General features: G+C 42.5%; 44 protein-coding genes and 1 tRNA gene (1 of these 45 only partly in view). 29 read left to right on the top strand and 16 right to left on the bottom strand.

Going from position 1 to position 45,970, the window contains the following annotated elements; genetic code table 11:
- Nucleotides 1–102: 102 nt before the first annotated feature.
- The 6 genes from CRO16_RS15460 to CRO16_RS15435 form a co-directional block, all read right to left on the bottom strand.
- Complete coding sequence (locus tag CRO16_RS15460; RefSeq protein WP_097057304.1) at nt 103–447, bottom strand: cupin domain-containing protein; 345 nt, start codon at nt 445–447, stop codon at nt 103–105.
- A 196-nt stretch (nt 448–643) separates the two neighbouring features.
- A complete protein-coding gene (locus tag CRO16_RS15455) occupies nt 644–2,788 on the bottom strand; it encodes a glycoside hydrolase family 97 protein (protein WP_097057315.1) in 2,145 nt (714 codons plus the stop codon).
- A 116-nt stretch (nt 2,789–2,904) separates the two neighbouring features.
- Nucleotides 2,905–4,170: an alginate export family protein gene (locus tag CRO16_RS15450; protein WP_097057303.1), complete on the bottom strand. Its 1,266-nt coding sequence runs from the start codon at nt 4,168–4,170 to the stop codon at nt 2,905–2,907.
- A gap of 161 nt (nt 4,171–4,331) precedes the next feature.
- The gene (locus tag CRO16_RS15445; protein WP_097057302.1) at nt 4,332–4,709 is read right to left on the bottom strand and encodes a hypothetical protein; all 378 of its coding nucleotides are present in this window, start codon (nt 4,707–4,709) and stop codon (nt 4,332–4,334) included.
- A 69-nt stretch (nt 4,710–4,778) separates the two neighbouring features.
- The gene (gene nifJ, locus CRO16_RS15440; protein ID WP_097057301.1) at nt 4,779–8,306 is read right to left on the bottom strand and encodes a pyruvate:ferredoxin (flavodoxin) oxidoreductase; all 3,528 of its coding nucleotides are present in this window, start codon (nt 8,304–8,306) and stop codon (nt 4,779–4,781) included.
- Nucleotides 8,307–8,331: 25 nt separating this feature from the next.
- Nucleotides 8,332–8,682 (bottom strand): 4Fe-4S binding protein, encoded by a 351-nt coding sequence (locus CRO16_RS15435; RefSeq protein WP_097057300.1) that lies wholly within the window; start codon nt 8,680–8,682, stop codon nt 8,332–8,334.
- Between the two features lie 223 nt (nt 8,683–8,905).
- Between CRO16_RS15435 and CRO16_RS15430 the strand changes: the two genes are divergently transcribed.
- From CRO16_RS15430 to CRO16_RS15365, 14 genes are all read left to right on the top strand, one after another.
- Nucleotides 8,906–10,762: a 2-oxoacid:acceptor oxidoreductase subunit alpha gene (locus tag CRO16_RS15430; protein WP_097057299.1), complete on the top strand. Its 1,857-nt coding sequence runs from the start codon at nt 8,906–8,908 to the stop codon at nt 10,760–10,762.
- Nucleotide 10,763: 1 nt separating this feature from the next.
- Nucleotides 10,764–11,777 (top strand): 2-oxoacid:ferredoxin oxidoreductase subunit beta, encoded by a 1,014-nt coding sequence (locus CRO16_RS15425; RefSeq protein WP_097057298.1) that lies wholly within the window; start codon nt 10,764–10,766, stop codon nt 11,775–11,777.
- 74 nt (nt 11,778–11,851) lie between these two features.
- Nucleotides 11,852–12,202, top strand: a complete 351-nt coding sequence (locus tag CRO16_RS15420) for an NADH-quinone oxidoreductase subunit A (RefSeq protein WP_097057297.1) — start codon at nt 11,852–11,854, stop codon at nt 12,200–12,202.
- Entirely contained in the window at nt 12,193–12,777 is a 585-nt protein-coding gene (locus CRO16_RS15415; protein WP_179670560.1) for an NADH-quinone oxidoreductase subunit B, read from the top strand. Before CRO16_RS15420 ends, CRO16_RS15415 begins: the two co-directional genes overlap by 10 nt.
- Before the next feature lie 6 nt (nt 12,778–12,783).
- Nucleotides 12,784–13,260: an NADH-quinone oxidoreductase subunit C gene (locus CRO16_RS15410; protein WP_097057295.1), complete on the top strand. Its 477-nt coding sequence runs from the start codon at nt 12,784–12,786 to the stop codon at nt 13,258–13,260.
- Between the two features lie 5 nt (nt 13,261–13,265).
- Nucleotides 13,266–14,405 (top strand): NADH-quinone oxidoreductase subunit D, encoded by a 1,140-nt coding sequence (locus tag CRO16_RS15405; RefSeq protein WP_097057294.1) that lies wholly within the window; start codon nt 13,266–13,268, stop codon nt 14,403–14,405.
- 10 nt (nt 14,406–14,415) lie between these two features.
- A complete protein-coding gene (gene nuoH, locus CRO16_RS15400) occupies nt 14,416–15,450 on the top strand; it encodes an NADH-quinone oxidoreductase subunit NuoH (RefSeq protein ID WP_097057293.1) in 1,035 nt (344 codons plus the stop codon).
- 5 nt (nt 15,451–15,455) lie between these two features.
- Nucleotides 15,456–15,932: a 4Fe-4S dicluster domain-containing protein gene (locus CRO16_RS15395; RefSeq protein WP_097057292.1), complete on the top strand. Its 477-nt coding sequence runs from the start codon at nt 15,456–15,458 to the stop codon at nt 15,930–15,932.
- Between the two features lie 3 nt (nt 15,933–15,935).
- Nucleotides 15,936–16,538 (top strand): NADH-quinone oxidoreductase subunit J family protein, encoded by a 603-nt coding sequence (locus CRO16_RS15390; RefSeq protein ID WP_097057291.1) that lies wholly within the window; start codon nt 15,936–15,938, stop codon nt 16,536–16,538.
- 62 nt (nt 16,539–16,600) lie between these two features.
- Nucleotides 16,601–16,918, top strand: coding sequence for an NADH-quinone oxidoreductase subunit NuoK (gene nuoK, locus CRO16_RS15385; protein ID WP_097057290.1), 318 nt, complete (start codon nt 16,601–16,603; stop codon nt 16,916–16,918).
- A gap of 12 nt (nt 16,919–16,930) precedes the next feature.
- Nucleotides 16,931–18,850, top strand: a complete 1,920-nt coding sequence (gene nuoL / locus CRO16_RS15380; RefSeq protein ID WP_097057289.1) for an NADH-quinone oxidoreductase subunit L — start codon at nt 16,931–16,933, stop codon at nt 18,848–18,850.
- Nucleotides 18,851–18,856: 6 nt separating this feature from the next.
- Nucleotides 18,857–20,344, top strand: coding sequence for a complex I subunit 4 family protein (locus CRO16_RS15375; protein WP_097057288.1), 1,488 nt, complete (start codon nt 18,857–18,859; stop codon nt 20,342–20,344).
- Nucleotides 20,345–20,360: 16 nt separating this feature from the next.
- Entirely contained in the window at nt 20,361–21,788 is a 1,428-nt protein-coding gene (locus CRO16_RS15370) for an NADH-quinone oxidoreductase subunit N (RefSeq protein ID WP_097057287.1), read from the top strand.
- Between the two features lie 5 nt (nt 21,789–21,793).
- Nucleotides 21,794–22,111 (top strand): hypothetical protein, encoded by a 318-nt coding sequence (locus CRO16_RS15365; protein WP_097057286.1) that lies wholly within the window; start codon nt 21,794–21,796, stop codon nt 22,109–22,111.
- An 83-nt stretch (nt 22,112–22,194) separates the two neighbouring features.
- Here CRO16_RS15365 and CRO16_RS15360 read toward each other — a convergent pair whose 3' ends face one another.
- A complete protein-coding gene (locus tag CRO16_RS15360) occupies nt 22,195–22,854 on the bottom strand; it encodes a c-type cytochrome (RefSeq protein ID WP_218839745.1) in 660 nt (219 codons plus the stop codon).
- Nucleotides 22,855–22,955: 101 nt separating this feature from the next.
- Nucleotides 22,956–23,858 carry a diacylglycerol/lipid kinase family protein gene (locus CRO16_RS15355; protein ID WP_097057285.1) on the bottom strand — a complete coding sequence of 301 codons (903 nt, stop codon included), beginning with the start codon at nt 23,856–23,858 and terminating at the stop codon, nt 22,956–22,958.
- 136 nt (nt 23,859–23,994) lie between these two features.
- On the opposite strand from CRO16_RS15355, the gene surE reads away from it, so the two are divergent.
- Together surE and CRO16_RS15345 are read left to right on the top strand one after the other, a co-directional pair.
- Nucleotides 23,995–24,720 carry a 5'/3'-nucleotidase SurE gene (surE, locus tag CRO16_RS15350; protein ID WP_097057284.1) on the top strand — a complete coding sequence of 242 codons (726 nt, stop codon included), beginning with the start codon at nt 23,995–23,997 and terminating at the stop codon, nt 24,718–24,720.
- A gap of 193 nt (nt 24,721–24,913) precedes the next feature.
- Entirely contained in the window at nt 24,914–25,255 is a 342-nt protein-coding gene (locus CRO16_RS15345; protein ID WP_097057283.1) for a hypothetical protein, read from the top strand.
- Nucleotides 25,256–25,585: 330 nt separating this feature from the next.
- Here CRO16_RS15345 and CRO16_RS15340 read toward each other — a convergent pair whose 3' ends face one another.
- Both CRO16_RS15340 and CRO16_RS15330 read right to left on the bottom strand, forming a co-directional pair.
- Entirely contained in the window at nt 25,586–26,680 is a 1,095-nt protein-coding gene (locus CRO16_RS15340) for a sensor histidine kinase (RefSeq protein WP_097057282.1), read from the bottom strand.
- Nucleotides 26,681–27,508: 828 nt separating this feature from the next.
- Nucleotides 27,509–27,583: transfer RNA gene (locus CRO16_RS15330), tRNA-Pro, on the bottom strand.
- Nucleotides 27,584–27,811: 228 nt separating this feature from the next.
- On the opposite strand from CRO16_RS15330, the gene CRO16_RS15325 reads away from it, so the two are divergent.
- The 13 genes from CRO16_RS15325 (at nt 27,812) to CRO16_RS15265 (ending at nt 40,801) form a co-directional block, all read left to right on the top strand.
- A complete protein-coding gene (locus tag CRO16_RS15325) occupies nt 27,812–28,990 on the top strand; it encodes a PQQ-dependent sugar dehydrogenase (RefSeq protein WP_097057313.1) in 1,179 nt (392 codons plus the stop codon).
- A 2-nt stretch (nt 28,991–28,992) separates the two neighbouring features.
- Nucleotides 28,993–29,427: a c-type cytochrome gene (locus tag CRO16_RS15320; RefSeq protein ID WP_097057280.1), complete on the top strand. Its 435-nt coding sequence runs from the start codon at nt 28,993–28,995 to the stop codon at nt 29,425–29,427.
- 50 nt (nt 29,428–29,477) lie between these two features.
- Complete coding sequence (gene udk / locus CRO16_RS15315; protein WP_097057279.1) at nt 29,478–30,086, top strand: uridine kinase; 609 nt, start codon at nt 29,478–29,480, stop codon at nt 30,084–30,086.
- Nucleotides 30,087–30,104: 18 nt separating this feature from the next.
- Nucleotides 30,105–30,422: an FtsB family cell division protein gene (locus CRO16_RS15310; protein ID WP_097057278.1), complete on the top strand. Its 318-nt coding sequence runs from the start codon at nt 30,105–30,107 to the stop codon at nt 30,420–30,422.
- Between the two features lie 43 nt (nt 30,423–30,465).
- Entirely contained in the window at nt 30,466–31,857 is a 1,392-nt protein-coding gene (locus CRO16_RS15305) for a methylmalonyl-CoA mutase subunit beta (protein WP_097057312.1), read from the top strand.
- A gap of 3 nt (nt 31,858–31,860) precedes the next feature.
- Nucleotides 31,861–33,936: a methylmalonyl-CoA mutase gene (scpA, locus tag CRO16_RS15300; RefSeq protein ID WP_097057277.1), complete on the top strand. Its 2,076-nt coding sequence runs from the start codon at nt 31,861–31,863 to the stop codon at nt 33,934–33,936.
- Nucleotides 33,937–34,543: 607 nt separating this feature from the next.
- The gene (locus tag CRO16_RS15295; protein WP_097057276.1) at nt 34,544–35,425 is read left to right on the top strand and encodes an SDR family oxidoreductase; all 882 of its coding nucleotides are present in this window, start codon (nt 34,544–34,546) and stop codon (nt 35,423–35,425) included.
- Nucleotides 35,426–35,598: 173 nt separating this feature from the next.
- Nucleotides 35,599–36,363 (top strand): ParA family protein, encoded by a 765-nt coding sequence (locus CRO16_RS15290; RefSeq protein WP_097057275.1) that lies wholly within the window; start codon nt 35,599–35,601, stop codon nt 36,361–36,363.
- Between the two features lie 6 nt (nt 36,364–36,369).
- A complete protein-coding gene (locus CRO16_RS15285) occupies nt 36,370–37,275 on the top strand; it encodes a ParB/RepB/Spo0J family partition protein (protein WP_097057274.1) in 906 nt (301 codons plus the stop codon).
- Nucleotides 37,271–37,846 (top strand): DUF5683 domain-containing protein, encoded by a 576-nt coding sequence (locus CRO16_RS15280; RefSeq protein ID WP_097057311.1) that lies wholly within the window; start codon nt 37,271–37,273, stop codon nt 37,844–37,846. Before CRO16_RS15285 ends, CRO16_RS15280 begins: the two co-directional genes overlap by 5 nt.
- The gene (gene dapB / locus CRO16_RS15275; RefSeq protein WP_097057273.1) at nt 37,846–38,541 is read left to right on the top strand and encodes a 4-hydroxy-tetrahydrodipicolinate reductase; all 696 of its coding nucleotides are present in this window, start codon (nt 37,846–37,848) and stop codon (nt 38,539–38,541) included. The genes CRO16_RS15280 and dapB overlap by 1 nt, the downstream gene beginning before the upstream one ends.
- A gap of 44 nt (nt 38,542–38,585) precedes the next feature.
- Complete coding sequence (lepB, locus tag CRO16_RS15270; RefSeq protein WP_097057272.1) at nt 38,586–40,154, top strand: signal peptidase I; 1,569 nt, start codon at nt 38,586–38,588, stop codon at nt 40,152–40,154.
- Nucleotides 40,155–40,162: 8 nt separating this feature from the next.
- On the top strand, nt 40,163–40,801 hold the full coding sequence (locus CRO16_RS15265; RefSeq protein WP_097057271.1) for a WbqC family protein: 639 nt from the start codon (nt 40,163–40,165) through the stop codon (nt 40,799–40,801).
- Here the strand turns inward: CRO16_RS15265 and CRO16_RS15260 are convergent.
- From CRO16_RS15260 to ribH, 6 genes are all read right to left on the bottom strand, one after another.
- Complete coding sequence (locus tag CRO16_RS15260) at nt 40,784–41,818, bottom strand: endonuclease/exonuclease/phosphatase family protein (RefSeq protein WP_097057270.1); 1,035 nt, start codon at nt 41,816–41,818, stop codon at nt 40,784–40,786. The two genes, CRO16_RS15265 and CRO16_RS15260, sit on opposite strands and share 18 nt — an antisense overlap.
- On the bottom strand, nt 41,818–42,729 hold the full coding sequence (locus tag CRO16_RS15255) for a rhomboid family intramembrane serine protease (protein WP_097057269.1): 912 nt from the start codon (nt 42,727–42,729) through the stop codon (nt 41,818–41,820). Before CRO16_RS15255 ends, CRO16_RS15260 begins: the two co-directional genes overlap by 1 nt.
- The gene (locus CRO16_RS15250; RefSeq protein WP_097057268.1) at nt 42,729–43,478 is read right to left on the bottom strand and encodes a rhomboid family intramembrane serine protease; all 750 of its coding nucleotides are present in this window, start codon (nt 43,476–43,478) and stop codon (nt 42,729–42,731) included. The genes CRO16_RS15255 and CRO16_RS15250 overlap by 1 nt, the downstream gene beginning before the upstream one ends.
- Complete coding sequence (gene mutL, locus CRO16_RS15245; protein WP_097057267.1) at nt 43,479–45,329, bottom strand: DNA mismatch repair endonuclease MutL; 1,851 nt, start codon at nt 45,327–45,329, stop codon at nt 43,479–43,481.
- Nucleotides 45,330–45,629, bottom strand: a complete 300-nt coding sequence (locus CRO16_RS15240; protein WP_097057266.1) for a hypothetical protein — start codon at nt 45,627–45,629, stop codon at nt 45,330–45,332. It abuts the gene before it with no gap.
- A 106-nt stretch (nt 45,630–45,735) separates the two neighbouring features.
- Nucleotides 45,736–45,970, bottom strand: the 3' end of a protein-coding gene (gene ribH / locus CRO16_RS15235) for a 6,7-dimethyl-8-ribityllumazine synthase (protein ID WP_097057265.1). The gene runs 263 nt beyond the window's last position; only the last 235 of its 498 coding nucleotides appear in the window; its start codon lies beyond the right edge, outside the window — the gene reads right to left on this strand; the stop codon is at nt 45,736–45,738.

Raw genomic sequence — 45,970 nt, 5'->3', positions numbered from 1 at the left:
GTAAGAAACAAATTAATCCACATCGCTATGGCCCTGATCAAGAACAAAACATATTACCAAAATCGTTTGGTTTTGTCATAGAAATCGAACTGACGAAAGCAACTATGCCTGATCAGCTACGCCTTTCACCCTCTCGGCAGAATCTGATTTTGACAGGGACAAACGAACTATACTGTCTGCTTCTGCTTTAAGATCATGAGGTATATTTCCTTCAAGAGATAACATATCCCCTTTTTCTATTTTGTGTACCTCACCATTGACTCCAAACGTTATTATACCCTCAAATAATTCTACAACAATAGGATAAGGTGTTTTATGTTCTTTCATAACCTGTCCTTTCTTCATAGCTATTCGTATCTCTTTACTGCTATCGGTATCCATTAAAACGTGGACAGCAGGTTTTGTATCATTATATTCCAGGTTCTTTAATAAAGAAGCGGTTTTCATAATTTATATTTTAAGTTTCGATTTAATGTACAAAAACTTCAGTAGAATAAAGGCGATTCAGCCAAATCCTAACAAAGGTTTTTGATATCCCCCAGTATTCTTCGTTGGCCGGATTAATTGAAGCTTCAGAAATGCACATAAAAAAACCGCCAGAAAATGCTATTTTCAGACGGTTAATATAAAAACGTTCTTCAGCTTAAAGCTTTTTCAAACCTTTTGTTTCCTTCTTCTCAGCGGGAACTATGCTAATTGCATATCCTCCTCCCGAAGCGCTCCACTGCTTTAGATCACTCTTGCTGGTCACAACAACTTTCCTGATGTTATAGGCCTGCGGGTTCTTTTTGTAATGCGCATCTTTAGCATCGGAATAAATGGTAGCAATATACTTTTGTCCAGGCTCAAGGAAATCAAAAGATATTTTTGAAGTTCTCGGGGTTTCCCCGTTTACATTTCCAACAAACCATTTTTCAGTACCTTTTTCTTTTCGGGCTATAGTAATATAATCTCCCGGTTCAGCTTCAAGATACACACTCTCTTCCCAGTCCATTCCCACATCCTTGATAAACTGGAATGCATCAGGGAAACGTTCGTAGTTTTCAGGAAAGTCGGCTGCCATCTGTAACGGAGAATACATGGTTACATAAAGGGCCAATTGATTGGCAAGTGTACTGTTTACCCAGGAGTCATTCTCAGGATTAGCTTTACTTATATCCATTTCAAAAATTCCGGGAGTGTAATCCATCGGTCCGCCGATAAGCCTTGTAAACGGCAGTACGGTCACGTGATTTGGCTTGGAACCTCCAAAAGCCTGGTATTCTGTTCCCCTTGCCGACTCATTGGCAATAAGGTTAGGCCATGTTCTGGCAACACCGGTTGGTCTTACTGCCTCATGGGCGTTTACCATGATCTCATAATCTGCCGCTTTTTCAATGGCGTATTGATAATGGTTTACCAGCCACTGACTATAGTGGTTCTCCCCTCTTGGAAGAATATCACCCACATATCCACTCTTTACAGCATTGTAACCATGATCCTTCATGAACTGATAAGCCGAATCCATATGACGCTCATAATTTCTGACTGAAGAAGAGGTTTCATGGTGCATTACCATTTCCACACCTTTGCTCTTTGCATAATCTCTTATCTCTTTCAGGTCAAAATCGGGATATGGAGTCATAAAGTCAAAAACATAGTCCTTGGAATTCCCAAACCAGTCTTCCCATCCAATGTTCCAGCCTTCCACAAGAACTCCGTCAAAACCGTGTTTAGCAGCAAAATCTATATAACGCTTCACGTTCTCTGTAGTAGCTCCATGAGTATCATTAGGAGTGGCATTTTCAAAGTCTGTCTCACCAAGTTTCACTGCGGCAAAATCATTAGTGTAGTGCCAGCTGCTTTTTCCTGTGATCATTTCCCACCAAACCCCAACATATTTCATAGGTTTGATCCAGGAGGTGTCATCTATGGCCACAGGTTCATTGAGATTATAAGTCATTCGGGAAGCAAGAATGTCCCGCGCGTCATCGCTTACTATGATCGTTCTCCAGGGTGTTTTTCCGGGGGCGATCATATAAACTTTATTCCCGGTAACATCCGGAGTAAGCCATGATTCGAAGACCATGTTCTCATCATCCAGCTCCAGGTGCATTGCAGAATAATCAACAAGCGCGGCCTCGTGCAGGTTTATATAAAGACCTTCATCTGTTTTCATTAAAAGTGAGGTTTGCACCCCGGTATCCGAAAAAGAGGTTTGGGAAAGATTATCAGTAATGGAACCTTCCATCTTACCTCTAATTTCACTGAGCCTGGATTCAATATAATCGTATTCCTGAGTATCGTAATCTCCGGGAATCCAAAAGGCAGTATGATCCCCGGTCATTGCAAACTGGGTCCTCTCTTCTTCTATAATGAAATGTCCTAAATTTTGTTGCTGCGGAAATTCATATCTAAACCCGAGTCCGTCATTGAATACTCTGAACCTTATGATCATTTGACGATCTGTTGGCTTTTGGTTAAGCACTACTGCCAGTTCGTTGTATTTATTCAGAATCTCGCTTTCTTCTCCCCAAACCGGTTCCCAGGTTTCCTCAAAATCAGACTCTTCACGTTCTATGACTTCAAAACTATTGATTAGATTATGCTCATCATTTTTTAGGATCAATCCCAGCTTACTTGTCTCGATTACAGGCTGACCTTTGTAAAAAAGGCTATATGCAGGAGTTCCGTCTTCCAGTAATTCAAACTGCATTTGCACCTCCCCATTAGGGGAAGCGACTTTTTGAGCTACCGCCACTGCAGTAAAACTTAACCAAAGGCAGGAGGCTACTAACAGATTCTTCATCTTCATTTCAGAGAAATTTTAATTAAGAGGCAAATATAAGACTCTCCGTAGGAAAGTGCATGGAAAAAGAAACGGCAGGATATTTCCTGCCGTAATTACCATTCATAAGAATGATTTTAAATCTTATCGGGAGAAATTTGAAACAATTTCGGACTAAAACTAAGCATCACCCAGGCCCAGTTTTGAGTTGCGTCTTTATCTCCTCCTTTCAGGATCTCAAGAGAACCACTCCCGAACATCTGCGAATAGCCAAAATTGACCTGAAGATCCTTTCTGAATTTGTACCCTGCCGCAAAGTCAATTTCTGTTCCCAGGTAATTGTCCCGTTCATTTCCGGCCGCATCAACAATATTCGCGGAAGATGAGAACACATGGGGCATTATAGAAAAATCAAATTTTGAGGTGGTGTAAGAGAATTTACCATAGATGTCTAAGAGTCCAACAGAGTTCTGGTGGTTGCCTACATAGAAATAATCCATATGCCCATTAAAGCCATGATTCGTTCCAAAAAGTGGAGTGAAGGATTTAATCTCTCCAGAGGTATCGTTCATGTCTGTCCCGGAGAGATATTCAGCTCCCACTCCTGCTATCCAGCTTAAAGAAAGCTTGTAGTTAAGATTTAGACCAGTGTACCAGGCAGAAACATCCCGGTTATTTCGGCTACCGGCCTGCCCGTAAGCTCCCACATTTCCGGAGAAATCGCCGGAAACAAAGTTGTGAAAGGCACCAAAAGTCTGGATGTAATCAACCTCTCTGTCTTGTGATACAGTATCAAATTCATATCCGGTATTCATTAAAAGGAAACTAAATCCAACATTATTGACATCCATGTGGTACCAGGCCATTTGCAGATTTTGGTAGGAATTTACCAGGTATGGTGCCTCAATTAAAGTCTCTGCTTCGGCGTTATAAGCCGCAGCCACATCGAGCCTGTGGTTTGCAGCAGGCTTCCAGGATATTAGAGCCGCATCATGACTTTGCCCCTGCTGAGCCCAATTCACTTCACCGAGGATTCTCTGGTTGTCGTAAGAAAGTACCTGTCTCCCTACACGAAACAGAAAATTCGGACTGGTTTGATATTGTCCATAGGCTTCAAAAATGCTAAGGGAATTATTGTCTTCCTGGCGCATGGTAGGTGAGTCTCCCCATATTCCGACACTTTGAAAAGAGAATTTTACCTGCAGTGCCTCATCGTTGTAGCCGAGAATGAGTCGGGACCGTTGTGAAACGAGAGAAGCAGGATCTGCAGCTTCCGGCAAGAGAGTTTTAAAACCATTCCGGAATTCATACCTGGGTCTTAGTTGTAACCCGGCTTCAAAATTTTGAGAAAAAACAGAAAAAGTAATTAAAAAAGCTGCGAATTGCAGGATTGATCGTTTCATGAGTATATATTTACAGAGCAAAAGAAGATAAAGTTGTCCGAATAATTTATGATTATACTCAGCTTTTAAGGAATTGTTTCTCTAATTTTTCGCTTAAACTCGAAAACAACAAACCCCGACTTACTGAGGCAGGGTTTTTCTGTTTTTAAAAGTTAGATTATTTAAGCAAGCAGGTTTTCCCGGCGCAGAAATTCATTCATTTTATCTGCAATTTCATAGCATTTGCTCACCTTTTCAGTATCACTACAGGAACGGGAATCGGGTCTATGTCCTTTGCACGAAAAATCATGCAGATCGATCTCTCCGAACTTTTCATTCAATGCTACACATCTTTTATAAAGCGTGTTAATGCTCTCATCTCCCGCAGCTTCGGTGTTGTTCTTAAGAAGATATCCTCTTAAAAAACTTTCAATAGCATACTGGGAATTTTTGCAGACCAGGTAGGATACAACATCCTCTTCGGGCCTGCAAAGCTCTTCATTGGCTTCCCGAAGCTTCTTAACAGCTTCATCAAAGAGACCGGGTGCTTTGCTTTCCATAAGTTTATATTTGGTTAAACAGAAGCTCTTTCGGCAGGAAAACACCTGCCGAAAAAGCCATTTTTGTGGTTACATATCTCTGTAGAGCTCCAGTCTTTCCCACTTGGATCCTACTTCTTCCTGAGCCTGCTTCAAGAGGCTTGCACCTATTTCGGCATTCTCTTTGGCTACCCGTGTAAAGCGGGTTTCATTGTACATAAATTCTTCCAACGGCGCCTGTGGTGGCTTGGAATCCAACTTAAAGCGTTTTCCTTTTTCTTTGGAAGGATCAAATCTAAAGAGCGGCCAGTAGCCTGTCTCTACAGCTTTTTCCTGCTGGCGTGGACCATGCTTTAGATCATAGCCGTGTTCCCCGCAATGGGAGTAGGCAATGATGATCGATGGTCCCGGATAAGCAGTAGCTTCTTCAAAAGCCTTAAGCGTTTGCATATCTTTCGCTCCAATCGCCACCTGGGCTACATACACGTTTTGATAAGATACTGCCTGTAGCGCAAGGCTCTTTTTGGAAGTTTTCTTACCCGATACCGCAAATTTCGCACTGGCTCCCAAAGGGGTGGCTTTAGACATTTGTCCGCCGGTATTAGAATAGACTTCTGTATCCATTACCAGAATATTGATATCTTCTCCCGATGCAAGCACGTGGTCTACTCCGCCGTAACCTATGTCATAGGCCCAGCCGTCTCCACCCAGGATCCACACTGCCTTTTTACGCAGATACTCTGTTAATTGATTTAGTTTAAGAGCTTCAGGAGTACCTACAGTAGAAAGAATGTTTTTCAACTCGGCAATGTCAGCATGTTTTTGCTTCTTTTGAACCTCATCTGTTTCCGGATTGTCCAGTATGGCTTTAACAAGTTCTGACCCTATTACCGGCTCCAATTCCTTCAGCAGATCTACGGCTATCTCCTGTTTCTTGGTAAGGGCAAGTCGCATACCCAATCCGAATTCAGCGTTGTCTTCGAATAGTGAATTTGCCCACGCCGGACCTCTACCGAATTCATTCTTCTTGTATGGGGTAGTTGGCAGGTTTCCGCCGTAAATAGAGGAACAGCCGGTGGCATTGGCAATCATGATGCTGTCGCCGTAAAGCTGGGTCAACATCTTGATATAAGGAGTTTCCCCACATCCTGAACAAGCGCCTGAAAACTCGAACAAGGGCTCAAGGAATTGGGATCCTTTCACATTGGTGATCTGTAACTCGGTGCGGTCGTAGTATGGCAGACTGGTAAAGTAATCCCAGTTTTTGTTCTCTGCTTCGGCAACATCCAGTTTGCTACGCATATTGATGGCCTTGAAATTCTCCACTTCCTTACTCTCTGCAGGACAAACCGCCACGCAAAGATCACAGCCCGTACAATCTTCAGGAGAAACTTGCAAGATATAGGAGTCAGTTCCGGAGAAAGGACGGCCTTTAGCCGCTACTGTTGTAAGGCTTTCGGGTGCCCCGGCAAGATCTTCAGTAGGAACTACTTTGGCCCTGATGGCTGCGTGAGGACAAATAGCCACACATTTGTTACACTGTGTACAAAGATCAGCGCCATCCCACACCGGTACGAAATCGGCAATTCCGCGTTTTTCGTATTGAGTGGTTCCGGTAGGGAAAGTACCATCAACAGGGAAAGCACTTACAGGAAGTTCATCTCCCTGCCCTGCGAGAATTTTCCCCAGCACATCCTTTACAAACGGATCGGCCTCTCCTGTCATCATTGGCTTCAGTCTTCTAACGCTGGTGATCTTCTTAGGATAATCTACCTTTTGAAGAAATTCAAGAGATTTATCTACTGCATTAAAGTTCATTTGTACAATCTTTTCTCCCTTATGAGAATAAGACTTTACAATGGCATCCTTAATTTTCTGTATGGCTTCATCTTCGGGAAGAACACCTGAGATAGCGAAGAAACAGGTTTGAAGTACGGTGTTGGTGCGTTTTCCCAGATTAGCCTCTAAAGCTACTTTGGTGGCATCTACAACGTAGAATTTCAGTTCCTTTTCTACGATATCTTCCTGCATTTTCTGCGGAAGCATATCCCATACCTCTTCATTGGAGAAGGGCGCATTCAAAAGGAAAGTTCCACCTTTTTTGATCTTTTTCAGCAGATCATATTTTTCAACAAAATTGAACTGGTGACAGGCTATGAAATCAGCTGTATTTATCAGATAGCTCGAGAAGATAGGTTGTGGTCCAAATCGTAAATGAGAAACGGTTTGAGAACCTGCCTTTTTGGAGTCGTATACAAAATACCCCTGTACGTAATTATCTGTGGTTTCTCCAATGATCTTGATGGAGTTCTTGTTTGCTCCAACAGTTCCGTCAGACCCTAAACCATAGAACATACAGTTAAAGGTAGTTTTCCTTGTCTTGAACACCGGATTGTAAAGCAGACTGCTAAAGGAAACATCGTCGTTAATACCTATTGTAAAATGATTTTTTGGCTGAGGTTTTTGTAGTTCATCAAAAATTCCCTTTACCATTGCCGGATTAAATTCTTTGGAAGATAAACCATAGCGTCCGCCAATGATTTGCGGGATATTGCCTCCTGTTTCGGCAAAGGCTGTAACTACATCCAGGTAAAGAGGCTCTCCTGTGCTTCCCGGTTCTTTGGTCCTGTCAAGAACAGCTATCTTTTTTACTGTTTTTGGAACCTTAGCAATAAAGTCTTTAATAGAGAAAGGCCTGTAAAGACGAACGATCAAAACCCCTACTTTCTCATCTGAATTAAGGAGCGTATCTACAGTTTCTCTTACTGCACCCTCTCCCGAGCCCATAATTACTACTACCCGTTCGGCTTCAGGATGACCTTCATAATCAAAGAGGTTATACCTGCGGCCGGTATGCATGTAGAATTCATCCATGATCTCCTGCACAATCTCCGGTACCCGTTGATAATAAAGGTTAGCAGCTTCTCTCGCCTGGAAGAAAACATCAGGGTTTTGGGAAGTACCGCGAATCACCGGACTATCCGGATCAAGCGAGCGTTTTTTGTGCTCCATGATCTTTTCTTCGGGCATCATGGCTTTAATAATTTCGTCGGTAATTCCGTCGATCTTGGAAATCTCGTGAGAGGTTCTAAACCCGTCAAAAATGTTCAAAAAGGGAATTCTTGATCTAAGGGTGGCCACCTGTGAAATGAGGGCAAAATCCTGCGCCTCCTGAACTGAACCTCCAAACAACATGGAATAGCCCGTTTGCCTGGCCGCCATAACATCTGAATGGTCTCCAAAAATGGACAAAGCGTGTGTAGCAAGAGTACGGGCTGCCACGTGGATTACGTTTGGCAACAGTTCCCCGGCGATCTTGTACATATTGGGAATCATAAGCAGCAGCCCCTGGGACGCTGTAAACGTTGTGGTTAATGCTCCGGCTTGAAGAGAACCGTGTACCGCACCTGCAGCACCTCCCTCGCTTTGCATTTCCACAATCCTGGGAATGTTATTCCAAATGTTCTTCTTGCCTTTTGAACTGTAAACATCCACATGTTCTCCCATGGGAGAAGCAGGAGTTATGGGATAAATGGCACATACCTCATTTGTTTTGTGTGCCACACGGGCTACCGCCTCGTTGGCATCACAAATGAGCTTGGGAAAATCTTTTACCATAATATAGGTATTATGTAATTAGTTGTTATGCTCCGTGAAGCCAAACTTTCTTTTGAAGCAATTCTTCTTCGCTTTCCTTTACATCTTCTCTTGGATGAATACAGTCAACAGGACATACTGAAACACACTGAGGATTATCATGGAAGCCTTTGCACTCGGTACATTTATCGGCTACTATGAAGTAAAATTCGTCAGATAATGCTTCCTGCTGTTCATTGGCATCCATTTCCTCTCCACGGGGGGTGGTTACTATTCCTTCCAGTGCAGTTTCATCTGCCAGTGACCACTCCTGATCGGGTTCATAAATTGCTGTGTTCGGACATTCCGAGATACAGGCATCACAGTTGATACATTCGTCTGTTATAAAAAGAGCCATAACTTTTAATTTTAAGATTACTACTAAATTTCTCAATAAAAGTATTGTGGCTTTACCTGCTTCGATATGACGATAATCATGTTTTTATTAACTAAGAATTATTCTTAATAAGCTCATTTTAAAAACTATATGACCTGCATCATATTTCCTGCTGTTTAATGAATATACATTTGAGTTAACATCCAAAACTCTTGGTTTTAACCAGTTTCAAAAATATTAATGTATGATAGCAGCAGAAAAATCAAGGTCTCAGGCCGAAGCTCTTGAAGCGGTAGTGATTCGTTTTGTGGGAGATTCCGGCGACGGAATGCAGCTAACGGGAACACAGTTTTCTGATACCTCGGCCATGTTCGGAAATGATGTGGCAACTTTTCCAAATTATCCTTCAGAAATACGAGCTCCGCAAGGAAGTCTGTACGGAGTTTCCGGTTTTCAGGTTCACATTGGAAGTGTGGAAATCAGCACGCCGGGAGACAACGTAGATCTGCTGGTAGCAATGAATCCCGCAGGCCTTAAGACAAACCTTTATGCGGTTAAGCCGGGACAGACCATAATAGTCGATGCGGATTCTTTTTCTAAAAAGAATCTTGAAAAGGCACAGTACCTTACCAATCCACTTGAAGATGGAAGTCTTTCCAATTACAGGGTCATTCAGGTACCCATGTCATCTTTAACAAAAGAGGCACTTAAAAATATTGAGGGGCTGGATCAAAAAATGATCACCCGTAGCAAGAATATGTTTGCACTGGGAATGGTGTACTGGCTTTACAGTCGTTCTCCCGAACATACCATAGAATTCTTCAATAAGAAATTTAAGACCAAGCCTCATCTAATAGAAGCTAACACAAAAGTTCTCAACGCCGGTTATTTCTACGCGGAAACAATTGAGCTGATCCCTAACTCCTATAGTGTATCTCCTGCCAAAATGCAGAGCGGTACCTACAGGATCATTATGGGAAATACGGCTACAGCCTGGGGATTCCTTGCTGCTGCCGAAAAGTCGGGGCTGGAACTGTTTTTAGGATCCTATCCTATTACTCCGGCGACAGATATTTTACATGAGCTGGTAAAACATAAGCACTTTGGAGTGAAGGCTTTCCAGGCAGAAGATGAAATTGCAGGGATCACCTCTGCAATAGGTGCTTCTTTTGCAGGAGATCTCGCTATTACAACAACTTCAGGTCCGGGTCTTGCACTCAAAGGAGAAGCATTAGGCCTCGCAATGATGATCGAACTACCGTTGGTTGTAGTGAACGTACAACGCGGTGGCCCATCAACAGGGCTACCCACAAAAACAGAACAATCTGACCTTTTACAGGCGATGTATGGCCGTAACGGGGAAAGCCCTGTAATAGTTATCGCTGCCAGTACTCCGGCGAATTGCTTCATCTATGCCTACCAGGCAGCCAAGCTGGCCCTGGAACATATGACTCCGGTAGTACTTTTAACAGACGGATATATAGCAAACGGATCTGCCCCCTGGAGAATAAGAAAGGTAGAGGATCTGCCCGAGATCAAGACAAGGCTGGTGAAAGAAGGAAAAGAAAATTGGCACCCTTACAACCGGGATGAGATCACTCTTGCCAGAGATTGGGCTGTACCGGGAGTTCCGGGGCTGGAACACCGTGTTGGAGGTCTTGAAAAAGATGCGAAAAGCGGAAATGTCTCCCATGTACCCGAGAACCATGAAACTATGACGCAAATAAGAGCCGAGAAAGTGAAGAGAGTCCAGAGTTTCATCCCTGAACTCATTCCGGAGTTTGCTTCAGAAGGAGATCTGCTGATCGTTGGATGGGGCGGCACATACGGCTCCCTGCATACTGCTGCCAAACAATTGTATGACGAAGGAGTAAGAAATATAGGATTCGCACATTTCAACTACATCAACCCACTTCCGCGGAACACAGAAGAGGTCTTGAAGAAGTTTAAAAAGTTCATTGTGTGTGAGCTTAACAACGGACAATTCGCTAACATACTCAGGATGAACTTTAACAGGGAATTCCTTCAGTTCAATAAAATTCAGGGCTTGCCATTTGCCAATTCAGAGCTTATAGAAAAATTCAAACAAATTGTAGAATAACATGGAAACAGTAACTGCAAACAATTACACGTATAAAGATTTTGCAAATGACCAGGAGGTTAGATGGTGTCCGGGCTGTGACGACTATGTTATTCTGCGGTCAGTTCAAAAAGCTTTGCCCGAAATTGGCGTTAAAAAGGAAGATGTGGTGTTCATCTCCGGAATTGGCTGTTCTTCCCGCTTCCCTTATTACATGGGGACTTACGGGATGCATGGAATTCACGGTAGAGCTCCGGCAATCGCTTCGGGTGTGAAACTTGCCAATCCAAACCTAAGCGTGTGGGTGATTACCGGTGACGGTGATAGTATGGCAATTGGAGGAAATCACTTTATTCACGTTTTACGCCGAAACATCAACCTCAACATCATCCTTTTCAACAATGAGATTTACGGACTCACAAAAGGACAGTTCTCCCCTACTTCTTTAGTGGGCCAGAAAACAAAATCCTCTCCTTTTGGCAACACCCAACCGCCATTCTCCCCGGGAGAACTGGCAATTGGAGCTCAGGCAAGATTTTTTGCCCGCATAGGCGGAAATGCTCCAAAAGAGATGACCGATATCTTCATTGAAGCAGAAAAATTCAAAGGTACCTCCCTGGTAGAGGTACTTCAAAACTGTGTGATCTTTAATGACGGCTGCTACGTGAAATACACAGACAAAGCCGTTAGGGAAGACAAGCAGCTTTACCTTGAGCACGGCAAACCGATGATCTTTGGGAAAGAACGTAATAAAGGTTTGGTGCTTAACAAACTGAAACTGGAAGTAGTAACTATTGGAGAAAATGGCGTGACTGAAGAAGATATTCTTGTACACGACGCCAAAGAAAAAGATCCTACCATGCACCAAATGCTGGTGAGATTGGAATATCCTTTAGTAACAGGAATTATAAGGAGTTTTGACGACGTCACTCTGGAAGAAAGAGAAGATGCGCTCACAGCACAGATAAAGTCAAAGTCAAAATTTAAACAGACAGATGACCTGTTCTTTTCCGGAGAAACTTATGAAGTAAAGTAGCTGAGAACTGATTTTCATCAGTTCTTAATAGCTGCCGAAAAGTTAATTTTATTAACAAATTAAGCCTGTACAATATGGGTTCAGAAGCCATCATAGTCTTTCTTATCGCAGGGATCGTTTTGGTCGCCGGCGCTAACTTTCTCTCAAACCTTATTTCTCCAAAATCAGATAACCCTGCCAAAAGAGAACCCTATGAGAGTGGAATGACCACCATAGGCCCCACCTGGGTTCAATTTAAAGTTGGATACTATTTGTTTGCTATCCTCTTCCTCATTTTTGATGTGGAAGTGGCTTTTTTGGTGCCATGGGCAGTAGTGTTTGGAGAATTGGGAACGGTAGCCCTGGTTGAGATAGTTATATTTCTCTTTATCCTGGGACTTGGACTTGCATACGCATGGAAAAAAGGAGCATTAAAATGGGAATAATAAACACTAAAGAAGAGGCTGCCAAAAAAGGCGGAATTCCGGAAGATTTTCCCGGAGACGTAATTCCTGCGGGAAACGGCGGAAATATCCTTGTCACCTCTCTTGATAAAGTTATTAACTGGGGCCGCGCCAATTCTCTTTGGTCACTCTATTTCGGCACCAGTTGTTGTGCAATTGAAATGATGCAGACAGGCGCTGCACGCCATGATTATTCCCGCTTTGGTTTTGAAGTTGCACGCCCGTCCCCCAGGCAAGCCGACCTTATAATTATCGCGGGAACTATAACTACTAAAATGGCACCGGTACTACGACGGCTCTATGACCAAATGGCCGAACCTAAGTATGTCATAGCCATGGGTGCATGTGCGATTAGTGGCGGTCCTTTCTTTTATAACTCATACTCGGTGGTAAAAGGGGCCGATCATGTGATTCCCGTGGATGTTTATGTTCCCGGATGTCCTCCGCGACCTGAAGCTCTCCTCGACGGAATGATCATGCTACAGCAAAAGATTCTTAAGGAAAAAAGATTGGAAAAGCCCAATCCAATTGAAGGATTTGACGAGGGAAAAAAATAAGAGGCTATGAACAACGAAGCACTACAACAAACGATCTTAAGCTGGTTTCCCGATCCTGAGTTTCCTCAACCGCAATTCACTGAAGAAGGTAGCCAGTTCCTGAACCTCAGCACAGAGCCTGAACAGCTGCACGAACTCATGCACCTGCTAAAAAATAATCCTGAAACCCATTTTGATTACCTCTTCTGTCTCACCGGGGTGGATTACGGTAAAGAATTAGGAGTAGTATACCACCTTGAGTCTACAGTTCACAGGCATATTATGGTAGTGAAAGTACAAACCGCAGATCGTGAGAACCCTATTTTAGACAGCGTACAGGATCTATGGGCTACGGCCAATTTCCATGAGCGGGAGGTATTCGATTTCTTCGGAATAAAATTTAAGAATCACCCAAATTTAAAGCGCCTGTTCCTTACTGATGAGTGGGAAGGATATCCGCTGCGGAAAGATTATGTCGATGAAACTAACATGGTTGTAAAATAGGAAATATGGAAACAGCTGTTTTAAATTCAACCACTGTAAAAAAGTCAAACTTCAAGTCTGAGGAATACTTCATCAATATGGGGCCACAGCACCCGGCTACCCACGGGGTACTGCGACTGCTCCTTACCATCGACGGAGAGATCATCAAAAAGGTAGAGCCCGATCTTGGCTATATTCACCGTTCCATTGAAAAGATGTCTGAGAGCAACAGCTATCAACAAATAGTACATCTTACAGACCGGCTGGATTACCTGTCTTCTCACATCAACAATGAAGCGGTTTGCCTCTGCGTGGAAAATGCACTGGAACTGGAAGTTCCCGAAAGAGTTAAGGTCATTCGCACCATCCTTGGAGAACTAACCCGAATTGCCTCTCACACCTTGTGGTGGGGAGTTATGGGTATGGATGTTGGTGCCCTCACCACGTATTTCTATGGTTTTAGGGACCGCGAAATGATCAATGACATTTTTGAGGAGACCTGTGGTGCCCGTTTAACCATGAACTACAACATTCCCGGAGGATTAATGCAGGATATACATCCTAATTTTGTCAAAAGGGTAAAGGAGTTCATTCCTCACTTCAGGTCCAAACTCCCTGAATACGACCGACTGCTTACGGGCAATATCATTTTTCAGAAAAGAACGAAAGGAGTTGGAGTTCTCAGTCGTGAGGACGCAATTAATTTCGGTGCTTCGGGCCCTGTGGCAAGAGCATCGGGATATTCCTGTGATGTGCGCAAGTATCACCCGTACAGCGCTCTTGACAAGGTGAACTTCACTGAAGCTCTTGATACTGCAGGAGATTCCTTTGCCAGGTACAAGGTAAGGATAGCCGAGATGTGGGAATCTCTAAACATCATCGAACAACTCATAGATAACATTCCTGAAGGTGACTTTAAGGTTGCAACCAATGCCGTGATAAAGTTGCCAAAAGGAGATTTTTATCAGAAGGTTGAAACTGCCCGGGGAGAATTCGGAGTGTATATCATAAGTACCGGAAACAAGAATCCTTACCGGGTGAAATTCCGTTCTCCAGGTCTTTCCAACCTTTCCCTGCTCAATCATATCGCAGTAGGTGGAAAAATCGGGGATCTCGTCGCCACTATGGCCACTATAGATATTGTTGTACCTGATATTGATCGTTAACCTGACAAAAATGAACAGCATTTCAAACATAATTGATTGGTTTATAAATACAGGAGTGTTGAATATGGCCTTGATTGCCCTTATTTATCTTACTGTCTTTGCATTGTTGGGCTTGTTCCTGGTATTGCTTGAAAGAAAGGTAGCTGCCTGGTTCCAGTTGCGAATAGGTCCTAACCGTGTGGGATATCTTGGATTATTTCAAACCATTGCCGATGCATTAAAACTGGTATCCAAAGAACTTACCGGCACTGTAAAAGCCGATAAATTCCTTTACAATCTCGCACCCTATTTCGTCATCGTCACCTCCTTAATGGCTTTGGCTGTTTTTCCATTCACCAAAGACCTGCAGGCTTTTGATATCAATATCGGAATCTTCTTTCTAATCGCTATTTCCTCAATTGGAGTGATTGGTATCCTTTTGGGAGGCTGGAGCAGTAATAACAAGTTCGCTTTAATTGGTGCCATGCGAAGTGGCGTACAAACAGTAAGTTATGAACTTTCTGTTGGGCTTTCATTGCTTACCATGGTGATCCTTACCGGTAGCCTTCAGCTTTCTGAGATCATTGAGGTACAAAAGAGCGGCTGGTTGATCGTCCAGGGACATATTCCTGCCATCATTGCCTTTATGATCTATATGATCGCAGGTACAGCTGAAACTAACCGCGCCCCTTTCGACATGGTTGAAGCCGAATCTGAACTTGGCGCAGGGTATCACACCGAATATTCCGGGATGAAGTTCGCGTACTTCTTTCTGGCAGAGTTTATAAATATGTTCATCATTGCCGCTATCGCCACCACCATATTCTTCGGTGGCTGGTTATCTCCTTTCGGAATTACCGAATCCCTGCCATGGATGGGTCTCTTCTGGTTCCTCGTAAAAACTTTTGTACTGGTGTTCTTAATGATGTGGTTTCGCTGGACATTTCCGAGGTTAAGGGTAGATCAACTCTTGACATTAGAGTGGAAATACCTGCTCCCAATCAACCTGGTGAACCTGGTGCTAATGGCCGTAATTGTATGGCTTAACCTTACCATTCAAATCTAATTGCTATGGGTTATTTCTCAAACATATATCACGGGATTAGAACTCTTCTCACAGGAATGAGGGTCACCGGAAAATATTTCCTGAATGCCCGAAAAGGTGCAATTACACAACAATACCCCGACAACCGCGATACGCTGAAGATGTTTGAACGTTTTCGCGGGGAAGTGGTCATGCCACATGATGAGAACAACGAACACAGCTGTACCGGCTGTCAGAAATGTGAACTGGCCTGCCCTAACGGAAGTATAGAGATCATTTGGGACCGCGTTATTGATCCGGAGACCGGTAAAAAGAAAAAAGCTATAGATCAACATATTTACCATTTCGGAATGTGCACTCAATGCGGACTCTGTGTGGATGCCTGCCCATCGGATGCTATCAAATGGGCACAGAACTTCGAGAACTCTGTTTATGACAGGACACAGCTTACGAGAATCTTAAACAAACCCGGTTCTAAAGTGAGAGCCGGAGTAGAAGAATAAGCCATGGAAAAAGTAATCTTTTACATCCTTGCAATAATTATGGTGGCTGCGGCCATTGCCGCAGTAAGCAGCCGAAAAATGCTTCGGTCTGTAATATATCTCCTTTTTGTTTTAATTGGAGCCGCCGGACTCTATTTTCAGATGGATTATAACTTCCTTGCGGCCATTCAGTTGACTGTTTATGCGGGAGGGGTAGTAGTACTCATTATCTTTTCTGTACTGCTTATTCACCATATAGAAATGAAACTGGAGGTAGCAAAGAAGTCACGGCAGGCGATGTCTGCTTTGCTTTGCCTGTTAGGTTTAAGTGTATTTCTTGCAACAATTTATGCACATCCTTTTGAAGTGGCAGGAGTAAGTACAACGACCACCACTGCCGAAATCGGGAGAGCTTTATTAAGTTTCGAAAAACAAGGCTTTATTCTGCCTTTTGAAGTGATAAGTGTCCTGCTGCTTTCAGCAATGATAGGAGCTATAGTGATTGCCAAAGGTGGAAGAGCAATCAAGCAACCACCCCTTCAAAAAATAGACCCCGAAAAGCTCCTGAAGGACCTCAAAAAAGAGGTAACTGAAGAAAAAGTTCCTGAAGAAGAGATAGGTGTCTAAAATGAGATTTTTGAACCTGAATATTTTGAACACATCCGGCCGTTGCCGCTAAAACTTAAACTATGATCCCGGGCGTAAGCATAAATGAAATCCTCACCCTCACTTCCATCCTGTTCTTTATTGGAGTGTATGGGTTTATTACCCGAAAGAATCTCATCTCAATCCTGATCTCCCTGGAATTGATCCTGAATTCTTCAATAATAAATTTTGTGGTGATCAATAAGTACCTCTATCCCGAGCTCCTGCAGGGAATGGTGTATTCGATCTTCATCATAGCAGTAGCTGCAGCCGAAACTGCTTTGGCGGTGGCGATCATTATCAACATTTACAGGCGAACAGGCTCTGTAGAAGTAAGCGAAACTGAAACCATGAAGCATTAATCTGTAAAAGAAATGAACCTTATCAACCTTCTTTTAATTCCTGCAATTCCCCTGGCTGTTTTTCTTGTCCTGGGAATATTCAGCCATAAGATCAAACCGGCAGCATCAGGTGTTATTGGTGTGGCAGGTCTTTTTACCTCCACCCTGCTCTCTTATTATACTGCCTGGCAGTACTTCTTTGTTTCAGGTAAGGTTAATGGTGTCTACCAAACCTTTGTTGAAAAGACAGTCTGGATCAATTTTACAGATACGCTGCATATCGATATGGGAGTGCTCGTGGATCCTATTTCGGTAATGATGTTAATTGTAGTTTCCACTGTTTCGCTGATGGTACACATTTACAGTAGAGGATATATGAAGGGGGATGACGGTTTTACCCGTTTCTTCGCCTATCTTTCTCTTTTCACTTTTTCAATGTACGGACTGGTCCTTGCGACCAACCTCTTCCAGATCTATATTTTCTGGGAACTTGTGGGGGTTTCCTCCTTCCTGCTCATTGGATATTACTACACAAAAACTTCGGCAATTGCAGCTGCCAAAAAAGCCTTTATTGTTACCCGTTTTGCCGACTTCGGATTTTTGATCGGGATCTTTATCATTGGCTTTTATACCAACACCTTCGATTTTCAATTGCTGAATGATCCACAGGGACCGGCGATCCTTACCTGGGCGTCCTCTTCCTTTATGGGTCTTTCGGTGATCACCTGGGCCCTCATCCTCATCTTTATGGGTGGTGCGGGTAAATCGGCCATGTTCCCGCTACACATCTGGTTACCGGATGCCATGGAAGGTCCTACTCCTGTTTCGGCTTTAATACATGCCGCAACCATGGTTGTAGCCGGTGTCTATCTCGTTGCCCGTCTCTTCCCGATGTTCTATATGGTCGAAGACGGATTTGCACTACAGATCGTTACCTATGTCGGAGCATTTTCTGCTCTTTTTGCAGCCATAATAGCCATTACTCAGACGGATATAAAAAGAGTCCTCGCCTTCTCCACCATGTCCCAACTGGGATACATGATGATGGCCCTGGGAGTTTCAGGCTTTGACGGTCAAGAAGGAGTAGGATACATGGCCTCAATGTTCCACCTGTTCACTCACGCTATGTTCAAGGCTTTATTATTCCTTGGCGCAGGATCGGTGATCCACGCTGTACACAGCAACCTGCTGCAGGACATGGGAGGTTTGCGAAAATATATGCCAGTTACAAATATCACTTTTCTTATTGCAGCCCTGGCTATTGCGGGCGTTCCACCACTGGCCGGTTTCTGGAGTAAGGATGAGATCCTGGTTGCAGCATATAACAACAGCCAGTTTGTCTATGGGGTTGGAATTTTCGTAGCAGGGTTGACTGCATTTTACATGTTCAGGCTTTACTTCGGGATCTTTTGGGGAAAAGACAGAAAGTATGCTCATACCCCTCATGAATCTCCTGCTTCAATGACCATACCGCTAGTAGTGCTGGCAGTGCTAACGCTTACAGCAGGTTTCGTTCCCTTCAGTGAATTGGTGACTGCAGACAAAGCGGGATTTGAAGCCCATCTCAATTTACCACTTGCAGCGATAGCAGTGGCGGTTGGATCATTGGGAATCTTCCTCGCATGGATCTTCTATAAAAAAGAAAACGATCTGGCTTTCAGGTTCGCCACTGCATTTGGATCGCTTTATACATGGACTTCGAATAAATTTTATTTTGATGAGATCTACCTCTTTGTAGCCAGAAATATTTTCTTCAAAAATGTCGCGGCGCCGATTGCGAAGTTTGACAAAAAAATCGTTGACGGCACCATGGAAGGTATAGGTAACCAAACGGTTGTGATTTCCAGAAAGATCAAAGGCTGGCAATCGGGTAAAGTGCAGGATTACGCCTTCGGATTTATGGGAGGAGTGGTGATACTCGTCCTGGTCTTCATTTATATATTTAACAATTAAGGTGCTATGGATATTCTATCTCTATTTGTCGTTGTTCCGGTACTGGTGATCCTGGCGCTGGTGTTTACGAAAGATCTTAGACAGGCAAGGGTCATTTCCATGATTGGCGGTTTAGTCCAGCTGGGAATGGCAATAAATCTTTTGTTCGCCTACTTCAGGGAAAGGGCAGTCAATGACTCGGTCATGCTATTCACCCGCGACCTGGTTTGGTTCGAACAATTCAACATCCATTATAATATTGGAGTGGACGGGATCTCAGTTTCACTGATCCTGCTTACTTCCATCATCGTTCTCGCCGGAGTTTTCATCTCCTGGAAGATGGAAGAGCTGCCTAAGGAATTTTTCATTTCTTTGATCGTGCTTGCTACGGGAGTCTACGGGTTCTTTATTTCCATAGACCTCTTCACCATGTTCGTGTTCTATGAGATCGCAGTAATACCAATGTATCTTCTAATAGGCATCTGGGGTTCGGGTAACAAAGAATATTCGGCTATGAAGCTCACCCTGATGTTAATGGGAGCTTCCGCAGTCCTCCTGGTGGGAATTCTCGGAATCTACTTTAATTCAAATGCCGATGGAGGAGCGCTAACTTTTAATATCCTCGAGATTGCTAAAGTGAATATTCCTTTTGAAGCCCAGAAGCTGTTCTTCCCATTAACCTTCATAGGATTTGCCATTTTAGGAGCCTTATTTCCATTCCATACCTGGTCACCTGACGGACATGCTTCTGCGCCTACTGCAGTTTCCATGCTACACGCCGGAGTTTTAATGAAGCTTGGAGGCTACGGAATTTTCAGAGTAGCTATGTTCCTGCTTCCTGCCGGAGCTTTGGAATGGAGCTGGTTCTTTATCATACTTTCGGCTACCGGAGTGATCTATGGTGCCTTCGCTGCCCTGCGTCAAACCGATCTAAAATATATTAACGCCTATGCATCTGTGAGCCACCTGGGGATGGTGACTTTTGCACTGCTTATGCTGAACAAAACGGCCTGGAATGGTGCTATTTTACAGTCCCTGTCTCACGGATTCATGACTGCACTCTTCTTCGCTTTAATTGGGATGATCTACGGAAGGACCCACACCCGGGACATTACAAAACTGGGTGGCTTGCTTAAAGTTATCCCTTTTATTTCGGTAGTATACGTAATTGCCGGAATGGCTTTACTGGGTCTTCCCGGCTTCAGCGGATTCGTCGCCGAAATGAACATCTTTATGGGTGCATTTCAGCAGGACAGCATGTTCTACAGGGTCGCTACCATTGTCTCCATCTCCGCCATAGTAGTCACGGCCGTTTATGTGCTTCGGGTGGTTGGGATCATGCTTATGGGAACGGTAAAAAATGAAGCTTATAACAATCTGGAAGGAACCACCTGGTATGAGAAAACCGGAATTATGCTATTGTTGATCCCCATTGTAGGAATTGGTATAGCTCCATTATGGATAAGTAACCTAATCATGGAAAGCCTTCAGCCTTTCATTCAGGGAGTGCTATAAATTAAAAGAATAGAAAATGGAACTGAGTAGTTTTTTACTAATGCGGCACGAGATCTCCCTACTGGCGATCATCCTGCTGCTTATCATTGCCGAGATCGCCATCCCCGATCATAAAAAGAGTAGTATTCTCCACCTGGCTTTGCTTTTCTTCGGAATTCATACTGCTGTAGGCTTCCTGCCCCTGGCTGAGAGTTTTCTGTTTGGAGGCATGTTCAGGAGTAATGACATGATCCACTTTTTCAAGGGTATCCTGAATATTGGTGTTTTCACTCTTTTACTTCAGTCGGCGGAATGGCTCGAAAAAAATATGCTAAGCCAGGAAAGGGGCACAGAATTTTTCATCCTGTTGTTCGCCTCCCTTCTGGGAATGTACTTCATGATCTCTGCCGGAGATTTTCTTATGTTCTTTATAGGAATGGAGCTTTCCACCCTTCCGGTCGCTGCACTTGCCGCCTTTGAGATCATCAAGAGAGAATCGGGCGAGGCGGGAATTAAATTCATACTTTCGGCAGCTCTGGCTTCAGGCGTGTCTCTTTTTGGGATCACCATGCTTTATGCCACCAACGGCTCCATCTATTTTGATGACATTTTAACCACCCTGACAGCGGAAAACCTGACAATCCTTGGATTTATACTCTTTTTCGCCGGACTGGCGTTTAAGATTTCCCTCGTGCCCTTCCACTTTTGGACTGCCGATGTTTACGAGGGAGCTCCAATTGGAGTGGCATCCTATTTATCAGTAATTTCCAAAGGTGCTGCAGCATTCATCCTAATGATCCTTCTGTTTACTGTGCTGAAGCCTTTAATGTACATCTGGGAACCTATGCTTTACTTACTGGCCGTGGCTACGATGTTCATCGGGAATATTTTCGCCTTACGGCAGGAGAATATGAAGCGTTTCCTCGCCTACTCCTCTATTGCCCAGGCAGGTTTTATACTGTTGGGTCTAATGACCGGCACCCAATTGGGAACAGCCACAGTGGTATATTTCGTTACCATTTACATCTTCTCGAATCTGGCAGCCTTTGGAGTGGTGCAGGCTATATCCACCCAAACCGGGAAAGAGAATATGAAAGATTATGAGGGTCTTTACCGCACAAATCCGAAATTAAGCCTTGTAATGATGCTGGCACTTTTCTCGTTGGCAGGTATCCCTCCTGTTGCAGGATTTTTCGGAAAATTCTTCCTCTTTACGGCAGCGGCAAGCGAAGGTTATTACCTGCTCGTTTTCCTTGCTGTGGTTAACGTCACCATCTCCCTCTACTATTACCTCCTGGTGATTAGAGCAATGTTTGTTAGAAAAGGAGAAGCACCAATTCCCTTTTTTGAGAATAGATTATACATGCGACTCGGGCTTTTAATTACAGTGATAGGGATTCTTGCCCTTGGTTTATACAGCCCCTTGTACGATTACATATATCAGTTAAGTACATTCTTAAATTAGGTCTTATGGCATTAGATGGAAAGCATAGCTTCGGAAGCATTGGAGAAACAAGAGTGAGCTTCATTGAAAAGAAAATTGATGAAGAACGGAAGGAGTTTCTGACAAGGCTATTAGAACACAATGGATTTCAGGTTATCATTGAGGAGGAAAAGAAAAAAACTCCTGAAGAACCTCAGTTATATACAATAGGAGTAACCGATATTACATTTAACCCTGTGATTGGGGTTTTCGAAAGAAAATTAAAAACATTTGACGGTCGTAAGGTAACGCCGGGATATTGGAAGCAGCTTACCGAAGACACCAAACCGCAATACTGGAAATAGGTTCAGTTGATTTTTGTTTAAGTTTAGGTTGGCCGGAAACGGCCGGGCCCTGCAAGTTGCAGGGCCTTTTTTTGAATACCAGTTTATAATCCTGAGATAGATGCCGGTTTGGCGCCCGGTGGAATGGGTGCAGGCACCACGTTTTCTACGGGTTTGGTACTCTGCAGGTAAACGTACATGGCCTCCAGGTCCTCATCTGTAAGATGAGCAAAGTTGAACCAGGGCATTGGAGGTAACAAATCTCTGGCATTCTCAATTCCTTTGTACTTTCCTTTTTGCATAGCTGTTTTGAACTGTTCCAGGCTCCAGTTACCAATCCCGGTTTCATGAGAAGTAATATTTGCTGCAAAAGAAGTTCCCCAGGGTCCGTAAGCAGCAGTAAGATCTCCGCTCATTGCTATAAAACCAGGTGGAAGATTAGCCATGTCAACTGCGGGAAGCTCCTGCCCCTGCTGATAACCTGAAAGTAGCAATCCTGCAACCTCTTCAGGCCCTCTTTCTCCAAACTTCTTAGGAGAATGACAGTCTGCACAACCAATTGTAGTAACAAGATATTCTCCTCTTTTAACCTTTTGATCGTGGGATACTTCGACAACCGTTGGCTCTTCGGATACTTTGGCATAATTCTTTTCCTGGCAACTGCTAAGAAACAAAGAAAGTAGCATTAACAGCCCGGGTAGAAACCATCCGGCTATTCCCATTAACAGCCGGCTGTACGATTGTTTTAAATTAATTTTTACCATAATGAGAATTGTTTATAACACACAAATCTCTTCAAAAAAAGGATTCATTTTAGGTAAAAACGTTAAAAATCAATTAAATCAGATGAAAACAACATGATCACCTAAGGAATACGAAATTCAAAAACCGCCTGACTATTGATTGCAGTTATCTCCTCTCCTCGTTTTCCCTCAATTCTTTCATCATCTACGTGCATATCTTCTCCCATCCATTTGATACGAACTTCCTTGACCTTTTTTAAGAAAGCAAAATCTTCCAGAGGTCTTTTCTTACGATTTTCCATAAGATCCTCAATGTATTGGGCAAGATCTTCCCTCGCATCTTCGGGAACGGCAATAAGTTCAAAATTGCCATCACCGGTATTGGCACCGGGAGCAAGTTCAAAATGAGGGCCTATAAATTTTATGTTCATGAGCTCAATAAGGAGAAACTTACCGGTTATCTCCTCTTCGTCTGCAATAATAATAGCTTCACCTGCGGCATAACTTCTTACGGTTTTTAGCAGCTCCTGCAAAGATTTCTTCAGTTCGACCTCAGGATCTAACTCCCCATCCTCTTCTTCTTTTTCCTTCATTATTTTGACCAGCCGCGGGAAAATTCCGAAACCGAGTGCCTCTATAAAAAAATCGGGTTCACCGGCCCCTTTTACTTTGCCCACATCAAATCCTACCGTATTTTGATATTCTACCAGCTTCTCTACAGGAGCATCCAAATTAAGCGTAGCGGCGATATTATTGGCTGTTCCCATAGGTAGTATTTGCACAGGAACCTTTTTAATTTGATCATCCTCATTTAGCAGAGCTGCCACCAGCTTTTGAACCGTCCCATCACCCCCGGCAACAAAAATGACATGAACTTTTTCTTTGGTAAATCGCTCCCATCCCGGCAGGTCAGTAGAGAAATACTTTACTTCGTACCCAGCCGATTCAATTTTTTTAATCAGGCTCTTTTTACTGTGTTCGCCGGATCCTGCTGTGGGATTATGAACCAGAACTGCTTTTCTCATTTCACTTGGTTTTTAATAAAAATAAGCAGCAAAAAACACTTCTGGGTGCTTCTTAACACAGACTTATAATTCCAACGTTTACAATTAATTCAAAGTTTTGTATTTTACTTTAAGAACCAGATTAAAAATATTTGTTATGAAGATATTAGTGACCAATGATGACGGAATATACAGCCCCGGACTTTCCTGCCTTGCCAAATGTGCAGCTGAATATGGTGAAGTAATTGTCATGGCGCCCGATGTGGAACAATCTTCCATGGGACAAGCCATAACTTCTGCAAAACCTATTACTTATAAAAAATCTCCCATTCACTTCGAAGGCATGGAAGCTTACCGCGTAAGCGGAACTCCTGCCGATTGTGTAGCCCTGGGGATCCACCTTTTTGATGATATAGATCTTGTGCTTTCCGGAATAAATATTGGTTCAAATCTGGGAAATTCAGCATGGCATTCCGGAACCCTTTCGGCTGCCCGGCAAGCTGTTCTTTTCGGTATACGAGGAATTGCTTTAAGTGTCTCTGTAGGGGAAGATGAACCCGATTTTGAAGCTTTGGAACCTTTTGTAAAAGCTGCCTTACAGGATACAGTTAAGGAACATGAAATGGAACTTTTAAATATCAATTTTCCGCGGCAACCCGAAGGAGATATAGTTTGGACCTGCCAGTCTATACGTCACTATGATGGTAAAGTCATTCAGCAACAGGACCCGATGGGAAGAGACCACTATTGGTTCACCGTTTTTCCTATTGAAGAGGTCGAAGAAGGTACAGACCGGTGGGCAGTGAAAAACGGAAAAACCAGCATTACTCCGATGATCCTGGACTTAACCAATAAAAAGATCCTGGAAGGGAAAAGATCATAGAAAACTTTCCGAATAAATATCCAGGTAAATTTTGCACTTTCAAAGCGGGATTAAGAGCACTTTATCATTAATAATAAACAAAGAATAAGAGGATGTTCACTGGATTTATTTAATTTCATTTTACTTGTTACGCAACCTTTATAAGTTTTTTTACTCATACAAGTAGAAGCTCCTTTCATTAAAAATCCTTGTTATGCTAAAAAGAATATTTAAAGTTATTAATTTTTTAATAACTATTGTTATAGTATCATCTTGTTCAAAAGATAATACTGACTTTGTTGAAATGAATGGTAGATTTAATCAGGAAAATACAGATTGTGAGGGATTTGATTGTACTGAATATATTCAATTTATCGGAAATTCTCAAGCAGATCTCGGAATAGGTGATATAATATACAGAGTAGATTACAAAATCAGTGGCGAAAAGATTGATCTTTTCTTTGATAAAGACAGGAAAATGAATTTTTCATTTATCGTCAAAAATGAGAGGACACTGCTTAGAGCAGAGGACAATACAAGTTGGGTAAAACTATAGAACTATTTTTCAAAAAGTAAAGTTCAAAATCAGTCCGAATTTGAAATCCTACGCACAGGTACTGACACGCCTGCACAGATTTTTTTGCCAGCCCTTCGGTTTAAGAGCAAGCGTTGGCTTCAATTAAAACAAAAAAACCTGCACAAAAGTGCAGATTTTTATTTTGTAGGGGTGGCAGGTTTAATTTGCTTGTCCCGTCATGCCAGTAAATTCAGAACCTTTCTCTTTTCCCTATCCTCCAGGTAAGCGATTAGGTGACCTTTAGAAGGGTATTTTTTGCATTTTAAAAGTACTATTCTATATAAAAAGTTATAAGATAATTTTATCTGATTATGCTGTTTTGTGATTTTTAAAGAAGACCTTAAAGGTGCTTCCTTCTCCTTTATCACTCTCTAGCTTAATTCGGCCATCATTATCTTCAATCATTTGTTTAATAACATAAAGCCCCATTCCGGTACCTTTTATATCATTATGTAATCTTGAAGATTTTTTGAACACAAGTCTCTGATCTTCACGTGATATACCCAATCCATTATCCTGCACACACAGGATCACAAAATCTCCTATTTCCTCTGTGGCTATATTTATCTCTGAAGCTTTTTCAGGATCGTTAAATTTGACCGCATTATGGATAAGATTATAGATTACACTTCTTAGACTGCTCCTGGGAAAAGTTATCTCTGCTACCTTTAGATCCGTTGTTACTTTTATATTTTTTTTCCTAATCTCCAATTTAAGGGCGAGAAGTATATCTTCGCAGATATCTTTAATGTTCAGCTTCATTTCTTCGGAAGATTCTGCCCTCTCCTCTACCTTACCGGCAGTAAAGTCTTCAATCAAAGTTTCTAGACTTCTTGAAGATTTTCGGAGGGTGTCGGCCCATTTGCCGAACTGTCTAGAACCGTCCTGTGAAGAAACCATCTTTAATCCATCAGCAACTAAGGAGATTGTTGAGAGAGGTTGTCTTATATCATGTGCTAAGGCAAACATGAGGATCTCGTACTGAGAATTCAATTTTTCCGATTCTCTCAAAGCAAGCAATCTCTTTGTAACATCTGTAAAAGTGATAATAACTCCGTTAATGACATCCTCCTCGTGTTCAATATAAGGAACAATGTTCATCTGATACCAGTAGCCGTCTGTGGTCTGCACTTCTTTTTCCAAAGAATCACTTGGATTATCAATTACCTCACGAATATCTTCAACAACATGGGGATAACGGAGGTTATCCTTAATATCTGAGATATGGCTACCCACATGATCATATGTTAAAGAAAATTGTTTCATTGCTGGTGGAGTGAAGATCCTCAAAATGAGATCGGCATCAACAAACAGCTGCGGAATTACTGTATTGGAAAAATAATTTGCAAGGTCGAAATTAAGTTGCCGTAATTGTCGGGCATCATTTCTGGGAGTCTCAGCCATAGGCACAAAAATAAGATCTTATTATTTAACATTATATCACAAAATAAACAAATTATACCGCTAAAGATGTGAGGCAAAACTAAGGGGGAAGAAAGCAAGAGGAGAACATGCGGAGCGATGTTGAAAAAGTTCTCCCCCTTTATTTTTAGAAGTTTCCAGGGGAACCTGCGGCCTTCTTTATCTAATAATACCATTAAAAAAAGCCTCGCATCAAAAATGCAAGGCTTTATTTGTCGGGGTGGCAGCCCCGAAGTGTCGGGGGAACCTGCGGCCTTCTTTATCTAATAATACCATTAAAAAAAGCCTCGCATCAAAAATGCAAGGCTTTATTTGTCGGGGTGGCAGCCCCGAAGTGTCGGGGGAACCTGCGGCCTTCTTTATTTAATAATACTATAGAAAAAGCCTCTCATCAAAAATGAAAGGCTTTATTTTGTCGGGATGGCAGCCCCGAAGTGTCGGGGAACCTGCGGCCTTCTTTATCTAATAATACTATAGAAAAAACCTCGCAAGAAAAATGAAAGGCTTTATTTGTCGGGTTGGCAGCCCCGAAGTGTAGGGGGAATTTGCGGCCTTCTTTATCTAATAATACCATTAAAAAAGCCTCGCATCAAAAATGCAAGGCTTTATTTGTCGGGGTGGCAGCCCCGAAGTGTCGGGGGAACCTGCGACCTTCTTTATCTAATAATAGCATAAAAAAAGCCTCGCATCAAAAAGGCAAGGCTTTATTCGTCGGGGTGGCAGCCCCGAAGTGTCGGGGGAACCTGCGACCTTCTTTATCTAATAATAGCATAAAAAAAGCCTCGCATCAAAAAGGCAAGGCTTTATTCGTCGGGGTGGCAGGATTCGAACCTGCGGCCTCCTGCTCCCAAAGCAGGCGCGATAACCGGGCTACGCTACACCCCGAGATCAGCTTGCGCTGATAAAACTCAATAAGCAAATTTCAAATTCCAATTTGAATCTTAAATTCTGAATCTTGAATCCTCTTAGCGGCTGCAAATATAATATTTCTTTTAATATATCTGGCGTATTACATACTTAATAAAATCTCTTGATTCCACCTCTATTCATCTTCTCCATTTTCTTGTTATCTTTGGGTTTGCATTAATCTTGATCAACTTCAACTTCTTAAAAATGAAAAAAATATTCCTTCTTTCCCTTAGCCTTGGTCTTTTCGCATGTGGTGAAAACGGAAATACAAAAGCCCAGGAGACAGAAACTACTCCTGAAAATGATACTGTTCAGAAAATTTCAGTAGTTACTATTCCCGAAGAACAACTTACTACTGCCGAATATGAGTATGAGGTAGTAGTGCCCGGCCTTGACATTGCATGGGGAATGGATTTCCTTCCCGATGGCAGCATGTTGATCACCGAAAAAAGTGGAGAATTGATCCATTTTAAAAATGGCCAGAAACAACAGGTACAGGGAGCTCCCGAGGTGTATAACCGGGGACAAGGCGGATTCTTAGATGTTGCCCTTAGCCCTAATTATCAGAGTGACGGCTGGATCTATTTCACATACGCTTCATCTGCAGGAGAAGGTGAAGGCGGAAACACAGAATTAATGCGCGCCAAACTTGAAAACAACCAGCTTACAAATAAAGAAGTTTTATATAAAGCAGTCCCGAATTCTACCCGTGGACAACATTTTGGATCCCGAATAGATTTTGACAATGAAGGTCATCTTTACTTCAGTATTGGAGATCGTGGAGACCGGGATGTGAATCCGCAGGATCTTACACGAGATGGAGGAAAAGTGTACAGGCTGAATTTAGACGGCAGTATTCCGCAGGATAATCCTTATGTAGGAGTATCTGGCGCTAAGGAAGCTGTATTTTCATATGGTCATAGAAATCCGCAGGGGATGATCTTCAATTCAGACACCAATGAGATTTGGGTACATGAGCATGGACCACAGGGTGGTGACGAAATTAATGTAGTTAAAAAAGGTGCTAACTATGGATGGCCATTGGTAAGTTACGGCATCAATTACGATGGCACTTCTTTTACTGACGAGACTTCGGGACCAGATTTTGAAGATCCTATTTACTATTGGGTTCCGTCAATTGCCCCAAGTGGTTTTGCACATGTAACTTCAGATAAATATCCCGACCTCAAAGGAGATATTTTGGTAGGTTCCTTAAAATTCCAGTATGTAGAGCATCTTACCCTTGACGGGAAAAAAGTTACTGCAAGGGAAAAGATCCTGGAGAATATTGGCCGCGTACGTGATGTTGTACAGTCACCTGACGGGCATATCTATGTTTCTGTAGAAGGAAAAGGAATTGTAAAAATACTTCCGAAGCAATAAACATGAACAAAGTTTTATGGACTTTTTTACTGGTGATCAACCTGGGATGTAAAGACACAAAGCAACAAGCAGATCAAAAGCTTACCAGGACACCACGATCTCCTGAATTCAAAGAAAGTATAGACAGAGGCGCAGGACTTTACAATAATTTCTGCGCCTCCTGTCATCTTTCTGGCGGCGAAGGCATCAAAGGTGTTTTCCCTCCCCTTAATCAATCAGATTGGCTGGCTAATAAACAAAAAGAAGCAATTCGTGCTATTAAGTTTGGATTGCGTGGTCCTATTAAGGTGAACGGAGAAAAATATGACAATTTAATGCCCGCTTTGGGATTAAGTGACCGTGAAGTCGCAGATGTGATGAACTACATCAATAATTCCTGGGAAAACAATAATGAAGATCAGGTGACCGAAGAAGAGGTAGCAGCTATAGAAAAATAAAACCAGATTTTACAACTTGGTAAATAATTACCTTTGCCGAAAATTTGAATATGCTGATCATTGGAATTGCCGGGGGTACCGGAAGTGGAAAAACCACTGTTGTTAATCAAATCATTGAGGAATTAAAAAATGAAGAAGTAGATGTCATTTCTCAGGATTCATATTACCAGGATACCAGCCACCTCACCTATGAGGAACGAACAAAGATCAATTTTGATCATCCAAAATCCATAGACTTTGACCTTCTGGTTTCTCATTTAAAAGATCTAAAGGCCGGCAAGACAATTCAGCAGCCTGTATATTCCTTTAAAGAACACAATCGCACGGCCCAGACCATCACCATTGAACCCCGCAAAGTTATTATTGTGGAAGGGATCCTTATCCTCACACATGCAGACATTCGGGAAATGTTCGATATCAAGATCTACGTACATGCCGATAGCGATGAAAGGTTGATACGCCGCCTAAAGCGTGATATCGCAGAAAGAGGCCGTGACCTTGAAGAGGTGCTTAACCGTTATCAAAACACCTTAAAACCCATGCATCAGCAATTCATTGAACCTACCAAAGAATTTGCAGATATTATAATTCCTACAAATCGCTATAACACTGTAGCTGTTGATATTGTTCGCACCATTATTCGTCAACGTTTACTCTAATTTTGTATATTTCGGGCTATGAAGATGAAAGAGATCCTAAGCAATAAATGGTTTCGCATAGCCAGCAACAAATATTTGCTTGTCCTGGTGGCCTTTGTTTTCTGGATGCTCTTTTTGGATAGTAACTCCTGGCTTATTCACCGGGAACTTGATCTTGAGATCAATGACCTGGAGAAAAATAAAAAGTACTACCTCAACGAGATCTCTCACGATAAGGCGATCATGGAAAATCTTAACGATTCCCTGGAGCTCGAAAAATTTGCCCGCCGGGAATATTTTATGAAACGGGATAATGAGGAGATCTTTATTATTGAATATAAGGAGGCCGAAGAATAGGTGCTAAGAATGTCATTTTAGAGACCCTTAATTTTTAATGAAAATGAGCACGAATTTATTCACAGAATTTGAAGAAGTATCGGCTAAACAATGGAAGCAAAAGATCCAATACGAACTAAAAGGGGCCGATTATAATGAAACTCTGGTCTGGAAATCTCTCGATGGGATCAATGTAAAGCCTTTTTATCACCCTGATGAATCTCCCGAACCTGTACAGGTCAATAACCCTCTAAAATGGAATATTACTGAACAGATCTATGCCGCTTCTGCGGAAAGAGCCAACAAAAAAGCACATGAAGCCCTTGAAAAAGGAGCAGAAAGTATTTGGTTCATCATTCCTTCTGAAGAAATAGATCCTGGGATCCTGCTAAAGGACCTAAATCTCACCGAAATTGCTGTTTACCTGAAGCCGGAATTTGCTTCCGAAGCATATTTCCTAAAGCTAAACGACTCAGTTGAACCCGGCTCAAAAGTTTTTCTTCAGTTTGACATTATTGGTAACCTCGCCCGTAGCGGCAATTGGCATAAGGACCAAAAACAGGATCATAAGGTATTGAATACCCTCCTACAAAAATGTAAAAATCTGGAGTCATTTATTTCAGTTGATACCTCTCTGTATCAAAATGCAGGGGCAAATATTCCGCAGCAACTGGCTTATGCCCTGGGACATGTCAACGAGTATTTCCACCACATTTCAGAAACAGGGGTATCAAAAAAGGTAAATTTTCAGTTCCTTATTTCTGTAGGGCCCAATTACTTTTTTGAGATCGCAAAGGTTCGGGCCTTGCGGCTGCTCTATACCACGCTGAAGTCTGAATATGATTTTGTGGGAGAGTGTAATATCCTGGCACAACCCACCCGTCGTAATAAGACGCTTTATGATTTCAATGTCAACTTACTTCGCACGACTACAGAAAGTATGAGTGCAGTACTGGGGGGGGTTGACAGCGTTTGCAACATGGCATATGATGCTATTTACCACAAGAATAATAGCTTCGGAAGCCGTATCGCTCGAAATCAGTTGCTGGTGCTGAAACACGAAAGCTATTTTGAAAAAGTTGCTAACCCTGCTGAAGGCAGCTACTATATTGAAACCCTTACCCACGAAATGACTGATAAAGCGCTGGATATTTTTAAAACCATTGAAAAAGGCGGCGGATTTATCACTCAGCTAAAAGAGGGAATCATTCAGAAAAAAATTGCCGAAAGTGCTCAAAAGGAACAGGAAGAATTTGATGAAGGCAAACTGGTGCTCATTGGCACCAATAAATATCCAAACCCCCAGGATAAGATGAAGGAGGAATTGGAGCTTTATCCTTTTGTAAAACACAAACCAAGAAAAACCCTGCTTCAGCCGATAATTGAAAAACGATTATCAGAAAAAACAGAACAGGAAAGACTTAAGAAGGAGAACGAAATTAACAGCGAAAACTAAATTATGGGCAGAAAGGATCTTCAGCATTTAGAGCTGAAAACAACAGCAGAGAATTCAGAAAGACCTGAAAATTCCTATGCTTTTCAAGATCTGCCCCATCTAAAATTCGCTGCGGGGATACCACCTTACCTCCGGGGCCCTTACAGCACCATGTATGTTTCCCGGCCCTGGACCATTCGCCAATACGCCGGATTTTCAACTGCCGAAGAAAGTAATGCATTTTACCGCCGCAATCTTGCCGCCGGTCAAAAAGGACTTTCGGTCGCTTTTGATCTGCCTACGCACCGTGGCTACGATAGTGATCATGAACGGGTTGTAGGAGATGTTGGAAAAGCAGGAGTTGCCATAGATTCGGTAGAAGATATGAAGATCCTCTTCGACCAGATCCCTCTGGACAAGATGTCGGTATCTATGACCATGAATGGGGCCGTACTACCCATCCTGGCTTTTTACATTGTTGCCGCCGAAGAACAGGGAGTTAAGCCTGAACAACTTTCAGGAACCATCCAAAATGACATTTTAAAGGAATTCATGGTGCGGAATACTTATATCTACCCACCTACTCCTTCCATTAAGATCATATCAGACATCTTTGAGTATTCTTCGAAGCACATGCCGCGCTTTAACAGCATTAGCATCTCAGGATATCACATGCAGGAAGCAGGTGCTACCAGTGAAATTGAACTGGCTTATACCCTTGCAGACGGGCTGGAATACATACGTAAAGGTTTGGAAGCGGGAATGGACATTGACAGCTTCGCCCCCAGACTTTCCTTCTTTTGGGCCATTGGTCTTGACCACTTTACTGAGATCGCAAAATTGAGAGCTGCAAGAGCACTCTGGGCAAAGCTGGTAAAACAGTTCAATCCCAAGAACGAAAAATCTCTTGCCCTTCGCACCCACTGCCAAACAAGCGGCTGGAGTCTTACTGAACAAGATCCTTTCAATAATGTGGCGCGAACCTGTATCGAAGCTGCAGCTGCGGCTTTTGGAGGCACGCAAAGTTTACATACAAATGCCCTGGATGAAGCCATTGCTTTGCCCACCGATTTTTCTGCACGTATTGCAAGAAATACCCAGTTGCATTTGCAGCAGGAAACCCAGATCACCAGAACCGTAGACCCATGGGCCGGCAGCTATTTTGTTGAAGCCCTGACAGATGAGATCGCCCTTAAGGCATGGAAGCTTATCGAAGAGGTAGAAGAACTGGGCGGGATGACTAAGGCAATCGAAGCCGGAATTCCTAAACTGCGCATTGAAGAAGCTGCGGCTATGAAGCAGGCCCGAATCGACAGTGGGCAGGACATTATTGTAGGAGTCAATAAATACCGTAGAGAAAAAGAAGATCCTATCGTCACGCTGGAAGTTGATAACCAAACTGTGCGCCGACAACAGGTTGAACGCCTTGAACAGTTGAAAGCCGAAAGAAATTCGGCAGAAGTGACTTCAGCATTAAAGAATCTTACCGATGCAGCGCGATCGGGTGAAGGAAATCTATTAGCTTTAGCTGTAGATGCGGCAAGAAAACGAGCGACTTTAGGGGAGATAAGTGATGCTCTCGAAGAAGTTTTTGGAAGGTATAAAGCAAAAATTCAATCTTTTAGCGGGGTGTATTCAAAAGAGATAAAAGACGACTCTTCCTTTAAAAAAGCAAGAGAACTAGCGAACAAATTCGCGGAACAGGAAGGCCGCCGCCCACGCATTATGGTGGCCAAAATGGGCCAGGATGGACATGACAGGGGAGCAAAAGTTGTAGCCACTGGCTATGCCGATGTTGGTTTTGACGTGGATATAGGTCCACTGTTCCAGACTCCGGCAGAAGCAGCCAAACAGGCTGTAGAAAATGACGTTCACATCCTGGGAGTATCCTCGCTGGCTGCGGGTCACAAGACTCTCGTACCTCAGGTAATTGAAGAACTAAAGAAACAAGGGCGGGAAGATATTATGGTGATCGTGGGCGGAGTAATTCCTTCACAGGATTATCAGTTCCTGTTCGATGCCGGTGCAGTAGCAGTTTTTGGTCCCGGAACAAAGATCAGCGAAGCTGCAATCCAACTGCTGGAAATACTCATAGAATAATGTTTAAGGTTTAAGGTTTAAGGTTTAAAGTTTAAAGTTTAAAGTTTAAAAATCTGCACAAGCCGTGAGAAAAACAAGTCTATTCTTGGTTTAATCAATTAAAAAAGCATCAACCTACATAATCTGATGATTGCTCCCTTTCGATCAATCCTTGTTAATTGATCATTGTTAATTGATCATTGTTAATTGATCATTGTTAATTGATCATTGCTAATTGGATCTTCTCTGAGCCTGGACAATTCTTCTGTGACTTCTGTTCTATCGTTAGCAGTTGTTATAGATGTAGATAAGCACCGCTGCTACTCCTCTTTGCAGCTCTCTCAGCCGTAGGTCCTGGAACCTCGGGTTACCCCGATCTCTTAGGCAGACCGGGTTTCTTTTTCATCGGCTCTAATTTTACAGCCCGAAAAGACGATAAGAAAAAATAAAAGTTGAAACAATCCGCATTAAAATATGTAAAGAATTGATGCTTTTCATATGAAAAAAAATTAAAGGGTTATATCTTAGGTCTCAAAAGAATAATTTAAAATTTGTCCTTTTTCTAAGGCTTTAAAAAAAACTCAACCAATATTAAGGATCATTCCTAATATTTTTAAGGAAACAACATATGAACTACACACAAAAAATGTTACGGGACGATGCATTAAAAGGAAAAAATATTGTGGTCACGGGAGGCGGAAGCGGACTGGGAAAGGCAATGACAAAATACTTTTTGGAGTTAGGAGCTAAAGTGGCAATTACTTCCAGAAATCTGGAAAAACTGGAGAATACTGCACGGGAATTAGAGACTGAAACAGGAGGCACCTGTTTGGCCCTGCAGTGTGATGTAAGGCATTATGACCAGGTGGAAAATATGTTGCAGCAAACCGTGGAAGCATTTGGGCCGGTGGACATCCTTCTGAATAACGCAGCCGGAAATTTCATTTCTCCAACCGAGCGCCTTAGTGCCAACGCATTTGATACCATTATTGACATTGTACTCAAAGGGAGTAAAAACTGCACCCTGGCTTTTGGTAAACACTGGATAGATAAAAAAGAGCAAAATAAAACTGTGCTAAACATCGTAACCACCTATGCCTGGACCGGTTCTGCCTATGTCGTCCCAAGTGCAACTGCAAAAGCCGGAGTGCTGGCCATGACCCGTTCGCTTGCCGTGGAATGGGCAAAATACGGCATCAGGATGAATGCGATCGCTCCCGGTCCTTTCCCAACCAAAGGAGCATGGGACAGGTTGCTTCCGGGAGATCTTAAAGAGAAATTTGATCTGGCCAAAAAAGTGCCTTTAAAGAGGGTGGGAGAGCATCAGGAACTGGCAAATTTGGCGGCTTACCTGGTTTCAGATTTTTCGGCTTACATAAACGGGGAGGTAATCACTATCGATGGAGGAGAGTGGCTAAAAGGTGCCGGGCAATTCAATCTTTTGGAAGCCATTCCGGAGGAAATGTGGGACCAGCTGGAGGCAATGATCAAATCGAAAAAAAGTAATTAATCTTTTAAGTCCCGCTGAAATTTTTCAGCTGAAAATCACCTTTTTAAGGCCCTTCAGAAATAGCATTTTTGAAGGGTCTTTTCTATGTGAACCTGCTAAGAACCTGTTAACAAATTACCTTTCGTAAACCTATAATAAATTGTATTTTTACCCTTTAAATTCAAAATAATTGAATGGGTAAGATCATTGCCGTTGCAAATCAAAAAGGAGGAGTAGGTAAAACTACAACTTCGGTTAACCTGGCAGCATCATTAGGGGTGCTTGAAAAAAAAGTTTTGCTTATCGATGCCGATCCGCAGGCGAATGCTACTTCGGGACTTGGGATAGATGTTGAAAGTGTGGAGTTAGGCACCTATCAGTTGCTGGAGCATTCTATAAAAGCTGAAGAAGCAATTTTAAAAACTGAATCTCCCAACCTGGATATTATTCCTGCCCATATTGACCTTGTTGCTATCGAAATAGAACTCGTGGACCAGGAAGAGCGGGAATACATGCTTAAAAAAGCCATTGGACACCTGCGGGAAAAATATGATTATGTGATCATTGACTGTGCCCCGTCCCTGGGACTGCTTACCTTAAATGCGTTAACTGCTGCCGACTCTGTGATTATTCCTATCCAGTGTGAGTATTTTGCGCTTGAAGGCCTCGGGAAACTTTTAAATACTATTAAAAGCGTTCAGAAAATTCATAATGACAAACTGGATATTGAAGGTTTGTTGCTCACCATGTATGATTCGCGCCTACGCCTGTCAAATCAGGTAGTGGAAGAGGTACAAAAGCATTTTGATGAGATGGTGTTCAAGACAATCATTCAGCGTAATGTGCGTTTAAGTGAAGCCCCCAGTTACGGGGAGAGTATTATAAATTACGATGCCGGTAGTAAGGGCGCAAGCAATTATCTAAGCCTGGCACACGAGATCATAAAGAAAAATTCATAGAAGAAGATGGCTAAGGCGACGAAGAAACAGGCATTGGGACGAGGGCTTTCGGCACTGCTGAAAGATCCGCAGAACGACATCAAATCGGCCGAAGATAAGAATGCAGATAAGCTGGTTGGGCATATTGTAGAATTGGAGCTGAATGCCATAGAAGTAAATCCTTTTCAACCGCGAACCAGTTTTAATGAAGAGTCGCTAAGAGAGTTGGCTTCTTCAATTAGAGAACTGGGCGTGATCCAGCCGATAACGGTAAGGAAGCTGGATTACAACAAGTACCAGCTGGTTTCGGGAGAACGCAGGTTCAGAGCTTCTAAACTTGTAGGTTTGGAAACCATTCCGGCCTATATTCGAATTGCCAACGATCAGGAATCTTTGGAAATGGCCCTGGTGGAAAATATCCAGAGACAGGATCTTGACCCTATTGAAATCTCTCTTTCCTACCAAAGACTTATTGATGAGATCAACCTTACCCAGGAGCAGCTAAGTGAGCGCGTAGGGAAAAACAGGTCAACAATCGCCAATTATTTAAGATTATTAAAGCTGGATCCCATTATTCAAACGGGGATGCGGGATGGTTTTCTTAGTATGGGTCATGGACGGGCGCTTATCAATGTTGAAGATCCACAGGTACAGCTTGAGATATATGAAAAGATCCTGGCTAATTCCCTGTCTGTTAGAGACACAGAGAAGTTGGTGAGAGAACTGCAGGAAGGAAAGCCCGAAAAAAAATCTGCCGGATCTGCTCCTGCTGTATCGAGAGATATCAAGAAAAGCATCAAAGAATTTTCTGATAGGCTTGGAGCAAAAGTAGATGTAAAGGTGACAAAAAAAGGAAATGGCAAACTCATTATCCCGTTTAAATCTGAAGATGATCTTAACCGCCTGAAAAAAATAATTCAGGGTGAAGATTAGATCTTTCATACTACCCCTACTTCTCCTTTTTACCCTGCAACTTACTGCACAGGAAGATACCCTGGCAATAGCAGCCGATGAAGTTGTACAAGAACCCGCTTACCGGCCATACGACCCTCTATCTCCTGCCCGTGCGGCTTTTTATTCTGCGGTACTTCCGGGATTGGGACAGGCATACAATGGTAAGTACTGGAAAATTCCAATTGTTTACACCGCTTTGGGAGTGGGCGTTTATTTCTACAGGGAAAATGACAGGCAGTATGACCGCTACCGAAGTGCTTATAAAAGCCGGATAGCAGGAAAAACTGATGATGAATTCAGCAATGAAAACGGGCAACCTATCGTTTCTACCAATGCTTTAATTGAAGCTCAGCGATTCTACCAGAGAAACAAGGAAATTTCTGTTCTTGTCACTGTTGGTTTATACGCTCTTAATATTATTGATGCCAACGTGGATGCCCACCTGCAACAATTTAATGTGAGCGAAGATCTTTCGCTAAGGCCCAGCCTTGACTATGACAGATTTAGTGGCACTGCCGGCTATGGACTTACCTTAAATTTTAATTTTTAATGAAAATAGCTCTTTTAGGTTACGGAAAAATGGGCAAAACCATAGAAAGATTAGCCGAAGGACGTGGCCATGAGATCATCTTTAGGATCACCGACGATATAGAAAAATACGACCTCCAAAAAGCCGATGTGGCAATAGATTTTAGTGTACCTGATGCTGCTTTTAATAATATCACCACCTGTTTCAGGCAACAAATCCCGGTAGTTTCGGGCACCACAGGATGGCTCCAGCAATATGACGATGCTGTAAAAATCTGTGAAGAAAACAATTCCGCTTTTATTTACGCCTCAAACTTCAGCCTTGGTGTAACCTTGTTTTTTGAGCTTAACAAGCAGCTGGCGCAGATGATGAAGAATTTTCCGGAATATAAAGTAGGGATAGAAGAGATCCATCACACTCAAAAATTAGATGCTCCAAGCGGAACTGCGATCACCCTTGCTGAACAGATCCTTGAAACTTCAGAAAAAAAAGCATGGAAACTGGATGCCGTAGCCGAAGATGAATTGCGTATTACAGCTAAAAGGATTGAAAATGTTCCCGGGACACACATCATTTCCTATGACTCTCCGGTGGACACTATAAAAATAGAACACATAGCTCATTCCAGGGATGGTTTTGCCCTGGGAGCAATAGTTGCAGCAGAATGGCTTCAGCATAAAAAAGGAATATTTAGTATGAAGGATGTGCTGTTCTAATGTAACAATTGAGCAGCAGCACATACTTATAAACAAATTACATCATGACATTTACAAACTGGATCCTGTTTGTTCTTCTCGTTCAGCTCATTCATTTCCTCGGAACCTGGAGATTATATCAAAAAGCAGGACGTAAGGCCTGGGAAGCTGCTATTCCCATTTATAACGCGGTTATTTTAATGAAAATCATCAACCGCCCATGGTGGTGGGTGATCCTCCTGTTCATACCCATTGTGAACCTTATCATGTTCCCGGTGGTATGGGTGGAAACGGTAAGAAGCTTTGGCCGCACTTCAACCACAGACACTATTTTGGCAGTGGTTACCTGCGGATTATACATCTACTATCTAAACTATGTTGCCGAGGTAAAACACAGGGAGGACAGAAGTCTTCATCCGGGCAGTGCTGCCGGAGAGTGGATAAGCTCTATTCTTTTTGCCATAGTTGCCGCTACCATTGTACATACTTATGTGATGCAGCCTTTTACCATACCAACCTCCTCTCTTGAAAAAACGTTGTTGGTAGGAGATTTTCTTTTTGTAAGCAAGTTCCATTATGGCGCAAGGACTCCCATCACTCCTATAGCTTTTCCCATGGTTCATGATACCATTCCGGGAATAGGTATTAAATCTTACCTCAATAAGCCGGGCATTCCATACTTTAGAATTCCGGGGTTCCAGAATGTTAGCCGCAATGATATAGTGGTTTTTAATTGGCCCATTGATACAGTAAGGAAATTTAGAGATAGATCTGGAATACGTTATGACAAACCTATCGACAAAAAATCCAATTATGTAAAAAGAGCGGTAGGTATTCCCGGAGACTCTCTGGAGATCATCGACGGCAAGATCTTTGTTAATGATCAACCGCTTCAGTTACCTGAAAGAGCTAAACCTCAGTACTCCTATACAGGAACCACAAAGGGCCAGGGATTTGATCCATACACACTTTACCGCATGTATGATATTACCGACGCTTTTTATCATGATCCCAATACCAACCAATTCTATATACAGTCGCTTACCGAAGAAAATTTTCAAAGGTTAAAGAATCATCCGAATGTAGCATCCATTGAAAGGATCATCACTCCCAAAGGAGAAAAAGAGGCTACTATTTTCCCCAATAACAACAGGGTGAATTGGAACAGGGACAATTTTGGACCGGTCTACGTGCCGAAGAAGGGAGCAACTGTAGAAATTACACCCGAAACTATGGCCCTATACAGGCTCATCATTGAGTTCTATGAAGGCTTGGAAATGGGAAGAGAACAGAATCTCTCCGTAAAAGGGAATCAGGTGCTATTGAACGGGCAGCCCATAGATTCCTATACTTTCCAACAGGATTACTACTTTATGATGGGAGATAACCGCCATAACAGTGAGGATAGCCGCTACTGGGGCTTTGTCGCTGAAAATCATATTGTGGGAAAACCTGTTTTTATATGGCTTAGCTTAGACCCACATGCTTCAGGATTAAGCAAAATAAGATGGGACCGAATGTTCACTACTGTAGGAGGACAGGGAGACCCGGTATCCTATTTTCCGTACTTTTTGGTAATCCTTGTAGGTGTTTTTGGATATAGCTTCTTCAGAAAAAAGAAACCTAAAAAATAGCATTTTTGATGCACAAGTTGCTGTTACATCCTGCATATTTTGGACCTGTTTCTCAATATGCGGCTATGATCAAGGCGGAAAAAGTAGTTTTTGAAAATGAAGATAATTATCAAAAACAAACCTACCGTAACCGCATGTATATTTACGGAGCTAACGGAAAGTTATCTCTCAACGTTCCTATAAGGCACACCGGCAATAAATCCAATCACCAAAAATACCGGGATGTAAGGATAGAAAATGATTTCCCATGGCAAAAACAGCATTGGAGATCTCTGGAAACCGTATATCGCACCTCGCCTTTCTTTGAATTTTATGAGGATGATTTCAAGCCGCTTTATGACGAAAATTTCGAATTTCTGATCGACTTTAATTACAAATGTTTTGAACTGGCACAGGAAAGTCTCCAGGTAGAGATCAACTTTGAGAAAACGACAGAATATTTTTTAAATCCTGAAGGCATGGTCAATGGTCGAAGTTTGATCAATGCAAAAAATTCGAAACCGGTAATTATAGAACCCTATACGCAGGTGTTTCAGGAAAAATTCGGGTTTTTAAATGACCTTAGTATTGTGGATTTGCTTTTCAATGAAGGCCCCAACGCAATAAATTACCTTAAAAACCAAAAAGTTTTACTTCCCGATCCTTAAACTTGCCGTAATAGGAAAATGGTCTGAATAAGGGATTTCATAATTTTCAAAAGACAGAATTTCCATAGTATCCTGAGGGAGGATAAAATCTATACGCAGGGGAAGGTATTTGATCTCAAAGGTCTTTCCGAAGCCATTGCCCGCTTCCTTATAGGCGTCATTGAGTCCAAGAGCCTTTAACTCCCGGTAGACATAGGAATAGGCGGTATTATTGAAATCACCCAGGACAATTGATTGATGGTCGGTATTCTTAATCAGGTCACGCACCAGGTCCATTTGTCGTTCCTGCCTTACAAAGGTCTGACCCATTCCCAGAAATACCCGCTTGGTATGCTGTTTTTCGATATTGTTTAAATTGGGTTTAATCCCAAAAGACTGCAGGTGCACATTGATCACTCTAATGGTGTCTCCCCCTTTAAAGATATCAGCATAAATAGCATTATTGTTACTCTGGGTTGGAAAATCAAGAGATCCTGTTGCAATAATGGGATATTTGGAGAAAATTGCCAGGCCAAACTCAGCATTTTTGTCTTTCAGTTTTATGTATTTATGTGGAAAACTCCGGGCAATATTGAGTTCGCCGTTGTAGTATTCCTGCATGGCAACCACATCGGCATCCTGTTCTTTAATGAATTCTGAAATCTTTTGCGGAATATCCCGGTCTTCTGCCCAGCCGTATTGGTTGAACTGTCGCACATTATAAGTAAGTACTTTTAGCACATTATCCCCCTGCATTTCTTCTTCTCCCGAAGAGATCTCATATACTGAAGTGACATGATTAAAACCGATCAACAAAACAATTAGTGACAGTAAAGCCTGTATTCTTAATCTGAAGAGCCAGAATAACAAAAAAATGACATTGACCACAATAAGCAAAGGCACCCCTAAACTAAAGACAGAGAGCAAGGCAAAAGTACTGGGAGGTATGTAGGGCAACAGATAGGAAAAAAGCAGTACCAGTGCAGCCAGGATGTTCAGGAAGAACAGAAATTTATCAAACCAGTGGAGACCTTTCATCAATCTTCTTTTCCCGCGTTGAATAAATAATCCTTTTCCTGTTTGGTAAGGCTGTCATACCCGCTTTTACTTATTTTGTCAAGAATAGCATCGATCTTTTCCTGCTGTTCTTTCTTATTCCGGTCCCGGGTATTAATTCCTGCAGGGGTACCGGGACTGCTTTTTCTTTTATGAACAGTCTTTAAATTACTCCTTTTTTGAGGTGCAGGACTGGAAGAAAACAAAGCTCCAAACCAGTCAAGAAATTTTTCAAATCCACTGGCGATGTTGTTTCCTCTCCCCAGTTGCTTAGCGTACAAATACCCAAAAGCTGCACCTCCCAAATGGGCCAGATGTCCTCCGGGATTGGAAATGGGGATTTGGATGATATCCACGACCACCAGGAATGCAGCGATCCACCACAATTTGATACTGCCAAGGAGGATTAGTCTTACCCTCATATGTGGAATATGAGTGGCGATTCCCACAAGTATAGACATTACCGCTGCCGAGGCTCCAAGAAGATATGACCTGCCGGTTCCCTGAAAGGCCGGAAAAAGATTATAACTGGCCATATAAACAAGGGCCCCAAATATGGCTCCCAAAAAGTAGAAATTCAGCAGCTTTTTTGGAGAGAAATAGTTCAAAAAATAAACCCCGGAAAAATAAAGGATCAACATGTTCGAAAGAAGGTGCCATATGCCGCTATGCAAAAAAGCATAGGTGATGATAGACCAGGGTTTGAATATAAATTCTCCAAGTTCCTTTGGAAACACCAGCCACTCAAGCAGGAAATCTGAGTTTAAGCTAAATAGAAAAGCAAGAGTTTTAAAAAAGAAGATCAGGATAAAGACAGCCACATTCACGGCGATCAACTTTTCGCTAACCGTAGCCATTTGAATCTTGGACCTTATCCTGTTATTACCCCTCATTAATCCCAGCGGTTTTGATTAAACTGATTTTTCTTCCAGTACCACATCATGATGAAACCAAACAATGCTCCCCCTACGTGTGCAAAATGAGCAATTCCTCCTCCAAATATAGAATATCCCGTGAACCCTGAAAAAAGGTCAATTGCAATTAATGCCGGTATAAAATATTTTGCCTTTATTGGCACCGGAACGAACAACAGGAACAACTCCACATTGGGAAACAACATCCCAAACGCTACCAGGATCCCGTATATTGCACCCGATGCACCTACCGCAGGTGTATTATAGGATGCAAAGAATTCGCGCAGCATATCCTGCGAGACTGTATTTAAAATTGCAGTGTTATACTGCCCTGTTTCCAATAAGCTCTGAATCGCCCCGGGGGTCATTCCCGCTTCCAGCAATTCGCTGTAGCCGCTTTGGAAATGGTAATAATTCACCAGGCTGTGTATGATCGCAGCCCCTATCCCTGCCGAAAAATAGAAAAACAGGAATCTGTTCTTTCCCAGCACCTGTTCAATTGGGCTTCCAAAGGCCCAAAGTGCATACATGTTGAACAGAATGTGAAAGATACTGTTAGGATCATGCATGAACATATGCGTGATCACCTGCCAAAATCCAAAATTTTCGTTCTCCACGAACCACAGTGAAAATAACTGGTAGGCTTGATTTCCTAAAACCTGGCTCCCTATATAGACAATAACATTAATGATCAAAAGAACCTTAACGGTTTCAGTCATTCTTCCCATTTACATGAACTTTTTATCCAATTCTTCTACAGTTAAGGTAGTAAAAATAGGTTTATTATTTGGAGATAAAGTGGTTTCCTTGCAGGCAAATAAACTATTAACAATATTTTGTTGTTCGGCTGAATTCAATATAGTGCCAGATTTTACTGCCATGCCTTTTGCAAGAGATTTTGAAAGCGTATCGATCTGTGAAAAGCCGGTTCCGGGCACTTCATTTTCCAGGTCACTCAACAATTGCTCCAGCAGAATAGCCACTTCACTTTCTGAAATAAGAGTAGGAATGCCTGAGATCTCCACGGAATCTTTCCTGATCTCTGAAAATATAAAACCGGTTTGTTCGAGGGAATCCTTGATCTCTTTTAGTAGTTCAATCTCATGCTTTGAAAACTGAAGCAATAGCGGAAATAATAATTGTTGACTCACGGCCGAAGTAATAGTAATGTTCTTTAGCAATTCTTCATACAGGATCCTTGTATGGGCCCTATGCTGATCTATTACCAGGATTCCGCTTTTAAGGGTGCTGATGATATATTTCCTGTTAAGCTGAAAGGTGGTGCTGCTTTCGCCCGAATCGGAACTACCGAACAAATTCCCCGTTACCTCCTCACTTTCAAACTCCACCTGTTCAAATCCGGAGATTTTTTCCTGCCCATTGCCGCCAAGGCCAGTGTAAAGGCTTTCCCAGCTCCCGCTGTTGCTCCTTTCCCTCGGGTACGAAAAACCGGATTTTCCGGAACCCTCATTTCTAAAAGGATTGAAATTGTGATCCACCTCCACTTTAGGCGGGGTCACAGCTTTATTAGAAAATTCATAAGGAGTATCCAGGGTAGCATCCCGGTCAAAATCCAGAACGGGAGCTACATTAAATTGTCCAAGGCTATGCTTGATGGAACTTCGCAAAATGGTATATAGTGCGTGTTCATCATCAAATTTTATTTCGGTTTTGGTGGGGTGGATATTGATATCAATACTTTTTGGGTCTACCTGTAAGAACAGGAAATAACTGGGATAAACACCATCCCTTAACAGACCTTCAAAAGCAGCGGTAACTGCATGATTTAAATACGGACTTTTAATGAACCGGTCATTAACAAAAAAGAATTGCTCCCCCCTCCCCTTTTTGGCAAATTCAGGTTTTCCAACAAAACCGTGGATCTTCACAATGCCTGTCTCTTCCTGAACAGGCACCAGTTTTTCATTGGTCTTTCCACCAAAGATATTGACTATCCTTTGCCGGAAATTAGCTTCGGGAAGCTGAAATAATTCGCTCCCGTTGTGGTATAGTGAAAACTGAATAATTGGATGTGCTAAAGCTACTCTCTGAAATTCATCGATGATGTGACGCAGTTCTACAGTGTCACTTTTTAAGAAATTACGGCGCGCAGGAATGTTATAGAAAAGATTCTTTACACAGATCGTGCTCCCTTGCGGGGTAACACAAACTTCCTGTGACACCACTTCACTGCCTTCGATCCTGATGCAGGTACCTACTTCATCATCTTCCTGCCTGGTCTTAAGCTCCACATGGGCGATAGCTGCAATAGATGCAAGCGCTTCCCCCCGGAAACCTTTTGTTTTTAAACTGAAAAGGTCTTCGGCCGAATTGATCTTGGAGGTTGCATGCCGCTCAAAACATAAGCGGGCATCAGTTACACTCATCCCCTTTCCATTATCGGTCACCTGGATAAGGGTCTTTCCTGCTTCTTTTACTAATATCTTAATATTTGTGCCACCTGCATCAATAGAATTCTCCAGCAGTTCCTTAATTACGGAAGCCGGCCTCTGCACCACCTCCCCTGCTGCGATTTGATTGGCGACATGGTCTGGTAAGAGATGAATAACATCTGTCATTTAATAGGGATTGCTAAAGATGGAGAGATCAAAGTCGATGATCCACAAGAATATTAGCACCAGGATAGCTATGATCACCAGCACTGTGCGGTTGATCTCACGATTGCCACGGTTGCGGCTGCTTTCACGTGCCTGCTTCCATTGGCTGCCAAAATCAATTGCGTTGGTTGCTTCCCGGTATTTGTTGAATTTCGAATCGAAATTGTACATATTTCCGGTGTCTTTGCCTTTATAGTAACGTGGGGTATAATTATACCTGTTGTTTTTCTTTTTAGGCTGAAAGATGTTGAGTTTAAGCATTACAATTCTTTATTACCGGAATTTCAAATTTACTTAAAATGCTCAAGAATTCCGAAGTTTAGGAGAGCAAACTCACAGCAACAAAAACAATGCCTATTGTAGAAAATTAAATACGCGAGTCCTTGCGCAGCTGTGCCATTTTTATTGCAGCAACCGCCGCTTCTGCTCCTTTGTTACCATGTTTACCGCCAGAGCGGTCAATGGCCTGCTGCACATTTTGATCTGTAAGCACACAAAAGATAACAGGTATATCGTTTTGAACATTAAGATCCTTAATGCCTTGAGAAACTGCCTGACACACAAAGTCAAAATGTTTTGTTTCTCCTTCGATAACACTACCT

Origin of the sequence: Salinimicrobium sediminis, from assembly GCF_900215295.1 — a bacterium.
In the GTDB taxonomy this organism is placed as follows: Bacteria; Bacteroidota; Bacteroidia; order Flavobacteriales; family Flavobacteriaceae; genus Salinimicrobium; species Salinimicrobium sediminis.
This window is presented reverse-complemented; position numbering and strand designations above follow the sequence as displayed.

Coding starts and splice junctions, on each gene's coding strand:
- CRO16_RS15390 (WP_097057291.1), top strand. CDS start 15,936: ATGGAAAAAGTAATCTTTTACATCCTTGCAATAATTATGGTGGCTGCG.
- CRO16_RS15455 (WP_097057315.1), bottom strand. CDS start 2,788: ATGAAGAATCTGTTAGTAGCCTCCTGCCTTTGGTTAAGTTTTACTGCA.
- scpA (WP_097057277.1), top strand. CDS start 31,861: ATGGGCAGAAAGGATCTTCAGCATTTAGAGCTGAAAACAACAGCAGAG.
- mutL (WP_097057267.1), bottom strand. CDS start 45,329: ATGACAGATGTTATTCATCTCTTACCAGACCATGTCGCCAATCAAATC.
- nuoK (WP_097057290.1), top strand. CDS start 16,601: ATGATCCCGGGCGTAAGCATAAATGAAATCCTCACCCTCACTTCCATC.
- CRO16_RS15410 (WP_097057295.1), top strand. CDS start 12,784: ATGAACAACGAAGCACTACAACAAACGATCTTAAGCTGGTTTCCCGAT.
- CRO16_RS15460 (WP_097057304.1), bottom strand. CDS start 447: ATGAAAACCGCTTCTTTATTAAAGAACCTGGAATATAATGATACAAAA.
- CRO16_RS15250 (WP_097057268.1), bottom strand. CDS start 43,478: ATGGGAAGAATGACTGAAACCGTTAAGGTTCTTTTGATCATTAATGTT.
- CRO16_RS15340 (WP_097057282.1), bottom strand. CDS start 26,680: ATGGCTGAGACTCCCAGAAATGATGCCCGACAATTACGGCAACTTAAT.
- CRO16_RS15240 (WP_097057266.1), bottom strand. CDS start 45,629: ATGCTTAAACTCAACATCTTTCAGCCTAAAAAGAAAAACAACAGGTAT.
- nuoH (WP_097057293.1), top strand. CDS start 14,416: ATGAACAGCATTTCAAACATAATTGATTGGTTTATAAATACAGGAGTG.
- CRO16_RS15305 (WP_097057312.1), top strand. CDS start 30,466: ATGAGCACGAATTTATTCACAGAATTTGAAGAAGTATCGGCTAAACAA.
- CRO16_RS15375 (WP_097057288.1), top strand. CDS start 18,857: ATGGATATTCTATCTCTATTTGTCGTTGTTCCGGTACTGGTGATCCTG.
- CRO16_RS15345 (WP_097057283.1), top strand. CDS start 24,914: ATGCTAAAAAGAATATTTAAAGTTATTAATTTTTTAATAACTATTGTT.
- CRO16_RS15425 (WP_097057298.1), top strand. CDS start 10,764: ATGGAAACAGTAACTGCAAACAATTACACGTATAAAGATTTTGCAAAT.
- CRO16_RS15415 (WP_179670560.1), top strand. CDS start 12,193: ATGGGAATAATAAACACTAAAGAAGAGGCTGCCAAAAAAGGCGGAATT.
- CRO16_RS15285 (WP_097057274.1), top strand. CDS start 36,370: ATGGCTAAGGCGACGAAGAAACAGGCATTGGGACGAGGGCTTTCGGCA.
- CRO16_RS15260 (WP_097057270.1), bottom strand. CDS start 41,818: ATGAAAGGTCTCCACTGGTTTGATAAATTTCTGTTCTTCCTGAACATC.
- CRO16_RS15370 (WP_097057287.1), top strand. CDS start 20,361: ATGGAACTGAGTAGTTTTTTACTAATGCGGCACGAGATCTCCCTACTG.
- CRO16_RS15295 (WP_097057276.1), top strand. CDS start 34,544: ATGAACTACACACAAAAAATGTTACGGGACGATGCATTAAAAGGAAAA.
- CRO16_RS15290 (WP_097057275.1), top strand. CDS start 35,599: ATGGGTAAGATCATTGCCGTTGCAAATCAAAAAGGAGGAGTAGGTAAA.
- CRO16_RS15255 (WP_097057269.1), bottom strand. CDS start 42,729: ATGAGGGGTAATAACAGGATAAGGTCCAAGATTCAAATGGCTACGGTT.
- udk (WP_097057279.1), top strand. CDS start 29,478: ATGCTGATCATTGGAATTGCCGGGGGTACCGGAAGTGGAAAAACCACT.
- CRO16_RS15435 (WP_097057300.1), bottom strand. CDS start 8,682: ATGGCTCTTTTTATAACAGACGAATGTATCAACTGTGATGCCTGTATC.
- CRO16_RS15265 (WP_097057271.1), top strand. CDS start 40,163: ATGCACAAGTTGCTGTTACATCCTGCATATTTTGGACCTGTTTCTCAA.
- nifJ (WP_097057301.1), bottom strand. CDS start 8,306: ATGGTAAAAGATTTTCCCAAGCTCATTTGTGATGCCAACGAGGCGGTA.
- CRO16_RS15445 (WP_097057302.1), bottom strand. CDS start 4,709: ATGGAAAGCAAAGCACCCGGTCTCTTTGATGAAGCTGTTAAGAAGCTT.
- CRO16_RS15365 (WP_097057286.1), top strand. CDS start 21,794: ATGGCATTAGATGGAAAGCATAGCTTCGGAAGCATTGGAGAAACAAGA.
- CRO16_RS15395 (WP_097057292.1), top strand. CDS start 15,456: ATGGGTTATTTCTCAAACATATATCACGGGATTAGAACTCTTCTCACA.
- surE (WP_097057284.1), top strand. CDS start 23,995: ATGAAGATATTAGTGACCAATGATGACGGAATATACAGCCCCGGACTT.
- lepB (WP_097057272.1), top strand. CDS start 38,586: ATGACATTTACAAACTGGATCCTGTTTGTTCTTCTCGTTCAGCTCATT.
- CRO16_RS15360 (WP_218839745.1), bottom strand. CDS start 22,854: ATGGTAAAAATTAATTTAAAACAATCGTACAGCCGGCTGTTAATGGGA.
- nuoL (WP_097057289.1), top strand. CDS start 16,931: ATGAACCTTATCAACCTTCTTTTAATTCCTGCAATTCCCCTGGCTGTT.
- CRO16_RS15355 (WP_097057285.1), bottom strand. CDS start 23,858: ATGAGAAAAGCAGTTCTGGTTCATAATCCCACAGCAGGATCCGGCGAA.
- CRO16_RS15320 (WP_097057280.1), top strand. CDS start 28,993: ATGAACAAAGTTTTATGGACTTTTTTACTGGTGATCAACCTGGGATGT.
- CRO16_RS15430 (WP_097057299.1), top strand. CDS start 8,906: ATGATAGCAGCAGAAAAATCAAGGTCTCAGGCCGAAGCTCTTGAAGCG.
- CRO16_RS15325 (WP_097057313.1), top strand. CDS start 27,812: ATGAAAAAAATATTCCTTCTTTCCCTTAGCCTTGGTCTTTTCGCATGT.
- CRO16_RS15310 (WP_097057278.1), top strand. CDS start 30,105: ATGAAGATGAAAGAGATCCTAAGCAATAAATGGTTTCGCATAGCCAGC.
- CRO16_RS15420 (WP_097057297.1), top strand. CDS start 11,852: ATGGGTTCAGAAGCCATCATAGTCTTTCTTATCGCAGGGATCGTTTTG.
- dapB (WP_097057273.1), top strand. CDS start 37,846: ATGAAAATAGCTCTTTTAGGTTACGGAAAAATGGGCAAAACCATAGAA.
- CRO16_RS15450 (WP_097057303.1), bottom strand. CDS start 4,170: ATGAAACGATCAATCCTGCAATTCGCAGCTTTTTTAATTACTTTTTCT.
- CRO16_RS15405 (WP_097057294.1), top strand. CDS start 13,266: ATGGAAACAGCTGTTTTAAATTCAACCACTGTAAAAAAGTCAAACTTC.